The following is a 57,416-nucleotide window of genomic DNA, read 5'->3' as shown; positions in this document are numbered from 1 at the left end:
TTTTTCGACATTCACCGCGGGGACAACGAGCTGATTGTACAATTTTCAAACTTCAAAAAAACACCTTCATGGGGAATAGAAAAACCGATTACCTTCGGAACGCAGCAGCACATTTTACACCAAAGCAAAATGTCTTTTTTTAATGAAACCAGCATGATCACGGCATTCTTCATTACCGGTTTATACTTTCTCGGCTTTTTCCTGCATCGAAAAAAGGATAAGCATTTATTCTTTTTTTCCACGATGTGTCTTCTTTTTTCGATCATTGTGCTTTTAATCGGAAGAGAACGAATGATCTTTCTGTTCTTTCCGTCTATTTCATTCTCGGCTTTAAGCGTAATGAGGGCAACCACAATGGTGCTTGTCAGTATAGCGGTTTTTCTCTATCTCTATTTCGCTTACAGAGAAATCATTTCAAAAAAATGGATAATTGCCGCGATTGCATTTTCTGCACTGGTTTTGATAATTGATTTTATATCCTGGGGTTTTACAGACCGTCTCGCATATATATTGCATTCCGTTCTTGCCGTCACGACTTTGATTTATATTACGTACGTGTTTGCGATTTCTGCCCTTCGGAAAATGAAAGGCAGTCTTTATCTTACGATTGCAGCGATCTCGATGAGCGCATTCGTCATTTTAACGACCGTTTCTGCTTACAGCGGCAAAAGAGGCTTTTCATTCAATTCGCTCTATGCCGTGCCGTCGATCATCGCTTTGCTGGCGGTTGTTCTGATGATGGCGCAGCAATTCGCAGGCGCATTCCGGGAGAATGAAGTCCTATCCTTGAAATTGCTCAGAATGAATCGATTAAAAGACGAATTTATCGCCAAAACATCGCATGAATTTAAAACGCCACTGAACAGCATGATTAATATATGTCAGACCCTTTTGGCAAGGAAAAGCAAAAGGACGGTAGAGGAAGAAAAAGAAAATCTGCAGCTGGTCATACGCATGGGATACAGGCTCTCCAGCCTGGTAAATGACATTCTCGATTTGGAAAAAATGAAGCAGGGCATGCTGCAGATTCAAGCCGTTCCTGTCGATACCCATTCGGCGATGAGTACGGAAATGGGCTTCTATCGGCTGTTGTCAAAAAATAAACATGTCCGGATTGTAAACCGGGTTCCATCCGGACTGCCGCTCGTCTTGGCTGATGAAAACCGCTTCCGGCAAATCATGACCAACCTGGTAGATAACGCAATCAAGTATACGCCGCAGGGACAAATTACACTCTCTGCCGAGAGGCTCAATCAAGAGAAGGTCAAAATCACTGTAGCGGATACAGGAGTCGGCATACCAAAGGCCGTCCGTCAATCGATATTCGAATCTTTTCAACAAGCAAAAAACCATAAAGATGACGGAGCCGGGCTCGGTTTAAGCATCGTCAGACAGCTCGTTCAGCTACAAAATGGGGAGATCTGGGTAGAATCTGAAGAAGGGAAAGGATCGGCATTTCATTTCACACTGCCTGTCGCAAAGGATGACTCGCTTCCTGACGATAAGGAGAACATGCCTCAACAGCAAGCCGTCAGGAGTCTGCCCGATGTTTCAATAAGCACGCCGTATTACTCGAAAAAGATGGATGCTCCAACTGTTCTGATCGTCGATGATAACATCGAAAGCTTAAAAATTTTGGCCGATATGCTTGAAGGCGTTCCTTATCAAGTCATCGCAGCAAAAAGCGGCAAAGAGGCTCTCGTAGTCGCCTCCCGTTCAAAGCTTGACTTGGTGATTTTGGACCTGATGATGCCGGATATGACAGGGTTTGAAGTCTCAATGAAAATACGTGAAAGATTCTCAATGGTGGAACTTCCGGTTCTCATCATTACGGCAGCCATCATCGATCATGATAAATACAAAGCTTTTCACGCCGGGGCAAATGACATTTTGCAAAAACCGTACAACTACACTGAATTTGCAGCACGCGTTAAAAACCTGATCATGATGAAAGATACGGCAGCCCAAGCGACGAATATGGAGATGGCATTCCTCCAGTCGCAGATCAAGCCGCACTTTCTTTTCAACGTATTAAATACAATTATCGCGCTCAGTCATTTGGATATTGAAAAAGCGCGCGAAGTAACGGCTGATTTTACAAACTACTTAAGAATGAGTTTTGATTTTCAAAATACATCAGGGATGAGTTCTTTCAAACATGAACTGTCGATTGTGAATTCGTATCTTTCCATTGAAAAAACGCGCTTTGGCGATCGGCTGAACGTCATTTACGACATTGACGAAGACATTGACTTTACCATTCCGCCATTAATGATTCAGCCCCTAGTCGAGAATGCCGTTCACCACGGCATCAGCAAGAAAAGAGGCGGAGGCTGGATCAAGCTGACGGCAAAAAAAGAAAGCGAAAACCGCTATTATATCAAGGTTGAAGACAATGGAATCGGCATGCCGCCGATAAAACAACACGATATTTTTTCATCTCATTTCACTCATAGCGTCGGTATGAAAAATATTAACCGCAGGCTGAAACATTTCTGCGGAAGCGAACTGAATATCGAAAGTGCGCCTGATAGCGGGACCGCTGTCTCAATGGTCATTTCTATCAATGAATCGGCGGACGTCTCAGTAAAGGCATGACCTGAAGATAATCAGAACGGCCTCATCAGCTTGCCGGCAAAGCCGGCGAGCTTTTTTGTGCAGTAAATCAGGTGTGTACTTCCTCCCCTCTGTACAATTTGACCCTGTCCTTCGTGAGAACACGGCCTCTTTTTCTATACGATTCAATATGTTATAGTAGAAAACTGTTTTTACATATACCATAGGAGGTTTGTTCATCAATGGAAAATTTCAGCTATTACAATCCAACGAAATTGATCTTCGGAAAAGGCCAGCTTGAACAGTTAAGAAAAGAATTAAAGGTATACGGAAAAAATGTATTGCTTGTTTATGGAGGCGGCAGCATTAAAAAGAACGGCCTTTATGACGAAGTTACGCGCGTATTGAAAGAAGAAGGCGCCGACACGTACGAGCTTTCCGGAGTAGAACCAAATCCGCGTCTTGCTACGGTTAAAAAAGGGATCGAATTGTGCGCCCGGCATGATATCGATTTTCTCCTCGCTGTCGGCGGAGGAAGCGTCATCGACTGCACGAAAGCGATTGCTGTCGGAGCAAAATACGATGGCGACCCTTGGGATATCTTCAGCAAAAAAACGACAGCAAAAGACGCCCTGCCGTTCGGTACGATTTTAACCATAGCTGCCACCGGATCTGAAATGAACCCCGATTCCGTCATTACAAACTGGGAAACGAATGAAAAATACGTATGGGGAAGCGATGTCACGCATCCGAAGTTCTCCATTTTAGACCCGGAAAATACGTTCAGCGTCCCGGAAAACCAAACGGTTTACGGCATCGTTGACATGATGAGCCATGTGTTTGAACAATATTTCCACAATGTCAAAAACACGCCGCTACAGGACAGAATGTGTTTTTCCGTTTTGCAGACGGTCATCGAAACGGCGCCGAAGCTGTTGGAAGACCTGCAAAACTATGAGCACCGGGAAACCATTTTATACGCCGGCACAATCGCTTTGAACGGCACACTGCAAATGGGCTATTTCGGCGATTGGGCTTCCCATACGATGGAGCACGCGGTTTCGGCCGTTTACGACATTCCGCACGCGGGCGGTCTTGCGATCTTGTTCCCAAACTGGATGAGATATACGCTTGATACGAATGTCAGCCGCTTCAAAGCACTTATGCTGAACATGTTTGACATTGACACAGAAGACAAAACCGATAAAGACATTGCGCTTGAAGGAATCGATAAACTGTCCGCGTTCTGGACAAGCCTTGGCGCTCCTTCCCGTCTTGCCGACTACGGCATCGGCGAAGAAAAGCTAGAGCTGATCGCAGACATCGCCGCTAAAGAAATCGAGCACGGCGGCTTCGCCAATTTCCAAAAATTAAACAAAGATGACGTACTCGCCATTCTTCGAGCTTCTCTATAACAACAAAAGGACGGAATCACTAGATTCCGTCCTTTTATGTTTACAGCTCCCGCTGACTTTCCCGCGTTAAGGCAAAAAAAGCGAAAGATCCGATCACAGCTGTGATAAACATGATCGCACCCATTGGAACGGCCGTTGTTTCATTCATTCCAACGAGAGGCGAAACGATTGAACCGAGCAGCAGCGGAATCATGCCGAGCATCGCGCTTGCACTGCCCGCACGGTGTCCCTGATTTTCCATCGCCAGCGTAAATGTACTTGTCAACGTCATTCCGATGGTGATCATGTAGATAAAGATGGAAATGACAATCGCTGCAAGCGGTCCTTTCATAATCGTCATTGTCAGGAGAACGGATGTCGCGATGACAGCGGTAATAACCGCGATCCGCAAGAGCTTCCTCTCATGAATGATTCCCCCAAAACGCCCGATGATAAAGCTTCCCGAAATAATGGCGAGGCCGTTAATGCCGAACAGCACGCTGAACACTTGAGGAGAAACCCCGTAGATGTCCTGATATACAAAAGGTGTTCCGGACACGTATGCAAAGCTGCCTCCGTGAATGAAACCGACAGTCAGCGCATAGCCGATGAAAGACCGATCCTTCAACAAGCTCCCCATCGTTTTAAGCGACGAGCCGATTGAGCTTGGAATCCGTTTTTCAGGCGGCAATGTTTCAGTCAATTTCATCGAGATAACGAGTACTAGGAACAATCCGATCAATGCCAGAGTATAAAAAATCGTATGCCAAGTAGCGAACGGCAAAAGCAGGATGGCTCCTCCCGTCATCGGTGCGACCATTGGCGCAACCGCGGTGATCACCATTAAAAGCGAGAAAAATTTAGAAAGCTCTCTGCCTGTGAACACGTCCCGTACAATGGCGCGCGACAGCACAATTCCCGCCGAAGCGGTAAAACCCTGTAAAAAACGGGCTAGCACTAATGTCGCGATATTCGGCGACAGCGCGCAAAAAAGTGAAGACAGCGCAAACAGCGAAATCGAAATTAATAACGGTTTTCGCCTTCCCTTCGCATCGCTCACAGGCCCGATCACGAGCTGACCGATGGTAAGCCCGATCAGGCAAGCCGTTAAGCTGAGCTGCACAAGCGACGCGCCGGCCCCCAAGTCCTCCGCTATTTCGGGGAAACTCGGCAAATACATATCGATATTAAGAGGACCCAGTATGGCAAGCATTCCAAGCAGAAAAGCCAATGCAAGGCGTTCCTTTCCTGTTGGATTATGGAGCATAGTATCAAACCTTTCTTTCAAGCTAGTAAAATATATTGTTTCATCATGAAATAAACTGGTGGATCGCAAAACATTTGTATATTGTAACATATTTTTTTGGCTGTGAAAGAGGATTGTTCATGACCGGTTAAGACCGGAGATCGAATCGGTCAGATGATTTATAATTGAAGTGAAACACAGGAAGGAAGGAGCTATCTTAACTTGAATGCAGTAAACACCATAGGTTGCTTTACAATTGTGGAAAATAGCAAAGGAAAAATACTTCTGGTTAAAAGAAAAGATTATCCTGTCTGGGACTTACCAGGAGGCAGAATGGAAAAGCACGAGCAGCCGGAAACATGCGCCATGAGGGAAATGGAAGAAGAAACAGGCTACCGTGTTTCTATTATGTGCAAAATAGGAGAGTACGATCAACCGCAATATCATGACATACAGTACATCTATTCAGGAAAATTACTGGGTGGGGAACCCATTGAACAAGGGCCTGAAACAGCAAAAATCGGATGGTTTCGCAAAGATAGATTACCTTTGTTAATGGTTCCCCATAGAAGAAAACAAATAAAAAATTCTACAAAACATCATAACAAACTAGTAAAAGAAACTTTAAAAACACCTTATTTGATTAGATTTATCACGAAATTCAAGAAATAACAGCCTCTTTTTATGTTTAAGCACTATTTCATCGCTTTGACGATAAGCGATGCCAAAGCTTCGGTCCCTTTCGGCATCAGATGTACGCCGTCAGCGGTGAAATATTCGGGATGTTTCAGAGCTTCAGTATGCCAATCGACCAATGTCACATTTTGACGGTTGTCCGCTTGCTTCCGAAGCGATTCATTCACCTTGCTCTCCCACTGGCGGGGGACGCGCGTGTTCACGAGATAGACATCAGCGTTTGAGAAAGCATCAAGCAAAGCGTCCATCTGACTGTCCGTAAAATAGCCGTTTGTTCCCAGTTCAATCACGACGGCTTTGTCCGGATGATTAAAGGAAGCGTAGGTTGATGTCAATTGAAGCGCTTCCCTCACTTGCCTTCCAACCTGACCGTCGATTGTGATTCCCGGAATTTTTTTACGCAGACTCGAAGCGATGTCAAGCATGACCGAATCCCCGACAGCCAATACCTCTTTCTCGATATGATCCGGCTCTTTTTCCGCAGGCTGCTCACCTTTCGTATCTGACGATTCATCCCCGTCGGCTTTCTGCTGGCTTTCAGTTTCAACCTCATTCCCGCTTTCAGCTTGCGCTTTCTTATCATCCTGCCGTTCTTCACTTTTGTCAGCCGGCTGATCCGCCGAGGCGCTTGCCTCATAGGATTTGGAATAGGCCTGCTGCGGCTGTTTCTTTTCGTCGGCCAATCCGGAAAGGCCTCCTGCAAAAATGAGGAGCGCGGCAAACATCAGTCCGATTGATATTTTGCTGGGAACGGAAGCCGTTTTCCATTCCGTGATCTTATCCAGAAAAACCCGGCTGACAAACGGTTTAAAACCATCTTGTCGGATTGGCTTCTCGATAAAGCGATACGAAAGTTCCGCCAGCATAAACGTAACAGCGACCTTAATCGCAACATGCCAGTACACCGGATTTCCAATCTCTTGAACAGGTGTGCTCAGCACGATGACGGGATAGTGCCAAAGATAAATGCCGTACGACCTTTTCCCGATCCAGCGCAGCGGCTTCACGGAAAGGACATAGCCCAGGAAGCTGCTCGGATGACTGACGCATGCAATCAAAATCGCTGCGATTATACTGATCAGAAGCATTCCGCCGTGATAGAGAAACGGGCTGAATTCATCGACAAAATAAATGCTCATCATAAGCAGCGCGAAAGCGGCAAGCTCAGTTCCGTGCAACGCGTGCTTCAGGCTGCTTGGGAGCCTGTTCCCAGACAGTCTTTTCATCGGCCACACAAGGGCTAATGCGCATCCGATCAACAGCTCGAAGGCGCGTGTATCTGTCCCGTAATAGACGCGGCTTGGATCGCCGCCAGGGACATACAGGATGCTCATCCATACGGCTGAACAAAGCGCACACAGCACAACCGCCGCAGCCAGTCTCTCCCGCTTTTTAAATATGTAGATGCCCAACAGCAAAATGATCGGCCAGATGAAATAAAACTGTTCTTCAATCGCCAGTGACCACAAGTTTTTTAAAGGAGACGGCGATCCGAAACTATCAAAATATGAGAGGTCGTGAAAAATAAACCACCAATTGCTGACATACAAAAGAGAGGAGATCGCATCTCCCCGTACGGTATGCATCAGCTCTCTGTTAAACAAAGCGACCCATATGACGGTTGCGAAAATCATCAGCGTCGCCGCTGGAAGCAGCCGCCGTATCCGGCGCACCCAAAAATCGCGGAATGTTATGGAAATGTCATTTCCATATGCCGGCAGGATAATCGATGTAATCAAATATCCTGATAAAACAAAAAAGATATCAACCCCAATAAAGCCTCCGTCGGCCCAGCTCATGTTGAGGTGGTAAGCGATAACCGCCAAAACGGCAAAAGCCCGAAGCCCGTCTAACCCCGGTATGTAACGGTGTTGTTGTGTCTGATCTCGCATGGTATTCCTCCAATGATATGTACGTACGGTTCTTCTGTTATGTTTCGTGCCTTTTACGGCTCCGATATTATAGACGAAGTCAGGACGGTTTTTTGTTTCAAAAAATCGTCATTTTATCTTTCCTGAATGATGCCGTCTCTCTAGTATAAAAGTTTCAAGCTGAATATGGTGTTACAAAGTTGTAAAAAGTAAGAAATCCATGATTTCTGGGAATCATGGATTTCTTTGACTAGCGGATGTAGCGGTCACCGATCAGCAGGTTCGAAATCGCCTTAGTCGGAATTTCAAACTCTACCGCGCCCATATATCCGGGTGCGACTTCATAATCGTCAAACGAAATCACGAGTTTATGATTCTCTGTAATATAAAAATTTTGGTCGGCCTTGATTCGTTTGAATGGCTCGACTTCCTCGTCATTGATCCAATATATTTTATCAGGATCATCTTTCATTTGCTGTTTCATTTGTTCTTTAATGTTTTCGCTGATGGCCGTAATATACCGGTCGTCTTTAAACAAACTCTTCAAGGTAAGCAGAATTTCATTCTTTTTGTCAATGGTGATATAGCGCCGTTCGGTATAGCTGGACGCTTCCGTTCTTTCGACGCTTCGCCGAATCGAAATCAAATCCTTCGTATCCGTAACTGTCTCATAATCGCTGTAGATGCTGAGATGCCCTTTTTTATTCCGGGACGTCTCCTTCATGAATTCCCGGTAAAGCTGATGGCTTTCCTTTACATATTTCTCGTTAATGCCATTTTCAAGCTCCCGGTTATTCAAGCCGGACAGAGCCGGTGTTTTCACGTCAATACTCGATTCTCCATCTTTCTGTTTGATCTCGGTGAATGTGATGGCCTTAACGACCTTGCCGATAACGGGTAAGCGCGACATGGCCTGGGCTGCTCCGGGATTGATATTCACGACGGCAGCCAATAGAACAGCCGCCGCGACAAGCGTTGATACGGGCCATACCACCAGCCTTCTCTTCTTCTTCGGTTTATGCTGAAGCGCGGTTTCGACAACCTGATCCAGTTCCTTCGGAATGGGGACGTTTTGATATGCTTTTCTCAGCTGTTCCAATTTCTTTTCCATTAAGAAAGATCCTCCTTCGTCAAATGGATGCGCATAAGCTTCAATCCTCTGTAAAGGCGCGTTTTGACCGTATTCAAGTTTTCGCCTGTGATTTCCGCAATCTCTTCCAGTTTGAGATCCTCAAAAAATCGCAGAACAATAATGGTATGGTAGGGATGCGGCAACTCGTCAAGCGCCTCATGAAGATCTGTATCCCGGTAGGTATCTTCCTTGCCCTGGCTTAAAAACTCGATCGTTTGATCATCCATAACCTTTAGTTTTTTCCGTTTGCGCAAAAAATCGATTGCCGTCCGCACCAAAATTTTGTAAAACCAGCTTTTGATCGTATCCGGATTGCGAACAGAATCGACGGAATCGAGCGCTTTTTTGATTGATTCCTGGACAATATCTAAGGCGTCTTCTTGATTTTTCACATAGCTGTACGCCAGCCGGTAAAAGTCTTCTTTCCGGTCTGTTATGCAAGCGACAAGAGACGCTCTGGCTGCTTGTTTCTTCATTGCAATAAAGAACTCCTTTTTCGAATATACGTATATACGGCTGTTACATTAGGATAGACGCGGGAGTAGGAAAAATAGTTTGCGGACTGGTCATTCTTTTATAAAAATATTTTATCATCAAGTGCCGCCAATCTCGATTTCATTTATAATGAATAGCAAATTCGAAGGAGGTGATCACATGGCAAGCATCAGAATGCCGGATCATGCAGCGTCTCATGCAAAGCCTGTTATCGGAAAAGGCGATACTTTGCATGGGGTGGACAAATAAAATCGCCTGAGAGTAAGCTTTTCTGGTAATCGGCTTTGCCCCTTATTTTGCAATCAAAGGAATAAGGAGCTGGCAAACATGGCATACGTAAAGGCTGCCGCTGTACTACCTGAAAAGCTGCTATCGGAAATTCAAAAGTATGTTCAAGGGGAAACGATCTACATTCCCAAGACTGAATCCGCCCACAAAAAATGGGGTGCACGTTCAGGAGCAAGAAAGCTGATCGATGATCGCAACACTGCGATAAAAAAGGCCTTTAAAAATGGCAAAACGATTGAGCACTTAGCAGCGGAACATCATCTTTCCATCGAAACGATGAAAAAAATCGTTTACACAAAATAAATTGGAGCACTGATCCTTGTGATCGGTGCTTTTTAATATGGCGAGTTTGTTTATTAGCTAAGTTCTGCATTTTCTATCCATTCTCCGTCATGTAATGTAAAAGTGATTATGCAACGAGAGGAGAATATTGTCATGAAACACGGTGTATTGGAAGTACCCGGAGCAAAGCTCTACTACGAAGTGCGCGGCTCGGGGCCTGTCTTGCTTATGATTCACGGCGGCAACGGCGATGCAGAATCGTACCCGATTACAGACCGCCTATCCGACCGTTACACGGTCGTCACATACGATCGCCGCGGGCATTCCCGCAGCAGGCTTGAAAATCCGAACGAAAATTACCAGGTTTCCGCACACGGCGATGATGCGAGCAGGCTGCTGGCCGCTCTGACGGATGAACCGGCCTATGTATTCGGCTGCAGCTCCGGCGCGGTCATCGGCCTTGATCTTGCCATCCGCTATCCTGAACAAATCGGCATGTTGGTCGCACACGAGCCTCCGATTCCGCAATTGTTGACCGGCAGTGATCGCGTCAAAGGGTTCGAGAGCTTGGAGAACCTTGAAAAACAATATAAACGAAGCGGATTACAGGCTTTAGAAGCATTCGCGAAAGCGATGGGCATTACGTCCACAGCCCAGCCAGCGCGTCCAAAATCCCGGCCGGAGCAGCTCATGGCCAACATCGACTATTTTATCCTGTCCGAGGTGCCCGGTTTAAGAGAATATTCACCCGACATCGGCAGGCTTAAAGCTTCATCGGTTACAGTCGTACCTGCCGGCGGCATTGATTCAAAAGGCCGGCTCCCGTACAAGTATGCAGAAGCATTGGCTGGTCATTTGGAAACGCAAGTGGCCGATTTTCCAGGTAATCATGTGGGATGCGTTTTATACCCGGAGGAATTTGCCGAAAGGCTGGACATGGTTTTTAGAAGATTTAACAACAAAAATACCGAGGGATGAAACCCTCGGTATTTTTAATCAATCCGCCGTTCACATGAAGCGTATGGCCTGTAATCGGCATTCGATTTTCAAATCAATTGCAACCGTTCATTGATACTCTAAACAGCACCCTAAATAAACACTTCCAAAAGGCTTAGCAATTTGAGAGCTGCACAATTTGTTCATACGCATTCATATAAAGGTCAGGGTCGGGATCTGCTCCTTTTTTCTTCGGCACGTTAAAATCCGACAATACAAAATGATGCTTTGGCTGAACGTCATGCTTAGCTAAACAGCTCTTGACACAGCATAAAGGACAGCCGTCGATCGCAATGATGTCCCGACCGGATTTTGCCGTTTTGACAAGCGGCTTCACATCCCCGCCGACTCCGGCAATGCACGACATTTCGGCCATTTTCTCCCGATCCATTTTAATGGCGATCATGTTGGCCGTTTGCGCGGCCGAGGAACACCCGGAGCACGAATACACTAAAGGCAAATCTGTTCTTTTCATCGGTTGACTCATCCCCTGTTTTTCTTTATTTCCGCCTGCAAAAAACTAACATTTACTCTACATGAGGTGCGTGGGGAAAACTGTGAGCCAGATCACTTTTTCTGTTGCTCTATGAGCTGAATCAAACAGATCATGCCAAAATTCCACACTCCTTTCCCGTATTCAATGAGAATACCCGTCTCCTTGATCCCTTCAGTCAATATATGGAGTCCTCAAGAAAAAGATCAGGGGCTTAAAAGCCCCTGTGATTTGCAGGGAAAATTTGCGCCGGCTTTTTAAAGGCGAACCGAATGATCCATTCAGCCAACGCGATGCAGAGCGCAATTGCTCCGAAAACGCCTATCGTGTAGCTGATGTCATATATCAGGCCGAGTCCTTTATGGCACACGAAAGTGATCAAATGAATGAACAGATTGGTAAAACAGAATAGATAGCTGCGAATCATCCAACTCCGGTGCTTGCTAAACTGATGTCGCCGGGCTTTAATGACGGAAATAACCGTGGCGGCAGGCCAATACATATTCACCATGTTAAAGGCTATGCTGACGGCTCTCCCTCCGGTAGAATGCGGTGCCATAGAGCCTGACGACAGCGTCACAATCATCACGCAAACGATGTAGAGCCAGCCGTTAAAACGGTGGATGTTGCGGTTTTTGGTCAACAAGGCGCTGGAGAAGTTGACAGCGCCCGAAGCCATCGCTAAACAAGCGGCAGCAACGTGAACATACATCACCTTCAGCCAGACCGGGAGATGAAAGGAGTCCCGCAGGTGAGATTTATGGCTGAGAAAAGATGTTGATTGCGGATCAAGAATTAAATTTTCAAACAAGGTATACAGAACATACACCGCGATTACGATCATCATTGCCGAAAAAAACAATTGACTGCGTTTAAATTTCTTTTTGCTCAGCTTTTGTTCCTCCTAAAACATCATGCTCTCTGAAATACCTATATTGTATCACGAAAGCGGACATGCGCAGCAGCTTGGCTTATCAAGCCCTCAATGACAAAACCTTACCCATTAAAAACAGGCCGAGTACGATTTCTGCGTTTTTCTGGAAAGCCGGAATAATTCTGTCATCTTTTGCGGCATACTTTTGAATGATGTCTCTGCTGGAATCGCGAGAACCGTCATCGATGACAATGGCTTCAACAATTTCAAAGGTTTGCCTCAGCACGCTGTCCAAACATATGTATTTTGCAGCATTGTACACAGGTATGACAATACTTACGGACGGATTCATTCCCGCTTCTTAATCCGAACATGATGAATTAACAACGACCATTGTATAAAAATCTGGTTACAAAAAGAAGGATCAGTCTACTTCCACGCAAACCACCTCTTTACAAACGCATCAGGCGAATCTTATCTGTTACTTCAAATTTTAATGTTAAAACATGCGGGGATCGGGCTTAAAAAATAAAAATGGAGGCATACATAAAATGACAGAAGATGTAACTGACAACGATATACACGAACAAAAATTATCGAGAGGCCTGAAAAACAGGCATATCCAGCTCATCGCCATCGGCGGAGCGATCGGAACGGGGCTGTTTCTTGGTTCGGGGAAATCGATCCATTTTGCAGGACCGTCGATTTTATTTGCTTATCTGATTACGGGAATCATTTGTTTTTTCATTATGCGTTCTCTTGGAGAACTGCTTTTATCCAATTTGGAATACCATTCGTTTGTCGACTTTGTCAGGGACTACTTAGGCGACAAGGCGGCATTTATAACGGGTTGGACATACTGGTTTTGCTGGATTTCGCTCGCGATGGCCGATTTAACCGCGGTCGGGCTTTATACCCAATACTGGCTGCCTGATGTACCGCAATGGCTGCCCGGATTGATCGCCCTGATTATTTTGCTGATCACGAACCTGGCAACCGTCAAGCTTTTTGGAGAATTGGAGTTCTGGTTTGCATTAATTAAAGTCATTGCGATATTGGCGCTGATCGCGATCGGCCTTTTCATGATCTTCAAAGGATTTTCCACCCATTCGGGCGCTGCCGCCTTTCACAACCTGTGGAGTCACGGCGGCATGTTTCCAAATGGACTGCACGGTTTTCTCCTTTCATTCCAGATGGTTGTCTTTGCGTTTCTAGGCATCGAACTTGTGGGACTGACAGCGGGGGAGACGAAAGATCCGGAAAAGGTCATTCCTAAAGCGATCAACAATATCCCCGTCCGTGTTTTGCTTTTTTATATCGGTGCGCTCCTTGTGATCATGAGCATCTATCCGTGGAATGTCATCAATCCTAATGAAAGTCCGTTCGTCCAAGTCTTTGCAGCGGTCGGCATCATTGCGGCTGCAAGCATCATCAATTTTGTGGTGCTGACATCGGCAGCTTCGGCAAGCAACAGCGCAGTCTTCAGCACGAGCCGGATGATATACTCGCTTGCGAAAGAACATAATGCACCCGGCGCTATGACCAAACTGACCTCCCGCAAAGTGCCGAGCAATGCGTTGTTTTTCTCAGCGGTCGTGATTCTGATTGGCATCATGCTGAACTATATCATGCCTGAACAAGTGTTTACGCTGATTACGAGCATCTCGACGATCTGCTTCATCTTTATTTGGGGAATCACCGTCATTTGCCATTTGAAATACCGCAAAACAAGACCGGATTTAGCGAAAACAAACAAATTCAAGATGCCGCTTTACCCGTTTTCAAATTATGTGGTTCTCGGTTTTCTTGCGTTTATCCTCATCGTCCTTGCACTGGCGCAAGACACCCGGGTTGCCTTATTTATCACGCCGGTTTGGTTTATCATGCTGATCGCGATTTACAAGCTGAGGAATCCTAAGTCACAGCAAGTATAGAAAAATGCGAATCGCCTGCAAAACATTCTGCAGGCTTTTTGTATGGCTCATCATTTAAAATTGATATTTGATACGTTTCCAAAATGCTGTCATAAAAAGAACAAACATTCGCATAGGAGAGTTCGAAATGAGCAAAGCGTTTAGCAATGTATTAAAACATATCACAGTTTACGCTTATCAAAATTCGCTATTCAGTTCTTATCTAACTAACGGAGCAGGATAGCTAGATAAGAAACGCGATAAAATAAGAAAATTTTGACGGTATTTTATGATTTAGCCTATTCTATTCAAGAAGGCATTGGATTACGTAGGATAAAATGATAAGGAGTACAAAGCAATGAATGAATTTTATAAGGCATTAACATATGTAAATAAAATTTTTTATGAACCAAATCACTTAACTATAAATGCTATTCGAGCAGAAGCTCAAAATTCAGATTATGGGGCTGGTATGTTTCAACTAAATTCAAAATCGGTTAGATTTAGAGTCGCAAAAATTACACCTAACAAGATAGGACAGTTTGTTGCTTTTTGGGAAAAAGATGTAGATAATAAAAACCAAGCCTTTTCATATGAAAAGGCTACTGATTTCTTGGTTATCAATACTTTTACTAGTAATAATAATTTTGGACAATTCGTTTTTCCAAAAGAAGTTCTTGTAAAACAAAATATTCTTAAAACAGCCACTACAAAAGGAAAAATGGCAATTAGAGTTTACCCTAGATGGGAAAATCCCACTAGCAAACAAGCTATCGAAACACAGAAATGGCAGTTAGCATATTTTGTTGAGGTGAACAATACAAATAGTTTTCCAGTGCAAGAACTATTAAGGTTATATTCTAACTAAAATTGGATAGCCCTGAGTCGGCTAATAGTCTGTGAAGTTTAACACTTCAACTAACAGGTGCGTTAGTTGAAGAAGAAAGGGGAGAACAGATGAAAGTCAATCAAATTGTAGATTTGTCGGTATCGTTAAAAGGTGATATTCCGTCTGACCCGCCGGGATTTGTCCCTGAAATCGAATATGCGGATCATAAGCAAGGAGCCAAACAGATGGTCCAGAGCTTTCCCGGCCTTTCTTCGCAAGATCTTCCCGGGGGAGAAGGCTGGTCGCTGGAAAAAGTGAAGATGTCAACGCATGCCGGAACGCATATAGACGCTCCATACCATTACCGTTCTGTTACTGATGACGGCAAGCGGATGATGACGATTGATGAAGTACCGCTTGACTGGTTTCATGGCCCCGGCGTTAAGCTGGATTTCAGACATTTGAAAGACGGGCATATCGTGACCCCTGAAGAAATCGAACAAGAGCTTCACCGCATCAATCATAACCTTGCGCCCGGCGACATTGTTCTTGTGAATACGTCAGCTGGCGCCAAATACGGACAAAACGATTACCTGCACAGCGGCTGCGGAGTGGGGCGCGAAGCAACGCTCTTTTTAACGGAACGCGGCGTGCGCCTTGTCGGAACTGACGCTTGGAGCTGGGACGCTCCATTCAGCATGACCGCCAAGCGCTTTGAACAGGAAAAAGACCCATCGATTATTTGGGAAGGTCATTATTCAGGAAGCACCATTCCTTACTGCCAAATCGAAAAGCTCGCCAACCTCGATCAATTGCCTTCCACCGGATTTTATGTCATGGCTTTTCCGGTAAAAGTTGAAAAAGCGTCTGCCGGGTGGGCGCGTCCGGTTGCGATTCTTAGCGGTGAAAACGTATAAGAACGTCAGCCGCTTTTCGTTTGTGGGGATGCCGGTTAGACATATATACAAAATAAAAGCAGACATCAGCCTGCTTTTATTTTTGTTTTATATTCAGTCATAACACTTGCGTAAACAAACAATGAAATGAATACAAGAAACACGCGGCTCCAGCCATCACGTTGAAGGTTCCCGATTTTTCATTGTTTGATTTCAACATCATGAAGAACAATCCGGAAAAGAAAAACCCGATAAACCAGCCGATTGGGATTTGGACAAAAGCTAAAATAAAACCAATAATCCCTATCGTTTGAAAAACTTGAGGTGCAAATTCGCGCAAAAGTAATCCCGCCCTTGCTTCAGAAGAAATCCGCTCCCTTTTTTTGTATCATATCATATCTCATCAACAAAATAAGGAAAACAAGTGAATTTTTTGCTAATATGTTGAATCCAGGCTCAATATTTATTTTTGTTATGATCTTAAAAAAGGAGGTTTGATTCCCATGAATACCTTATGCCGCAGCAAACAAGCTCCGTTTGAATACACCTTATCTCTTATAGGTGGTAAATGGAAAATGAGAATCCTCTATGAGCTGGCTTGTGAAAAAACGATGAGGTACGGGGAACTTAAACGGGCCATGCCGTTAATCACCCATAAAATGTTAAGTTCCCAGCTGAAGGAGTTGCAAACTGACGGTCTGATTAACCGGGCGGAGATTTCTCAAAATCCCCTCAGAGTGGAGTATTCGTTATCAGACAGAGGACTGTCTTTGTACCCTCTCATAGAAGAAATGTGCAGATGGGGACAAAGAAAAGCTTGCCTTATGAGTAAAAAATACTTACAAAAAAGTGCGTACTTGTTTCCCGACGGGAGAGATTTTATACTGAATAAAAATCATTGATAAGGAGAACAGGATGACAAAACAAATTTATATCATTCATGGCTACAGAGCTTCCTCAACCAACCACTGGTTTCCTTGGCTGAAAAAACGTCTGCTTGCAGATGGAATACACGCAGAAGTTTTAGATATGCCTGATCCTCACCAGCCAAGGCTTAAAGATTGGCTTGATACGCTCTCTTTAAATAAGCACACATTAAATGAACATACTTATCTGGTTGCCCACAGCCTTGGGTGCGCCGCCGTTTTGAAGTTTTTGGAACAAACGCAATTGCAGCAACCACTTGGCGGAATCCTGCTCGTTTCCGGCTTTGCCAAGTCACTGCCCAATTTAAAGATGTTAGATGAATTTACCGAGGAATCGTTTGATTTTCAAAACATCATTCAGTCAGCTAAGCATCGTGCTGTCATTGCCTCTAGAAACGATCAAATTGTGCCATTTGCATGGAGCAACGATCTAGCGCAACAAATTGACGCTAAGCTTTACGAAGTTCAACATGGGGGTCACTTTTTAGAAACTGACGGATTTACTTCTTTGCCGATTGTTTATGATGTTTTAAACTCCTATTTCTCAAAAGAAACTTGCTAAAAACAGTAAAGGATATTCGGATTTTGTGGCGGCAAAGAGCTTAGAAGCCGCCCTTCTCCAATTTCTTAATAAGTCTTGAAAAAATCAGCTCCAAAGTTCCCTATCTTGAAGAGGTCTATCATTTAACGAGTTATATTCAAATTTTCAACCAACCAGGGTTTTATCAATGACAGAACGGTTACAGGCTGCATAGCTTTGGTGTGATCCATATCATTTCCGCTTAAGATTTTTATATCCCATCCAAGGTGTTCTAATTCTTGTTTGTTTTTTTGAAGTATACCGATAATATCAACTGTTACATTACCAAAGTTTTCTCCATAAACAATTGTGTCTTTTTCCCCAGCAAACGCCAATCTCGGAATCTCTAATTTATGTTGAATGCTCCGATCATCAAATGCCATCAAATTTTCGTACATTGTAACAAACTGTTTTGTTTGATTCGTGCCGATTCTTACCTGTATGTTATCCCAATCAACCTTTTCTGGACTGATAAGGTTTTGTTCATCAATAACAGAAGAATGTTGTTTACTTCTTAAAGTTTGTTCATATGTTTGATTTGTCACTACCATCATTTCTTGATATGGACCATCTATTGGCGGAAACCCACCCATGATCAAGCTTTCTAACCTGTCTGTCCGAAGGGCTAATTGCAACCCTACTAAAGCCAACCAAGAGTATCCATAATAGCTAAACTTTTTAACGTTCATTTCATTAGCAATAGTGAGTAGATCTTTCACTATGCTTTCAGGTGTGAGGCTCTCTGGATTCGGCTGTTGCAGACGATGTCCTTCGTAGTCGAAATATAAAACCTGAAACTTGTCCGTGAGTCCCTCAACAAAATGTTTTCCTGATTCAGGGTCTACTCCCCATAACTTTAAGTTTTCAGCTTCTTGTCCATATACAGATTCTTTAGCAACAGGAAGCATGATTGTTGGAGAGTCGGTGTTCCCGACTAAGCCAACGTTTATCTCTGATTGATCGGTCAGTTTTATGTTTTTTTCCATTTTCACCACTCCTGAACAGTTTATACAATCATCATATAACATTCATGCAATCTTTCGGATTTCTGCTTCCCGCCCTTTATATATGGGGGATTCGTTTGAAGTATGTTATTGTAGCACTTGAAGGTTTTACTTTAAAAAGGAGCTAACAGTAAATGAAGACATACACCCCTAAACAAATGGCAAATATCTTAAAGGTTAGCACCACAACTTTGAGAAGATATGAAGAACAAGGTCTTATTCCTGTTGTCCCAAGAACAAAAAGTAATCACCGTTTCTATACACCGATACACTTCCAAGCTTTTACCACCATTAGAGCTTTATTAAAAGGATATGACATACCCATTGTTTACGAAGTCATGAGAATGAGTAAAAATGCAAGATTTGAAGAAGTCCTTTGGCTGGTTAATGAACAGCAATTTCATATTCAAGCGGAGAAACAGAGGGTCGAAGAAATACTAACGATGATACAAAATGCCGATCTTACTAAATATAAAAATGTAAAATTAAAAGAATATATGAATATTGGAGAGGCTGCAAAAATAGCGGGCGTGAATACTTCAGCGATCCGTCATTGGGAACATGAAGGTTTAGTCCATTCAGAAAGAAATAAAGAAAACGGCTATAGAATGTTTTCAATATCTGAACTGCGTAAAATACTGGTTATCAGCAGCTTGAGAAAAACCGTTTATTATATAGAAAATATGAAGAGTTTATTATATGAATTGGACACACAAAACTATGGCAAAATCGAACATTCCTTTCAGTTGGCTTTACAAAATTTGAATAACCAACTATTAAATCAATTAAAAGGCATCGCAGAACTGATCAAATATATACAATTTTACCAAGAAACCAATACCTGAAAATGTGATAAGCAAATAAGCCGATTCCTTAGTGCAAGGAAAATCGGCTTTGAAGAGAGCGTAACTTTTTTATCAACCTTACATTCCTTCAATAATGTCGCTAAACGAGTTATTTAATTCAATAAACTGTTTTTCTATAGGTGTAAATTTATGATTTAGTCGTGTAATGAAATATAAATCGACGTATCTATAAGGTGATGGAACTTCTAAATAATGATGGATATTGTAGCGGCTTGCTATGCGCTTTGACACTAAGGAAATCCCCATACCCATCATTGCAAATTGCACTAAGGATTCTGGATCGCCCACTTCAATGATTTCTCCCTGTTGAATGTTCAAATCTTTAAAAATATTACGTAATAATGAGAGATACAAGCACTTATCTGATAATACAAGTACGTTTTTTCCGCTTATATAATCATCAAATCTCGTATATTGATCTATACCTTGGCCTATGATAACCAATTCTTCATATCCCACTTTTTTATAACTTATTTTTTTATTGTTTAGCGATCCAATCGTATAAGCAACATCAATTTTCCCAAGAAGAACTTGATTTTCAATATATTCTGTTGAACCTGTTTTTAATGTTACCGATAAATCAGGATATGTATGATAAAGTTTATTTAAAGCGCTTGAGAATTGAGTTCCACCGACAGATATCATCGTCCCAATACGGAGTTTTTCATCTTGTTTTTTCATGATGTTTTCGGTTTCTTCCCAAACGAACAATATTTTCTTGTATTGATGATATAATTTTTCTCCCTCTTTCGTTAGTTTTACTCCTTTTGAATTTCTGATAAACAGTTGTTGATGATAATGAGTTTCGATTTTTTTTATTTTTGCAGTCATATTGGATTGAAGGTGATTCAATTTAATTGCAGCAGCAGATATGCTTCTTAATTCCGCCACTGAAACAAAAGCTTTCATGTTTTCAATATCCATTCATATTTCAACCCCCATCAAAAAAAGTGATATAACCATCATAACTTAACATTTAAAATGATCTCTAATTTTAATTATACTCGGTTTAAAGAGTTTTGGAGGGATAGCTAATGAAGAACGACGTGATAAAAGCAGGGATTATAGGCGGATCTTTGAATAATCAATGGGCAAGTCAAACACATATTCCGGTATTGAAGGAAAGTCCTTTTTATCAAATAACGGCGATTGGAACATCAAAAATGGAAACCGCAAAAAAAAGTGCTATGATGCTTAAGGCTTCCTCTGCTTTTACAGATTATAAGGAATTAGCACAATCAAAAGATGTTGATTTGGTAGTCGTTAGTATAAAGGTTCCTTTCCATTATGAAGCTTCGCTTGCAGCCATAGAAGAACATAAACATATATATTGTGAATGGCCTTTAGGCATAGATACTGTGCAGGCTGAAAAACTGGCAAAATTGGCAGATGACGCGAACATTCATCATGCGATTGGATTACAGGGAAGGCAATCTCCAGAAGTTAATTATTTAAAGCGGGCAATCAACGAGGGGGAGATCGGCAGAGTCATCTCGTGCACGATGCAGGTAGCAACACAAGGAAAGGGAAGAATAACAGATGAAAAAAGCAGTTACCTTTTAAAAAGAGAAAATGGGGCGAACCTTCTTACAATCAACGGGGGTCACTCGCTTGATGTTCTTTGTTATATCCTGGGTGATTTTAAAGAATTATCAGCTGTAATGAACAGCCATTATACAGAAGCCGTCATACAAGAAACAGGGATAAAGATACCAAAAAACACAGCTGACCAAATTTTAATACAGGGGACGCTCGTTAATGGCGCTTCGGCCTCTGTCCATATTCAGGGCGGAGTTTATCCAGCTTTTCAATTGGAGATTAGAGGGGAAAAAGGTGTTTTGCGTTTAACACAGCATCATTCCTCAGGACACGTACAATTCGGCAATCTCAAAGTCAAAAAGATTACACATCCTCATGATTTGTTAAATGCTGAAGATGTATATTCTGAAGAAGTAAAAATATCCCCAGTGACGGATAATGGTGCAAGAGGCTATCTTGAAACTGCATATAATATTTTAGCGGAAGATATATTTGAAGATAAAAGGCAAATCCCAAACTTTCATGACGCTGTCAAACTGCACCGCTTGTTGGACGCCGTTCGGAAATCGGCAAAGACCGGTAAAAAAGTACTCTTAAAAAATGAGTAGGAACCGTATATCTTTGCCCTGGCACATGCCTGTCCAGCATTAGCAAATGGTCCGGAAACCCACATGATATGAAAAAACATACCAACAAGGATTGGTATGTTTTTTCTTAGGAAATCCCTAATTAATGAATATTAGGTTTTCTAAAATTACTGCCCTTAACTTCAGCTACGTCATACACAGTGACAAAAGCATTTTTATCAACTTCATTAATGATTTCCTTTAATTTGGTGTCTTCTAAGCGATTGATGACACATGTGATTTCTTTGAACTTTTCGTGGGAAAAACCACCGTAAGCTTCTTTATATGTAGCACTTCGGCCCAATTGATCGCGAATTGTCTCCACCATCAACTCAGGTTCTGTTGTAATAATTTGAAAGGTTTTAGAACCGCTTAACCCTTCCTCGACAACATGAATGACTTTGGACGCAATGTAGTAGGCGATGACTGATAGCAATGCCCCTTGCAAGCCAAATACAGCAGAAACAAAAATAAACACAAAAAGGTTAAAGAATAGAATGAGATCGCTCGTTCCAAATGGCAATTTGCGCGATAACAGCACAGCAAGCATATCAATTCCGTCCAATGCTCCGCCATTACGCAGCGCCAGCCCCATTCCAAAACCAAGGATGATCCCTCCGACAACAGTGACTAACAAGGTGTCCCCTTCGATTATAGCCGGAGTGTGGTGCATAAAACTTGTCCCTGCTGCAAGTGATGCGATTCCGATAATCGATAATAACGCAAAGCTTTTCCCGATTTGCTTATATCCCAGCCAGACAAACGGGATGTTTAAAGCCGCGATAAGTATGCCAAGCGGCAAGTCAAACAGTTGTGAACCAACAATGCTGAGTCCTGTCACTCCGCCATCAGATACATTGTTTGGAATCAGCACTGTTTCCAATCCATATGCCGCTATGATTCCTCCGATCATGACCATTATAACTTTGAAAATCATTTTCGCTTTAAATTTCTTATGTTTTTCGATTTTATTCATGCCATTCCTCATTTCAAATTTTACGTTATATTTAAATATACCATAATAAATTTTTCAGTTAAAAAGTTCAGTCATGTCATTTTGGTAATTCCGGCTGCTGCAAAACCGCTCTTTGCCTTGAATTAAGGTATCCCTTTTAGACTTGGAACATTCGGTTACACCCCGTTTTAGCAACTGGTGAATAACAAATAAAGGCCCTAATATTTATGGACATTTCCAGCCAGGCAAAAGGATTGTCAGCAATCGAACGAAGCTTTTGGATTCTTCCCTCTCCAAGATGAATAAAACCTTAACTTTATTGGTTTTTTAAACCCCATTCACATAATCCTTCTAAAACCGGCAATAGTGATTCCGCTTTACCAGTGAGACTGTACTCGACCTTAGGGGGAACTTGAGGGTACTCTTTCCGTTTCACCAGACCATCTGCTTCCAATTCTTTAAGTTGTGAGCTCAATGTTTTATAAGTAATAGCCCCTATTTGTCTTTTCAGCTCATTAAAGCGAACCGGTTGATTTTCCGCGAGGAGGTAAATAATAACCATTTTCCATTTGCCGCCGATCACGGACAATGTGTAGCCAAAAGGTGTATCTTGAATATTTTTAACTTTGCCTTTATATTCAGCCATACTCATATTTACGCTCTCCTTTTGGATAGTACCTGTCATTAAAGTGCGTACTATTTTTTTGTTCGCGCTCATTTTATACTAACCTTACTTTGAAGTAAAGGAGACGATAACATGGCTAAAAAAACGATACGTCTGTTGATGCCGCAATGGCAAGGGGGAAACAATCCCAACTATTCTTTTGGAGCGGAACTGCTTGCTTGGCTGGCTCCTGAAAATGATCAGCCCCTTATTCATGTTCCGGTTCAAGCTTATGATGGGACTCCGCTTGAAAACGAAAACGGGATAAACGGGAGAAAACAACTGCTGGAACAATTGGAGGCTGCTCAGCATCTCATTCATGCTCATCAGCCGGATCGCATTGTCATGTTTGGCGGTGACTGCTTAGTCGAACAAGCACCATTTGCTTATTTAAACGAACGATACGGCGGGGACTTGGGTTTAATTTGGATTGATGCTCATAGCGATTTAGTTAGATATGTCGGATATGATAACGGTCATACATTACCGCTCGGAAATCTTTTGGGGGAAGGAGATGAGGAGTTCGCAAAACATGTGAAAATTCCTCTTAAACCTGAAAATGTCTTTATTGCGGGATTAGCAGCTCCTACAGAAGAAGAAACAAACGTGATATCAAAAGAACTTCAAAGACAGGGTATAGTTTTCACAGAACCAGACACTGAAGTGATTCAAAGACTTGGGATTAGAACTGCTGGAACTAAAGAGTTAATGACCAGTACCGAATCTATAAAAGAATGGATAAACGAAAGCAACATCAAGTATCTGGCAATACACCTTGATTTAGACGTGCTTGATCCGAAGGCGTTTCGTTCTTTATTATTCGCCAATCCTGAAGCACCTGTATATTTTTCTCCTGAGGGAACAATGCAAATGCCGCACCTGCTTCATCTTCTGAAAGAACTCTCTTCCGAAACGGATGTAGTTGGATTAGGTATAACCGAGCATTTGCCGTGGGATTCTATTCATTTGAAGAAATTGCTTAGTGAGATCCCCATTTTAAACCAATAATTTCATAAACGGGACAACAACAAAATCATGCAGTCGAAACTCTCCATAAATAAATACCAAGGGCTCATAAGCCCTTGGTATTCCTATGATCGGCCAAGAGACTTGAACTTCCGCAGGGCTGCGCCCCATTGCGTCCTCGACAAAGATGATTCGACCTTTTCACAATAGACAACTCTGCACGACATCAAAAAAGCAAACCATTCGGCCTGCCTTTTCATTTCCCGCTCGATCTTTAAGTTGCTGCATAAAAGACGGCTCTGATTTCGACCTTTAATTTCTGCATGGGGTTGAAGGTCTATATTTCATTTTCAAGCCTCTTTTTCATCACTGCCGCCAATTGCTCCGCATTGGGATCTCCTTCATTTTGCAATTGATCAATGATGTTCATATAGTCTGTATCATTTCGGTTCTGACTTAATTTATATGCAGCCTGAATGTCTTCCACCCGAACCTTAAACCCGACAATCGCTTTCAGTTGATTTTCTAATAGTTGAGGAGAAAGGTTAGCCCATAAAATTGGATGTTCTCGATGCTTTTCGTATTTTTCCATCATGACTGTTAATTCTTCTATTAATTCATCTCTCTCTAAAATGCTTGCTTGACCGTATATATGGACGGCTTGATAATTCCATGTTGGAACCTCTTCATGCCCATACCAGGAAGAAGAAATGTATGCGTGCGGTCCCTGAAACATAACAAGCACATCTTGACAGGTTTCAAAAGTTCTCCATTGCGGATTTCCATAAGCGACATGGCCGGTGATATAGTAATCATCACCTTTTTTATTGAACCCCAAGGGCAAATGAGTGGCAATTGGCTTCCCCTGTTCTGTCGTAACGATCGTGCCAAAAGAGTTTTTTTGGACAATATCCAAAACTTCATCAACATTTTCGACTTTAAAATATTTTGGAATATACATCATCATCCTCCTTTTAAAAAAGTTATAGGAGTGTTTTGGTCATGATAAAGTCCGTTTGCTCTTCATCACCCATATAAAAAGAGTGGGCACCGGTTTGCACAAACCCCATTTTCTTATAAAAAGCAATCGCATTTTCGTTTTTTTCCCATACGCCCAGCCAGATTTTCTTTTTATTCAGTTCCTTCGCCATTTCCAAAGCTTTATTGAACAGATATTTGCCAAGCCCATGTTTTTGAAACTCGTTCTTGATATAAATTCTCTCAATTTCAAGTGATTCATCACCCATTTTTTCAGTTTGGGCCTCATCAGTATTGACCTTTAAATATCCAGCGGCTTCATTGTTATAATAAACAAAAAAGAATTGCGAAGCGCTGTTGGACAGTTCTTTTTCTAATTGTTTTAAGTGAAACGCCTTTTCCAAATAGGCTTTCATATTTTCTGGAGAATTCTGATCCTTAAATGTCTCATTAAACGTTTCATAACTCATTTCTTGAAGTTTGAATAAGTCTTCAAGGGTGCACTTTTTTATCTGTACTGTCATTTCAATCTGCCGCTCCTTTATGCCGTCAATAATTTCTCTTGTTCCCCTTTTTCACGAACTCCCAGTCTTTTTCTACATTTTTTCTTACTCTTTGAAGAAGATTGAAGATGGTCTCCGCTTCCCCCTCGGAAAACCCCTCTAATGCCACGCGATTCGAATGATCATTTTCTCTTTTTATAAAAGGGAATACCTCATTCCCCTTTTCCGTCGGAAAGAGTTTTTTTATTTTTTTGTTATATTCATCATCTCTCCGTTCAATAAAGCCCTTCATTTCAAGTTTTTTTATAGCGCGGGCTGCGGTGGTCCGGTCTACTTTAATCATCTCAGCTAATTTCTCCTGAATGATTCCCGGGTTTTCGCATATTCGGACAAGGTACAAATATTGCCCTTTTGTCAGGTCATGTTCTTTAAATTCGATATTGCTTATAGAATCCAATGCCCGGGCAATCATTCCAATTTCACGAAGAATATCCTTCATCATAAACTCCTTTCGAATATGTTTTTGTTGCAAATGCAATATAAATGCCGTACATTAAATATATCGAAATTTTGTTGTATTTGCAATAAAAATAAAGAGGTCGATTAAAGTGAAATATGTTTTTTATGTATTCGGAATTTTAATCTTAACCTTTGGGATTGCTTTCACGATTCAATCAGATCTTGGCGTTTCACCTTTTGACGCACTTTTGGTGGGGCTGTCCATACATGCGGGTCTTACTGTGGGAAGTTGGGAAGTCATCATTGCTTTGCTATTGATAGGCTGCAATTCTTTTTTAAAAAGACAAAGACCGGAAGTTTCGGGGATGCTAACGGCGTTTATAACGGGTATCGGCATTGATATGTGGCTTTTTATGCTGCACTTTTTTGTAACACCAGAACAATGGTGGAGCAAAATGATTTGTTTTGGAATCGGCTTGGTTGTTACAGGATTAGGAACCGCGACATACTTATACACAAATTTTGCTCCGATGCCAATTGATCGATTCACATTCATCATAAAAGAATTAACGAGAACCAACATATTTGTTTCGAGAACCATCATTTACCTCGTCTTTTTGACAGCGGCCGTCATCTTAAAAGGACCGATTGGCATCGGAACTTTATTAACCGTTTGTTTAGGCGGACTGATCCTTCATTTTTTTATGCCGTTTGCTGGAAGAGTATTGGGGCGCTTAATAACAATTTCCAGTACATCACCAAATGATGATCAAGATAATACGTATTCAATATAAAATCTATTTTAAGTAAGCGGGCACAAGTAAATGAATAAAAAATACCAAGGGCCTCAAAACCCTTGGTTTTCCTCTGGTACGGCCGAGAGACTTCAACCACTCGGTCCCTTAGCGAATGCTTTTGATCAGCTGTAAAATCCCATTGTTTCAACCTTTTGATCTAAATGTCTTATGCTAGTTCTGAAAGTTTGCCATCTTCGATATACACCACACGGTCACATAAATCTAACATTCTTTTATCATGAGTCACCATTACAGCGGCTTTTTCTCTGGATTTCACTTCATCTGCTAACATTTTTACAATTTGCCGGCCCCGCTCTGAATCAAGACTCGCTGTCGGTTCATCCGCAAGAATAATCTCCGGGTCATTCATCCAGGCACGAGCGATTGCAACTCGTTGACGTTCTCCACCGGATAAACTTTGCGGATAACGATGAATACGATGTTTCAATCCAAGTTTTTCAAGCAGATCAACTGCTCTTTGTTTCGCTTCTTTATGATCATTTCCGGCCAGCTTTGAAATAAGCAACAACTGATCGTGAACTGTTAAATAAGGGATTAAATGAGATGATTGGAATACAAATCCGATTTTTTCCAATCTAATACGATTCAACTTTTTTTCAGTTAACTGGCTTATGTCGTTTTCATCAATCAGAATGCGGCCTGTTGTCGGAGAAAGCAATGCACCGGCAATTGAGAGGAACGTACTTTTACCAGACCCAGAAGGTCCGACCACAGCAACAAATTCCCCGGCTTTCACTTCTAAAGACACTTTATCAAGAACTTTTACAGATGAATCGCCATCTCCGAATACTTTATCGACATGATCAAAAATCAGTTTTTGACTCATTGTGCAGCACTCCCAATCGCTTCAATTGCATCAATTTTTGAAACCTTATATAGAGAAAGTAATGATCCTATCAGAGAAACAACCAGAAATAGACCTGAACAACTTAAAACCAATTGCGGTGTAAGATCAAATGGCATGTTGGTTGGTAATATAGCTGCTACACCATATGTTAATGCAATACTGATCAAGAGACTGATCAATGTTAACAATAAAACTTGTAAAACAATATGAAGCGCTAAATAACCGGTCGTTGCACCAATGGCTTTTAATATTCCAAATTGATTGATTTTCTGTATGGTCATCACATAAAAGAATACGGCTAACACAAAAGCTGCAATAATAAAGAGAAATGCAATCATCATGATAAGTGAGCCTTGCTCTTCAGCATAACCGGGAATACCTTTTAGAGCCTGGCTTTTGTCAATGATATCAACCCCTGTTACATTCTCGCCAATTTGCTCTGCGGTATCTTGACTTGTCTTTAATGCGATTGCATTAAAAAACAATTGTTGATTCGCAGAACGTTGATGAATATCTCCCCACTCTGTGAAGTTGATGTGAATCACAGGTGCGTGGCTGAATGATTCTCCTTTAGTAAACCCCACGATTTTAAACGTTTTACCAGAGAACTGCTCTTTTATATAGTCCCCCAATTTCAATCCATCTTCTTTTAACGAACGATCTGCAATGACTTCATTTTTGGTCTTGTTGTTAATCATACGGCCTTCGACAACATCAGGAGCCAAAAACCCTTTCATATCTACGGCAAAAAATGTTGCATCAACCTTCTTAGAAGACCCGTTCTGAGTAAATGTGGTCATCTGTATGCCTAAAGGCGCAGCCGATTTATTGTTGGTATTGTTTCGAATGTCTTTCAGTTTATCCTCAGACAATATTGAACGGACCAAGCGATTATCCGCTTCTTTTTGAATCACAAGATAGTCCGCATCCATCTTTTGAATTGAAGACGCATTATCAGAAGATAACCCTTTTGCAAGTCCTGAAACAAAAAGAACAAGCCATGCGATAAGCACCATGATGAACCCAATTAGAAAGTAACGCAACTTTGCGTATTTAATTTCTCGTAAAGCAAGAAACACCGTCTATTCCTCCAATCGATATCCTTTATTCTTAACAGCTTTATTGCCTTAGATAAAATATAGACGGGGAATATGAACAGAACATGAACGGCAAATTACATTACTCTTTAGGCAAGCAAATATGAAAAATTGTTCCTTTTCCTATTTGGCTTTCAACATAAATTTGCCCGTCGTGCAGCTCAATAATTTTTTTAGTAATAGCAAGCCCTAAACCGCTGCTGGCTTCTTTACGGCCCCTTGCCTTATCCGCTTTATAAAAGCGATTAAATATATAAGGCAAATCGTTTTGGGAAATACCAATGCCTGTATCCTTGAATTCTATGTGATATTCATCATCTTTTTGCATCAGCTTGATGGAAATGGAGCCGCCGTTTTCAGTAAATTTGATACTATTCACAAGAAGGTTCGTCCAAACTTGATGGAGCAATTGTTCATCCGCATAAATGAAAGCAGCAGGAAGCTCCAATTCCAAAGCTAAGTCTTTTTCACGCCAGCTCCATTCCGTCATAAATAACACTTGTTTAATTTGAGCAGCAACATCAAAGGTGTTTTTACTCAATATTTCCTTCTCTTTATCCAAGGAAGCAAGTGTTAATAATTGCTTACTTAATTGCGACATGCGTCGGCTCTCTTTTTCGATAATGGACAAGTAATGTTGACGCTGGTCTTCAGATAATTTCTTCGATTGCAATGTCTGTGAGAAGCCTTGTATAGAAGCAAGCGGTGATTGAATTTCATGAGAAACGTTAGAAACAAATTCTTGACGCATGGCTTCCAGCTGCTCCAAATTTTTTGCCATGCGCGAAAAATGGTTGGTCAATTCACCGATTTCATCGCGCAATGTTGTGTTTAATTGAATATCGTATTTTCCTTCGGCGATTTGTTTTGTAGCTTGAGTTAACTTAGTGATTGGCTTCACAATGTAACGGGTGCTAACCAAAACTAAAAGAATGCTGATGAAAATGGTGAGAAGAAGGATCAACGCAAAAAAAATCCGTAACTCTCCAAATTGAAGTTCCGTATTAGGACGGAAAAAAAGGGCGTATTGATGACCATTGTCCGTAATTGGAATTCCAATCGTATTGATGAGTACGTTATCAAAAAATCCTGTAATAAAACCTTTTGAAGAAAATTGGGAAATACCGTGATATACATGACCATCTAATACAGATTGAATCACTTTATCGCTTAACTCTTTTTCTCTAAATGATCCGCCAAAAAAAGAACCCCGCCCCTGTTCATCGACTAAATAAATTTGATAACCTAAATCACCGATATTCCTTAAATAGCGATCAAGTCTGACATTTGGACTGCTTTCATAAAATGTCTTTACATCTTCAGCCATACGGGTTAATTTTTTGTCATTGTAAGGTTTAAGGTTGTATTGATAATATGCATTGGAAATGAAAAAAGCGGCCACACTGCTGAACATCATGACAACAATAGTAGTCAACACAATTTTTAAATAGAGTGTCCTCACTTTTTTGCCACCTCCAATTTATAACCGACACCTCGGATCGTTCTAATATTAAAATCATCGGTAGTGGAAAAACGGCTGCGCAGCCGTTTAATATGAACATCTACTGTTCGATCATCTCCATCAAAGTCCGCTCCCCAAATCAACTGGATTAATTCATCCCGTGTAAAAATTCTGTCTGGATAGCTTGCAAGCTGTGACAATAGTTCAAATTCTTTCATCGGCAGCATCAACAATTTATCGTTACAATGCACTTCATAACTTTTCCGGTCTATTACAGTATCATTGAGGCGAATTTTTTCGGAATTCACCATTTTATATCGACGCAGTAATGCTTTTATGCGAAATATTAATTCCGTCGGCTCGAAAGGTTTAGTTAAATAGTCATCCGTTCCGGCAGAAAAGCCTTTTTCCTTATCTGGCAACTGGTCTTTTGCTGTCAGCAGAATAACAGGAAAATCATAATATTTTCTGATTTCTTCACATAGTTGAAATCCATCCTTTTTGGGCATCATCACATCGACCACAGCTAAATGAACTTGCTTTTTCGCAAGAATGGAAGAAGCTTGTTCACCATCAAAAGCTTCAAAAACACCGTAGCCTTCGACTTGAAGGTAATGCCTGAGCAATTCAAGAATATGTTCATCATCATCGACAATGAGTATGTTAATCATTTGGAGACTCCTATCCAGTAAGAATATTGATTTAACAGTGAAGCTTCAAAAGCTCTTACGGGAGCTAACCATATGATATCGCAGTCACTGTTGTTTTTATTTTCGATAGTAAATCCATCATATACGTAAATAACCGTTAGTAAAACAGCGCTTTAAAATTTGTTGATGGCAAATTAAGGGGTACTTATTTTTTCGAAAAAAGGGCCTGTTACGAATTAGGCATCCCCCAAAAGTATAGAAATGAAATATGAACGGAGTATGAACATTAGGTTACATCATATTCATAAAGAGAGCTGATACCAGAAGCTAAAGCTGCAAGAGGGGGGTGGCAAGATACAACACACGCGCAATAAATACAAAAAACACCAAGGGTTCATAAACCTTGGTATTCCAATGATGTGGCCAATAAGTCTTAAACCTTCACTGGGTTTCCCTCAATAAAGCGGAGCCATATTTCCAGCCCCCTCATTTCAGGCATTGCTGTGCATTAGACTCATTTGTATCATTTCATGTACACTTTGGGTGCTAAATGGCCGCGAAAAATAGCCGTCATTTTGGAAATAAACGCCTGATTCAGCCTCAATGTTTATCTTCCGTTATTCAATCGATCTCTATTGATGTATATGCCATACCACATGTAAGCCATTTTGTCTTGGACTCCCGAATTGGTTTTCATAAAACAACTTGGCTTATCTTTTACCTTCACGAGACCATGCTACCACAGGAATGAGTAATAAGGATAAAATCCCTCCGATAAGTGATAATGTTAGATAACTTGAACCTGCCACAATCATTCCGGACAATGCTCCGCCGGCAGCTCCTGACAACGCAATCAAAACATCCACCGTACCTTGTGTTTTTGCCCGTGTGGCCGTTTCAGTTGAATCAACAATCAGCGCAGTCCCGCTTATCAAACCAAAATTCCACCCCAATCCAAGTAAAGAAAGAGCAATTACGATAAGAACCATAGAATCTCCTGGTGCAAATGCTGCTATTAAGCCTGCCAGAAGCAGCGTAGTTCCAGATGCAGTCGCCATTGCAGTACGTCCCAACTTATCAACAAGAACACCTGTAACCAGTGAAGGAAGATACATGGCGCCTATATGAAAACCAATAACAAGACCCACTGCACCCAAGTCATGTCCATGATGTCTCATATGAACCGGTGTCATTGTCATAATAGCGACCATTACAATTTGGGTAAGAACCATAACGGCTGCACCAACGATTACGCCTCTTTTGTTTTCTATGTGTTCAGTTGTTGTCAAATGGCCTTCATCACTTGGCTCTTGCTTGCTCGATTCGATTGTTCTTGCTATAACTAATGGATCTGGACGAAGCATGATGAAAAGGACAACGCTTGCTAAGATATATGCCGCCGCGGCTAAAATGAAAGGGCCCGCTAGTGACGGAACACTGATAGAATGGGCGAAATCCCCCATCACATTCACTAAATTCGGACCTGCCACCGCGCCAAATGTTGTCATAACCATCGTCACACTGACAGCAGTCGCCCGCTGCTTACGATTTGCTAGGTCAGTACCTGCATAACGAGCTTGTAAATTTGTCGCTGTCCCGGCACCGTAAATAAGCAATGAAGCAAATAACAAGAAAATACTATTTATGATTGCTGCAATGATGACGCCTATTGCTCCAAGTCCGCCAATCATAAAACCGGCTGAAAGACCTGCACGACGACCATAGCGTTGAGAAAGTCTGCCTACAAATAAGGCCGCCCCCGCTGATCCTAAAGTAAATAAAGCTGTCGGGACCCCTGCGTAAGCATCCGTTCCGAGCATTTGCTGAGCAATAAGGGCACCGACTGTGATTCCTGCCGCCAGCCCTGCACCCCCAAAAATTTGTGAAACACTTACAACGAATAATGTACGCTTGTATAACGTTTTTTGTTTTTCCGGGGATCCAATGTAGCTTTGCAATGAAGCTGATTGAACGTCTGACGGTTTTACACTTTCTTTGTGCAGCATAATCTAACCTGCCTTTCTTAGTAAACCTCCAACTAGATTTGAATCATCATAACACGCGCAAAAAAACCATACAATATTGCAATTGTATGGCGAACAATATTAGGCAAGATCATTTAGCAAGCGCCTAAGGATGATTAATCCTTTTTCAAGCTCTTCGAGCGTTTCTGGTGCACATACGGAAACCCTTACCGCCTTTTCCGGACAACTATTTCCAACGACGAAGCGTTCAGCCGCATAAACTTGCACACCATGTTCCGCAGCTAATTTTTCAAATTCAGCACCTGTAATTCCCCCCGGTAACAACAACCACCGAAAGATGCCTGTTTCAACACCTAAACACGTATAGTCCGCAAAGTATCGATTTACGATTTGGTTTCTGCGAATCGTTTGTTCACGATGCCCCTCAATTAAGACTTCAAATTGATTTGATACAATCGTGCGCGCAGCAAGTTCTGCTAATAGCGGAGAAACGGTTATATTTAAATTATAAAGCGCCCTCGAAACCGGCTCCTTAAATTGACACGGCACTGCAACATACGCCAGTCGCAGCCCCGGTGCCAATGATTTAGACAAACTTGCGATATGGATAACCTGTTCCGGCGCGAATGATGCAAGTGCTGGAAGTGGATTTTTGCCAAGAAGATGATACGATGCATCTTCAATAACAAACAGATTATACTTCTTTGCAATTTCTGCAATGATCTTTCGATTCTCTACAGACATAAAGGACGCTGTCGGATTATGATAATCCGGGATCAAATAAACGCCTGCAATGTTTTCATTTTTATAAGCATATTCAAGTGACTCCGGCTTCATTTCACCGTTCTCGGATTTTATCGGTACGATTTGCACACTTAGCATCGATGCAACAGTTTTTAATCCGGGATATGTATGATGATCAACACCAATGCGGTCTCCAGGCTTACAAAGACCCGCCAACGCGGCAGCGATCGCATTTTGTCCCCCATTTGCAAATAAAATGTGATCAACAGTAGTTTCAAAACCGCCTCTTCGGATTAGCTTTACAGCCGCGTCCTTTTGCCAAAGGCTTTCGCCCGCCCGGCCATAACCAAACCATTTTTCATAATCTGTCTCTTGCAGCATACTGCTCAAATGGAGCATGAGCGGCTCGTAAGAAGCATGATCCGGCAGTGTTGCGCCCATTTCAATGAGCTTTGGCTTTGTATCCTCAAGTAAATACGCATTCGATAACGCATCATACGATACAAATGTGCCGCTCCCAACAGTTGCACTTAACAATCCCTTTAACTCACACACTTTAAACACCTTTGAAATGGTACTCAAATTTAAATCCAAATAATCAGCCAGTTCCCGCTGAGGAGGAAGTTTTGTTCCAGGCAATAAAACTCCGTTTACGATATCCTGCTCCAATTGCCTTGCAAGTGCTTTGTAAATGGGCTTTTCAGTTTTATCAATCGATGGCTTCCAGCTCATCGGATAGTTTTCAAAAGAATTGATCGGCATGATACGCCATCCTTTTTTCACTCTATTATATGGTTGTGGTGTTTATAAAACAATTATCATTTATATTCTGAATCGGAAAGAAATGGCGGACTAGTTAGACGACGACTTGAAGTAAGTTGGAGTAAAACATTATGGGGCATAGGCGATTAATGGCATTTCAAATTTGTTCATCATAGGTACTAAATCGAATTCAACCCCTCGATCTCCCGGATAATAACACACTTGTTTTGTTGCACATTTTATTCCATCAGGTAATCTCATTATTTTTTCTAAGTCTTCAACATCCAAATTAGAAATACCAGACTTCTTTTTCCCCAGACTTTTATTTTTTCCAAGGTATCAATTGTTTCTTCAATAGCTGAGTATGGAAACTCTTTGATGATTTAGGATTATAATGAGCGCCATTATTTAAAAACATATGAATTTCTTTTCGAGATAGTTGTCCTACAGATGGATAGCTAACAGTCTGGGTGATATTTCTTTGTTGTGTCTGCGCTGTAGTAGAAGCTGCACTTACACTAGGAGCTAAAAACAAAGACAATATTGACATAATCTCAAAAGAGTGCAAGTTTATTTATAGAAGTATTAACCTAAGGAGCCAATAACAAATCATGACTAATGTTTCATTAATATATAAGGAATTTGGAGATCCGCTTCAAAAATTACAGCTATATACCGGAGAAAAGCTTCCTCTTCAGCCAAATGAAATTCTTGTCAAAATGATTGCCAGTCCAATTAATCCTTCAGATTTGCTTCCAATTAGAGGAGCCTATTCTCATAGAATTAAGCTGCCGGCTGTTGCAGGATATGATGGTGTGGGAATTGTTATCGATCAGGGCAAAGATGTATCACCATCACTGATTGGAAAAAGGGTTCTCCCTGTAAGAGGAGAGGGAACTTGGCAACAATATGTAACCACAAAAGCTGATTATGCAATAGAGCTGCCTCCATCAATAAGTGATCACGACGCCAGTCAACTGTATATCAATCCATTAACAGCCTGGCTAATTTGTACGGAATCATTGCGTGTTCAACCGAATGAAATTGTGTTAATGAATGGCGGAGGTACATCTATAGCAGGTTTGTTTGCGCAAATTTCTACTATACTGGGATTCCGTTTAATTGTCATTACAAGAAACAGCCGCAAGATAGAGAAACTTCGAAAACTTGGGGCATGGAGAGTTATCGACGCTTCCAACGGTTCTATATATGAACAGATTTCTGATGCTTGCGACATCGGTGTTGACCATGCAATTGACTCTGTGGGAGGAGAAAGCGGCGAACTGCTGGCGAGGGCGTTAAAACCTGAAGGGACGTTTGTCAGTTATGGTCTGTTGTCAGGTATACCAAACGATTGGAGAAAGCTTCACGAAGTATACCATGTGTCACCGCAATTATTCGCCTTAAGACTTTGGAACGAGAGACATTCCGTTTCTGAATATCGCAATCGCTTCTCGGAGGTAATTAAGCTTGTTGAGAGCGGAAGAATGGTCATCAATGCCCCAGAAAAAATATATGATTTTGGAGATTTTTATGATGCCTTGAAGCATTATGAACAGCCGGGTTTGAATGGGAAAATACTGTTGAAGTTTGCATGAAGGAGATGTAACCAAAAGAAAGAATAGGAAGTCGTTGTATTCGAAAAGAAAAATAAATAATTGATATACATTCCGCATATTGTCAATCCATTATGTTATACTGTAAACAACCTTTGAAGCGTTAAATCTTTTTCTATTACCTTTTACCACCTCCCTACTCGAACGTTGAGTAGGGTTTTTTGTTAAGCATTATACAGAGAACATAAAAAAACAGGCCCTATATAAAGAGCCTGTTTGTATAAATGATTGAAGATTAAGCAGTTTTTTGAACGTTAGCAGCTTGAGCTCCGCGAGGACCTTGCTCAACGTCAAATGTTACTTTTTGACCTTCGTCTAATGATTTGAATCCGTCACTTTGGATTGCAGAAAAGTGTACGAATACATCGTCTCCATCTTCACGTTCGATAAATCCAAAACCTTTTTCTGCATTAAACCATTTCACTGTACCTTGTTCCATTTTTGTTGCCTCCTAGTGCGTAATCGCACATTGTATTACTATCCTTGCCCAAAGTATCATCAAGACGAAAAGTCAATATTCATACTATCCTTTACACCGAACAAAAATAATTCTTCTTTATCATAGCAGGAAACGGAAATAATTGCAATTCATATTTTTGTTTTAAACATGGCATTATTAACTAAATATGGTTATTTATGCAGAAGCGGAGTCTCAATCATTCTGCATTGAATTTATAACAGGTCTAATAACCATCGTTTAAAAACACCGTGAATGAATCAGAGTGTCTTCAAACCTTACTTGTAATGTTTGTCCTCAAACAATCAATGCTCACGGACTAAATAAACCGATTCTCTAGGGGAGCACGGAGAGCGTTTGGCCCGATAAAGAGCCGGGTATAATTTTCATACGCCTTTGTATCCCGGCTGGCTCTGCTAATAAACATTTAATCGAGCTGGAAATCAGCTTCTCATTTCCAATAATTTTACAGAAGAATAGGAAAGATACTTGTTATATATGGTGGATGACGCAGGGACTTCAAAGGCAATAAAACGTTTTCTAGATCATCATAGGAGGGGAAACTTTAAAAAATGAATGACCAAAACCTAAAGACTTTGAGAAAACTGATTACACCTTTTGAAAAGTCCGATTTACAAAATAGTATTTCTCAAATCATTAACACATTGGTACCATTTTTCCTGTTATGGTGTTTGGCATATAAAAGCTTGTCGATTTCTTATTTCCTTACACTAGCGATTTCTCTCGTTGCGGCAGGTTTTTTAGTGAGAACTTTCATCATCTTTCATGATTGCTGCCACTATTCCTTTTTTAAAAACAAAAAGGCGAATCGAATCCTTGGAACAATTACAGGAATTCTGACTTTGCATCCTTTTGATCACTGGGGACGCGACCATTCTGTCCACCATGCAACAAGCAGCAACCTGGACAAACGCGGTACTGGTGATATCTGGGTACTGACCGTTGAAGAATATAAGGAAGCCTCAACTAAGACAAAAATCATGTACCGTTTGTACAGAAATCCGTTTGTTATGTTTATGATTGGGCCGATTTACGTCTTCGGGATAACCAATCGTTTTAATCGTAAAGGGGCAAAACGCAAAGAACGGATGAATACGTATGTAACGAACCTGGGAATCGTCGCGTTGACAGCACTTTTATGCTGGGCTATCGGCTGGCAAAACTTCCTGCTGGTTCAAGCGCCAATTTTTATGATATCGGGATCTCTCGGAATTTGGATGTTTTATATTCAGCATACGTTTGAGGATTCTTATTTTGAAAAAGATGAGCATTGGGAATATGTAAAAGCAGCAGTTGAAGGAAGCTCTTTTTATAAGCTTCCAAAAGTCATGCAATGGCTAACAGGCAACATCGGTTTCCATCATGTCCATCATTTAAGCCCGAGAGTCCCAAACTATAAGCTTGAAGAAGTGCATAACAACATTAAACCATTGCAAAACGTTCCGACCATTACACTTGCAACAAGTCTAAAGTCGTTAAAGTTCCGTCTATGGGATGAAGACAGCAAAAAATTTGTCGGTTTTAGCCACTTAAAAAAAACTTCTAAAAGCCAAATATCAGCGCACCTAAGAACGGATTAAATAAACTTCCCATCATTGATGATAAGCCTTGATATTATTGGTATGCGGACGAGAGGACTTGAACCTCCACGGGTTATTCATCCACTAGACCCTCAATAAAGTGGAAGCTTATCACGATTTGTGAAAGCTTGTTTTCACTGTATATTTTTACATAAATTTCATTGTTTTTAAGAATGATAGAAGGTATTTAAGGAAAACGGGCAAGAAAATCTCTTGAACTAAGATTTGCTAAGTATGTAAAACCTGCTTTAAATGATCTTCTGACATATGAAGAATTGGCTTGGGGAACTTTAGAAGGGCAAATTGCCAGCGCGCTTAATACCGGAATAAAAAACAGTACCGCGCGTAACCTTAATGAGAAATGCTATTACTTCTTTACACGAACACCTAGCACCTGACTTTAAAAGAAGAAATTTAGTTCTCTTAACACATGGTTTTCCAGAAGAACAAATTTCAAAATTCGACACACTTGATGTTGCTATGAAAAAAATAAACCCATCTAAAGAAGATTTTAGATAATAATTAGCCGAAATAAAAGGAATACTTCACTTTACGACTGAAGCAACTGAGGAAATAATTTTAGGGTACAAATCAGATGGAATATACCCAAAAATCACGCATTAAAATAAAGCAGGCCTATGCCTGCTTTAAAATTTAAATCCGTTCAAATTCTTTGACTTTGTTTCTTTCCCTTTATCCTTTTCATCATCGGGTGTTTTCCTATCAAGGCCTAAACGATCGTTCTCCTCACCATGAGGAATATATTGGAATTCCATCTAAAAGACCGTCGCCTCTTAGTAAATCACAATAACAATGATGATAAAATCTCTCAAGGAAACGTTCAGCAGCCGCTACCCCTGATTAAAGATGATCTGTTACCACACTGTTACGTTAGAACTTCCACTACTTTGATAACCCTCTGTCGCTAAAACTTGGTAAGACCAATTACTACCCAGATTCATTCCATGACTCTTCCATGCTTTAACATGATTGCTGAAAGTGATTTTAGCGTTGCTTCCAGTTGGTCTCTTCGTCTGGCGAACACTCCAGTACTGCGTGAAAGTAGTTTTGTCGCCATCAATGGAAGGTGCGTTATAACGTGTAGTTGTATATATGTCATATGTACCCCCATCACTGTATACAGTACCTTTATACGTTCCAGTAGGTCTATAAGTACCCCATGAATCCACTACATAATATTCTATGAGAGGTGATCTGGTCCAACCATATAAAGCCAAATATCCATTGCCATTCGGCGCCCAAACTCCGGCATTATAGTTTATTGTCCTAGATGGCGAACCTGTAGTCCAACCTTTACCAACAACGAAATTTCCGGTATTAGACCAATTAACACTGTAATTCCCTCCAGGCCCATTGACAGCGTTGACTGTTCCGCCGCCATCAGTCCAATTTTGCCAGTAGTCTGGGCTAGCTGCAGAGGCGGTTGCCGAAAACAAGCTAATACTCATTAAAGCTGCCGTTAATCCAACTAAGAAATTCCTTTTAAACTTAAACATATGTTACCTCCTATTAATATTTTTCTGACTTTGACATGAGGTAGCACTCCTATATATTTAAAACATTATTAATTGCAACGCCAAAGCCTTTGACCGTCCCCTTCAATATAATATCACGAATTGATGAGTGAATATTAATAATATCTGTAAATTAATTACAAAGACCTAAAAATTCACATTAAAAGTGTTCTTGTAACACCATAGCCTTATCCTCTTTTCGCGGAATCACAATTCTTGTTTCTAAATCTGATGGAGTAATATCTGCGGTTAATTCCCATTCGAACCATTTCGTATGAAGGAGATATACATTAGGGATTGTGAAGTTACGGGCGCCTTTTCCCAAACAAACAAAAAGAGACTGCTGACCGTTTAGATGACTTACAGTAACTGGAGTAAATGTGGAGTAAAAAAATAAATGAAAAAGAAACAAAAAAAATACCAAGGGCGTCAAAACCCTTGGTATTTCTGGTATGCGGCCGAGAGGACTTGAACCTCCACGGGGTTTCCCTCAATAAAGTGGAGCCATGTTTCCAGTCCGCTTCTCATTTCAACATTGCTGTGTATTACACTCATTTGCATCATTTCACCTACACTTTGGGCGCAAAATGGTCGCGAGAAATATCCGTTTTTTCGGAAAAAATATATGATTTAGACCATTTGTTTATCTTCCGTTATGCAACTCGATCTCTATTGCTGTACATGCCATACCACATGTCAGCCATTTTGTCTTGAACTCCCGAATTGGGTTGGGACCCGGATTTACTGTTTTCATAAAACAACCTGGCTTACCTTTTATCTTCTCGAGACCATGCCACCACAGGAATGAGTAATAAGGATAAAATCCCTCCGATAAGTGATAATGTTAGATAACTTGAACCTGCCACAATCATTCCGGACAATGCTCCGCCAGCAGCTCCTGACAACACAATCAGAACATCCACCGTACCTTGAGTTTTCGCCCGTGTGGCCGTTTCAGTTGAATCAACAATCAGTGCAGTCCCACTTATCTTGAAAGTCATTAGGAAATATTCTGATAGCAAGAAGAATAAATCGCTATTTTCACATTAAAAAATAACGGGAAAAAAGTTAATTTTGAAGAAAACTTCGAAGTGTTTCGCGAAGAAAAAATTAGTTTAAAAGCAGGCGTACGCCTGCTTTTTATTATTATTATAATCCAAAAAATAGAACAAGCCATTTTGCAGTCTCATATGCCACATCAGGTGGAAGTCCGGCTTTTATAAAAATTGCAGCAATTCCTTTTTCTTGAACATTTTGAACTTTTTCAATGTAATTTGCTACTTTATAAAAACCGTTTTTCGCCTTTTTGGCATATTTTTTACCAATCACTTTAGCTAACGGCTTTTCCAAGTATGTACCTGATTTACGGAGTGCTTGTACAGCTAATTTTTTGGCTAACGCCGAAGCCCAATGCTGAGTATGGAAACTCTTTGATGATTTAGGATTATAATGAGCGCCATTATTTAAAAACATATGAATTTCTTTTTGAGATAGTTGTCCTACAGTTGGATAGCTAACAGTCTGGGTGATATTTCTTTGTTGTGTCTGCGCTGTAGTAGAAGCTGCACTTACACTAGGAGCTAAACAAGAAAGCATGGTAACAGACGCTAAAGTCAGCATTGTACCTTTTACAAATTTACTTTTTTTCATATATTATCCCCCCCTTCCATTATTTTTATATCATACTAGGGAATGTTTGTAAATATAATATCCTATTTTTTAACAGGTCCTTTATTAAAAATAATCAAGATTATTCCTGATGCTATTAGACTTATAACTAAGGATGAGACATCCAATCTAAATATATTTTTTATTCCATCAATAAAAAATGACCATAAAACATATATAGTAATAGCACTTAATATAAACATTCTGAACCATCTAGGAATTGCGAGCCAAGCTTTTAAAAGTTTAGTTGAGAATTTCCCCATTTTGTTCCTCCTTAAAACTATCCGACCTTTTATCAAAATAACATAGTTAAAATCTCAACGGTAGAGGCCATAAACACAAAAAAGCAAAGCATTTGGTCTACCTTCTCATTTCTTGCTCGATCTTTTGAACCAATTTTTAGAATTTGGCGTTAGGGAATAGGTGGACAAATAAAGCACCTAGTGGCTCTCTAGCGTCAATTGTTTAAGTAACTGGAGTAAATGTGTAGTAGTAAAAAAATAAATGAAAAAGAAACAAAAAAAATACCAAGGGCGTCAAAACCCTTGGTATTCCTATGATGCGGCCGAGAGGACTTGAACCTCCACGGGGTTGCCCCCACTAGGCCCTCAACCTAGCGCGTCTGCCATTCCGCCACGACCGCATGATATGTTGTTTTTAAAGTGCGGGTGAAGGGACTCGAACCCCCACGCCGTAAAGACACTAGATCCTAAGTCTAGCGCGTCTGCCAATTCCGCCACACCCGCGTGAAAAAACAATGGTGAGCCATGAAGGACTCGAACCTTCGACCCTCTGATTAAAAGTCAGATGCTCTACCAACTGAGCTAATGGCTCAAATATAATGGCTGGGCTAGCTGGATTCGAACCAACGCATGACGGAGTCAAAGTCCGTTGCCTTACCGCTTGGCTATAGCCCAACATATGAGAAATGACCCGTACGGGATTCGAACCCGTGTTACCGCCGTGAAAGGGCGGTGTCTTAACCACTTGACCAACGGGCCATATGAAGTCAGCATCATATTTTCCTAATGGCGGAGAAGGAGGGATTTGAACCCTCGCGCCGCTTACGCGACCTACACCCTTAGCAGGGGCGCCTCTTCAGCCACTTGAGTACTTCTCCATTGGCTCCACAGGCAGGATTCGAACCTGCGACCGATCGGTTAACAGCCGATAGCTCTACCACTGAGCTACTGTGGAATGATCAGACTCATTTTATTATAAATATGTCGACAAAATGTGTCAAGAAGAACAATTGTCTTTATGGCTCGTCTTGCGACGGCTTTTATAATTTATCATAGACAAGCCTGATCAGTCAACCCTTTTTTATGATTTCTTTTATTTTCCCTCCGCACTTACCGCAAACATAACGGCTTGTATCCATTTTCCGCTTTCTGAGAAACGTTTGTCCGCATGCGTCGCACTTGTATGTGCGTACTTTTCTTTGCGGCTTTTTCTCTCCTGCGAGCGGCGTGCAGAATCGCGGCGCACCGACTTCCTTTAATAGCGTTCTAAAATCCTTGTCACGGTGCTTGTAGCCTTTCCCTTCCAGATGGAGGTGGTAATGGCACAATTCATGCTTGATGATGCCTTCAAGCTCTTTTTGCCCGTGCTCTGTCAGGTATTTTTTATTCAGCTCGATATTGTGGGAATTCAGCAAATACCTGCCTCCGGTCGTTTTCAGGCGGCTGTTGAAGTAAGCGCGGTGCCGGAACGGTTTTTTAAAGTATGTGAGCGAAAGCTGTTCTGTCAGCTGCTGCAGTTGTTGTTCGTCCATTGCTTCGGTCCACCTCATTTTTAAAAACATTGAACAGGACAAATTCCGGGCGGCATAAACTAATACACGACACCCATACTCTTATGATAAGAGCCTGAGGAGGGATGAGCAATGCCGAATTGGCTCAAAAGCCAGATGCAGAGAGCTTTTTATGAAAAAGATCATTACCAGATTAAATTGCTGAATCAGTGCTGGTATTTTTACAGAAAAAAACACTGCTGATAGACAGTGTTCATCGGAGCCCGAATGGTCATTCTTCTGTTTCCTCATCATCTTCACCGGTCCTTTTATCATCTCACACAATGGCGCCCGTTACTCCCCAAATGGAGCTGACAGCCCGATTTCGGGGAGCATGGGCGAATGATTCTTCCGCGGAAGGACGAGCCGTTTATTCTTTTCTTTTAAACGGAAACCAGTTGGCTGAGCCGAAGATCCGAACCATCACAGGGACGAACAGCGGCAGCATGACGAATGCGTACAGCAAGAGCCCCGTCAATACAAGGGTGGCGATTTGCAGAAGCGATAAAACGCCGGACGGCAGCATCGCCGCAAAGGTTCCCGCCAAGATGACAGCGGCTGAAATAATAACGGACCCCATATTTTTCATCGATTCCGTCATCGCCGTTTTAATATCCGTTCCGCGATATTCGTTAAAGCGTTCCATCAGGAAGATCGAATAGTCCACACCAAGCGCCATTAAAATCACGAATCCAAAGAAAGGCACCGCCCAGTTGAGGCCGGGATAGCCGAAAAACGCCGTGAAAATGAACTCGGTTACACCGATGGACGCAAAGTACGTCAAGATCAACGATCCGACCAAATACACCGGCATGACAATAGAACGGAACAGCAGGACGAGGATCAGGAAGATACCGATCATCATATAGATCACCGTATTGCTGAAATCCTGGTCTGACAGCTGCTTCAGATCGGCGTTGATGCTGGAAACGCCGCCGACGCCAAACGATGCATCTTTCAAATGCGTGTCGGGAAGAGCCCGTTTTACGGACGCTTCAATGTCTTTGACATTGACAATCGCTCCGTTTCCGTACGGATTGTCTTCCAATATCACATCGATCGTCGTGATATGGCGATCGTCTGACATATAGGAATTAAACACCTGCTGAAATTGCTTGTTTTTCAGGACTTCTTTAGGGACAAACCAGCCGGACATTTCTTGATCTGATGCGTTTTTCAGCTGATCCAGGTAGTCGCCTGCCCCCATCAGACCGCTTGAAATTTTTTCGAGGCCGTCCACGCTTGAATTCAAACCTTTTGTTAATTGATCGAGCTGGCCGGCGAATTCTCCGACTTTTTCCTTCATCTTCCTTTGGCCTTCGGCGACATCACCCGCGCCTGATTCGAGCTTAGGCAGCGAATCGGCGAGCTGTCCCTGCCCCTTCGATGTCTCTTCAAGCCCTTTTTCGATTTGGCCGAGGCCGTTGATCAGAGCATCGATTTTGCTTGTGTACACTTTTTGCTCTTCCTGCGCTTTTGCGATAAATACGTCTGCTGCTTCAAGCTGCTTTTTCGCGTTTGCCGCCTGTTTCGTGTAAACGGCCGCTTTCTGTGATCCCTGCTTGATTGCCGATGCAAGCTCTGTGTAAGAGCCTTTGATCGCTAAATAAGAAGGATTCTCCTTCACTTCGGGAATTTCGCTTTCAAGATTTTTGAAATGTTGATTTGTCTGCTCGATCATCTTTTGCACGTCAGCCGTTATGCCTTGGGCATTTTCGGCTTGAGACAACGCCGCTTTCAAGATTTTCGATATTTCTTTGTAACTTTCGATTTGTTCATTTAATTGCTCGACCTGCGCCGTCAGCTGTTTTTTCGCAGTTTGAATTTCTTTTTTCGCCTGAGCGACGCCTTGTTTGCTTTTGTCTGTACCGTCCTTCAGCTTTCTCATATTGGCTTCAACGTCGCTGATGCCGGCTTGGATCGATTCGGTTCCTTTGATCAGCTGGTTGATTCCTTTTCCGGACGCTTCGATTTGCGGCTTCTGATCCGCGATCGACTTGCTCGCCTCAGCGAGCCCGTCTTTGATCTTTTTCAGACCTTTATTGCCGCTCTCAAGCCCATTATTCAGCTCATTCGCCTGTGTTTTGACGTACAGGTCGCTCAGCCCTTTTCCGACCGGACGGGTCGCACTGCGGACTTTGCTGACGCCGTTTGTCTGTTCAATGGCGCGGCTGATTTTTTCAATCGCGATCAGCCCGTCATTGGTATCGAGCGCATCCGATGTTTTGAGCACGACCGTGACCGGCAAAGATTCCCCCGGCCCGAACTTGTCGGAGATGGTGTTAAAAGCGCTGACGGATTCGTATTGATCTCCGATTTCGTCAAGGCTGTTATAGGAAAGTGTTCCTTTATACATTAAGATCGGCGGAACTGCTACGGCCGCTACGATCAACAGGCTGATCAGCGGCTTACTGAAGGCGAAACGGCCGGCGGTTTCCCATAGCTTTGACTGCGGATGCCCGACATTTCCTCTGACGGGCCAAAACAGCACTTTTCCCAAAACAGCCATGAAAAACGGCACGATCGTCAGAAGCGCCAAAATCAAGACCGCGACACCAACCGCTACTGCGACCGCAGACTTGTAAAGCTGGAATTCAGCGAAGCCGATGCAAGTAAAACCGATCAAAACGGCGAATCCGCTGAACAGAACGGTTTTCCCCGCCGTTTTATACGTTGTCAGGATAGCTTCAATCTTGTCTTTCCCGTGGGCAAGCTCTTCCTTAAAACGGCTCAAAAGAAGAATGCAGTAATCCGTCCCGATTCCGAACATGATCGCCACCATGAAGATTTGCGTAAACGTGGACAGCGGAAAATCAGCGTATTCGACAAGATAGGCGACGACGGACTGGCTCACAAGGTAGGAAAGCGCGACCGCCAAAAGCGGAACAAAAGGCGCAACCGCAGAACGGAAGACGAGAATCAATACGATTAAAATAAAACCGACCGTAATATATTCGGTCTTCTTCAGGCCTTCCTGTGAGCTTGTTATAACATCATCATCAATGAGCGGCTGCCCGGTCATCTCGTAGTCAAGGTTTAAAGTTTTAAGCTTTTCATTTACTTTTGCTTTAAAATCGGCCGCACTGATTTTGTTTGCATCAAATGTGACAGGTACAAGCAGCGTCGTTCGATCCTTTGACAACAGCTGCTTTTGAATATCCTCATCCGCGTCAAAGTATGATGTGATATCTGAGACGTGGAGGGAGGAATCCTTTTCTAAAATGGTGATCGCTTTTTTTAAAGCTGCTTCCCGATTCGGCAGGAGCTGTTTGTCCTGAAATACGACGACAACCGATTTGTCCGTATCCCCGTCTTTTGACATTTGTTCGAGAAGCTTGTTCGCGTAAGAAGACGGATAGCCTTCAGGGACCGCTATCTGGCCCTTCTCCTTTGTTAATTGCCCCATATCGGGCGCCGTGATGAATAAGACGGCGGCCATTGCAAGCCAGAGCGCCGCAATGATCCATCTCGCCTTTATAATCTTTCTCATTGACGTTTTATTCCTCCTCTATGAGCTGTGCGGGTTTTTCATTTTAAAAAAAGACGGCTGATTGCTGCCGTCAGACAAAACCTTCGTGTTTTGCTGATCAACAAGAAAGCCGTCGCGGCTTTCTAATACATTAGTAAATCGTTCTTTTAAAACTCCAATTTCCTATTTCACGGCCGAACCGCTTAAGGGGAAATGCACTAAATTCATCGAATCCATTCTTTTTGTAAAACGATCGATTTAAATTCGTGTTGGTGATTAAAGTCAGGATTCCGCCTCCGTTTCTTCGTATGAAAGGGATCAGGCAGTCATTGATCATCTTGCTGCCGAAACTTTTGCCCTGATGGAAGCGGGAGACCCCCAACACCTCCAAATACCATTTCTGCTCTTTGATGGCCTTGTACGATCTTTTGGCCTCTTCCGCCACATTCACCATATTCCATACCGCGGAAAGACCCCCTTTAACGAATAACTTTATTCCTCCGGCTGATATATAATCCATCACCCCAACGTCTGGATCATCCCGATGTTTTAAGAGGGCCGCGGTGACGATTTCACCTTTTACAACACCGATAAAACACCCCTGCCTATTGATATATGCCTGAGTGATGACTTTATGCAGTTCATAAAAGAATTCGGGGTTTTTCTTTTCGGGTCTTACAAGCATCTCCATAAACGGATAGTTGTCAAAATACTCATGAAACAATTGTGCCACCTCGTCCAAATGATCAGCTGAAGCCAGACGATATTGAATCATTGAAAACCTCCTCAAAAATATGAACAGCTATTGATTAATAAACACATGTTCATTATAATTTGAAGCAAAAGCGATGTTCAATCGGCAATCGTGATTGAGCTGTTCATTAATGAACAACACTTGAAAATTTGTCTATAAACGGAGGGCAAAACGATGGAGGACAGAAGATCAATCAAGACGAAAAGAGCGATAAAAGTGGCTTTTTTAAAGCTGCTCCATGAGAAAGAAATCAATAAAATCACCGTTTCCGATTTATCGAGGCGCGCGGATTTAGGACGCGGAACCTTTTATCTTCATTATAAAGATATTTTTGACTTGTATGAACAAATAGAAAATGAATTGTTTGATCAGCTGGGGAGATTTTACGATGATTATTTTCCGAGCGAAGATCCGCACAATTTGCTCACCTTCATCGAAAAAACGACCGAATATATTTATCAAAACGCTGCGATCTTCACTTTATTGACGAAACCGAAAGGAAACATTTTGACCATCAATAAATTTAAAGACTTTTTCCAGAGAAAAATTTTCGAAGAATTGAGCATGATAGAGCAATCGGAAAACGAGGTTACATGTGATGAAATGGAAATATCGTTTGTCGTCTCGGGAGTGGTCGGCGTTTTGGAGGAATGGATCAATGAAGGGATGGTTCAGACGCCGGCTCATGTGGCAGGCGTCGTCCACCGCATTCTGTTAAAAATCGGTGTATAAAAGATCAGCCCGCCGGAGAAACAAAGCTCCGGCAAGCTGGACTATCGATCCCTCACCATTGATAAGGATACCCTTCCTTTTGCAGCGTCGACATCTTCCACCCATACGGTCACGATGTCCCCGACCGACACCACGTCAAGCGGATGCTTGACGAAGGAATGGCTGAGCTTGGAAATGTGGACGAGCCCGTCCTGTTTCACGCCGATGTCGACAAATGCCCCGAAGTCAACGACGTTCCGCACTGTCCCTTGCAGCTCCATCCCTTCTTTCAAGTCCTCCAATTGAAGCACATCGGTTTTTAAGAGCGGCTTAGGGACTTCATCCCTCGGATCGCGCTCAGGCCTTGTCAGCTGGGCGCATATGTCTTTCAGGGTGATTTCCCCGATTCCAAGCTGTTCAGCTGCTTCAGAAATATTCAATTCATTGATTTTATCCTGAAGCTCTCTTGTGCCGATTTCGGCTGTTGACAGGCCGAGCTTTTTCAGAAGCTCTCTCGTCTCTTTATAGCTCTCAGGGTGGATGCCCGTGCGGTCGAGCGGTTCACCGCCGTCAGGCACCCTTAAAAAGCCGATGCATTGCTCATACGTTTTCGCGCCCAGGCGCGGAATGTCTTTCAGCTCTTTCCGGCTCGTGAATTTTCCGATTTCATCCCGCTTTTTGACGATGTTGGCCGCGACTGTTTTCGATAGTCCGGCTACATATTGCAAGAGCGCGGCTGACGCCGTATTCACGTTGACGCCGACTTGGTTGACGACGGTTTCCACCACGAAGCGGAGCGAATCGTTTAGTTTTTTCTGGCTGACATCGTGCTGGTACTGGCCGACACCGACCGACTTGGGATCGATTTTGACGAGTTCGGCGAGCGGGTCCTGGAGTCTGCGTGCGATCGACACGGCGCTCCGTTCTTCAACCTGCAAATCCGGGAATTCTTCCCTCGCAAGCTCTGATGCCGAGTAGACGCTGGCTCCCGCTTCATTGACGATCAAATAGTACACCTTTCTGTCGATGTCCTTCAAAAGATCGGCGATAAATTGTTCCGTCTCTCTTGATGCCGTTCCGTTCCCGATGGCGATGACCTCAATTTGAAAGTCTTTGATGATGCGTTTCACTTTTTCAATGGCCGCGCTTTTTTTATTGACGGGAGGGTGCGGGTATATGACATCAATCTGGAGCATCTTTCCCGTCTCATCGACAACTGCAAGCTTGCAGCCCGTGCGGAATGCCGGGTCGACGCCGAGAACGAGCTTTCCTTTCATCGGCGGCTGCAGCAGCAATTTGCGCAGATTCTCGGCAAAAATGTGAATCGCTTGATCTTCCGCCTTTTCCGTCAATTCTTTTCTGATTTCTCTTTCGATGGACGGCTGAATCAGGCGCTTATAGCCGTCTTCGATTGCGCTTTTCAGCACATCTTCAGCACTTGTTTGCTTGTGTTGTAAAATCCGTTTTTCCAAGTAAGCTTGAATGCGGTCTGCCGGCGGCTCGACCGACACTCTCAAAATCTCTTCTTTTTCGCCGCGGTTAACCGCAAGCACGCGGTGAGGAACGATTTTTTGAATCGGCTCTTCATATTCATAATACATTTCATAGATTTTCTTCTCATCCGCTTCGGCGTCTTTCGCCGCGGATTTCAGCGTTCCTCTTTTAAAAGTCTCCTGCCGGATCCACTTTCTGTATTCCGGTTCGTCTGAGATCCGTTCCGCCAGTATGTTTTTCGCTCCTTCAAGCGCTTCTTCGGCGCTCATGACTTCCTTTTCTTCATTTATGTATTTGCGTGCTTCGGCTGTTACGTCTTCGTTGCGCGGGAGCGAGATGATGAAATCAGCCAAAGGTTCAAGGCCTTTGCTTTTGGCGATCGTCGCCTTTGTTTTTCGTTTTTGTTTAAATGGTCTGTATAAGTCTTCAACTTCCTGGAGCTTGTCCGCTTTTTCTATATCGAGCTTCAGCTGTCCTGTCAGCTTACCCTGTTCGTCGATCAGCCGGATGACTTCGTCTTTCCGCTGATTTAAATGCTGGATGTATCCCCAGCGTTCGGAGAGTGTTTGAATTTGGACTTCATCCATGGAGCCCGTTTGTTCTTTGCGGTATCTCGCGATAAAGGGAACGGTGTTGCCGTCCTCTAACAATTGAATGACACTCTCGACATGCTTTGGCGCAAGCCCTGTTTCTTTTGCGATTTGTTTGACGATTAACGCTAAAGTATCCATTGTAGCCTCCAAAAGAATGTTGTCTTCTTAGTGTACCAAAAGAAACAGAAAAACACCTATATCAAAGGGCAGCTTCTTTAAAAAAGCTGTCCGATGATATAGGTGAGATCGTCTTTTCCCATTAGTGTGTATGATTCAAGCTGATTCGATATATCTCCAGGTGTGTGGTGCTGTTTTAAATAAGACCGGAGGGCGGGTACCTCCAATCCGTCTGAATAAATGATGAATCTTGATCCTTTTTCATACGTGTAGGTGAATGTTTTGTATGTTTGCGGTTTTCCCGACATGTATCCCGTCACAGGGAGAGGGTGGATATATTTGTCCGAAGGAGCGTACAAGATAAAGCGGATATTGCCTACAGAGCTGTAAGCGATCGTTCTTGTTCGAAAATCGGCTTTTAAAATCGCCACAGTTGCGCCGCGTTTATGTTTCAGCTCTTGATTGCACCGTTCCATCAAGCTTGCGACTTCTTCATGACCGTGCGCTTCGACAACTTCGCTGATGACCGCGGAAGATTCTTGTGCCATCGCACCGCTGCCTAGCCCGTCGGCCAGCGCGCACACCATGGTTTCGTCAGTCGCATGGAAATAAAAACTGTCTCCGCAGACGGCTTTTCCTTCTTTAGGAAGCTGATAAACAAGCGCTTGCATATGTTCATTCGACTCAGTCCAAATCATGGTTTAAGCTCCATAAACGGATCTTCAGCCAAAGCTTCCCGCAGCTTTTTGACAGCTTTGCGCTGCAGCCGTGAGACGTGCATTTGCGATATGCCCAGCATGTCACCGGTTTCTTTTTGGCTTTTGTTTTGAATGTATGTCAGCTCAATGATTTGCTTTTCGCGGTCGGACAGTACGTGCAAGACACTTTCAAGCATCAGCTTTTGGTTCACCTTTTCATAGCCTTCCTCCTGCGAGCCGACGATGTCGAGGATCGTCACCGTGCTGCCGTCTGCATCCGCTTCAATGCTGTGATCGACGGAAAGCGCCTGATAGCTTTTGCCCATCTCCATCGTTTCCAGCACTTCTTCTTCTGTGACGTCAAGAAACTCGGCAATCTCATCGACTTTTGGGGACCTTTGCGTTTCATTCGTTAAATGATCCACCGCCATTTTAATTCTCGGCCCGAGCTCCTTGATCCTTCTCGGGACGTGGACGCTCCAGGTTTTATCACGGAGAAACCGTTTGATTTCTCCGATAATGGTCGGAATCGCAAACGCTTCAAACGATTTTCCCACATCGGGATCATAGCGTTTGATGGCTCCAAGCAATCCGAGCATCCCAACCTGGCATAAATCTTCATGAAAGCTTTTTCCCTTTGAATATTTTTTGGCGAGTGTTTCCACCAGATTTTTATAAGTCTGAACAAGGGTCAGCTGAGCGTCTTCATCCTGGCTATCCTGATATTTTTTGATCAGCGTGTCGACTTCGGTTTTAGTTAGTTTCGTAGTTTTGGACGGTTGTGCCATCATCAACTCGCTCCCTGTTTAAGAACTTTGTCATCGAGACGGTTACGCCTGAATCAATCTGGACACGCACTTCATCCATGAGCGTCTCCATTAAATATAAACCGAGCCCTCCTTCTGACAATTGATCTACCGTATGCTCAGGGGAATATGGCCCCAGCCCTTTCTGTTTATCCTGAATATCAAAACTGTCTCCCTGATCTGCGACGATGATTTCGAGGCGGTCTTCAAACACGCCGAATCTGACGGAGACCTCTCCTGTTTTATCTGCTTTATAAGCATGCTGCACAGCGTTTGTGCACGCTTCGCTGACCGCAATTTTCAAATCTTCGATGTCATCATAAGAATACCCCATCTTGCTTGCGATCCCCGACAAGGTTAAACGAATGATTCCTACGTATTCAGGTTTGGCAGGTGACTTCATTTCAATGTAATCAGCTGCTCTCTTCATTATAATCCACCCTCTGACTTTCCAGAAATATCGATGATGTCCTTTAAGCCTGTAATATCAAACAAACGGATCAAACGCTCTGACAGATTTTCAAGCACTAAAGAACCCCCAGTTCTGTTTACCGCTTTGTAAATGCCGACAAATACACCCAGCCCTGTACTGTCCATATATGAAACATCTTTCAGAGAAACTTTGAGATCTTTTCCTTCTTCCGCGAGCGGCATCAGCTTATCCCGCAAAGCCGGGGCCGTATGCACGTCAATTTCGCCCGCCACTTTTACTTCTATCACATGGTCATTTTTTTTCATATCAACTGCCAAATTCACAATATCACCTCTGGTTCTCTTAATGAGCTACTGGTTTATTACCCAGCGAAGAGAAACTTTAAACCTTTCTTTTGAAAACAATGAGAGTAAAATCGTCATGAAGCTGAAAATCCTGAAGCTTGAGCAGATGTTCGTATATACAGTCAATCATTTGCTGAGCCGGTTTCTCCATATGTAAAGTAATCAGGTTCTGCAAGTCAGACCGCTCCAAAAATCCGCTGTCTGTCCGGCATTCGGTTACACCATCTGAAAAAAGAACGATCATATCGCCAATATCCAGTTTTTGCTCGTACTGCTCATAGTCGTATTGTGATGAAATGCCAAGAACGAGGCCCTTTGCGTTTAAATCGTAAAATTTATTTTCCCTGCAAGAATAATAAAAGCCAGGTTCATGACCGGCAGATGAAAACGTAAATAGGTGTTTTTGAAGATGATAATTGCCATAAAACATTGTAATAAACATGCTAGGGTCCACATTTTGTTCGACGACCCTGTTCAGGTTTTTCAGCACCTGTGAAGGAGACGTGCCCGAATCCGGCAAAGAGTCCATTGCATATTTGATCATCGACATGCATAACGCGGCCGGTATTCCTTTTCCGATCACATCTGCAATGGCGATGTTAATCGATTCCTTGTCCCGCACAAAATGATAATAATCACCGCTCATTTGCTTAGCCGGAAAACTGACCGCCCCGATTTCGAGCGCTTCAACTTTCGGAATCGTCGTCTCGAGCAGCGTTTGCTGGACATTCGCGGCAATTTCGATTTCCGATTTAATTTCCTGCTGAATTCCTCTTAATGTCTGATGTTCTTGATAGGCCAAACCGTATCCAATCATCACTTCAATTAAAAAATCGAGAGAATGGAACACATGGTCCGGAAGATCCGGATATAATTCAGACAGAACTTTTCGGTGTATGCTGATAATCTCTTCCGGCGGCACTTGATGTTCAATCGTTTTTCTGCTGAATTTCTGTCCCTGATAAAGGGATGTCTCTGTTAATTCAGATATATATCGGCTAAGCAGCTGTCGATAGCGCTGCTCAATCACTTCCCTGAAATCCATTCCTTCCCTCCTACCGCAGCCACTTTATGGCTTGTATATCCGTTCCGTTTTCCGCGTCCGAATGCAATTCAAATTGGTCCATCAGACGCTTTACTCCCGGCAGGCCCGCTCCGAGACCGCCTGAGGTTGAAAAACCGTCTTCCATCACTTTTTTGATGTCAGCGATTCCCGGCCCCTCATCCTCCGCTACGATTTTCAACCCCTTTTTTCCTTCTTCCTGAACCTGTTCGATGCAGATTCGGCCTTTTCCGGCATACAAATAAATATTACGCGCCAGCTCTGAGATGGCTGTTGTGATTCTGGCCTGGTCCACTGTGCCGAACCCCAGTTCTTTTGCGACATTTCGCCCGAGCTGTCTGGCGGCCACTATGTCCCATTCTGTCAAAATCTTTACACAGGATTGGTCTGCCATAATTATTCCTCCAATTCCCGCTGCAATGTCTCGAGCCCCTTTTCGAGATCGAGCGCCGTCTCGATCTCGTCCAAAGAAATGCCGAGTTCAATCAATGTCACCGCAACAGCCGGCTGGATGCCAGTCAGAACGACTTTGGCGCCCATCAGTTTTGACATTGTAATAACATCGCCAAGTACTTTGGCGATGAATGAATCGATGATGTCCACCGAAGTCAGATCGATCACCACTCCGTTCGAACCGGTTTCATATATTTTGTTCAGCAGGTCCTCTTGAAATTTCAGAGCGGTTTGGTCATCGAGCTCCACTTGAATGGATACCAATAAACAGTTATATAACTTCAAAATTGGAATGTTAGGTACCCTCAAAGATTATTCCTCCAATGAAACGATTTTTCTGTCTGTCATTTCCAATGCGGTTTGGATTCCTTTTTGCAGGGTATTTTTTGTAATAACCTGAGTTAAATCGATTCCCAAATTCACAATCGTCTGCGCGATTTCCGGGCGGATTCCGACGAGCAGGCATTTAGCGCCGACCAGTCTGACGGCTTCGGAAGCCTGCATGATGTGGTGTGCGACCATCGTATCGACGACAGGCACGCCCGTAATATCAATGAGGACGACTTCAGACCGGTGTTTGACGACGCCGCTCAACAGGTTTTCCATAATCTTTTTGGCCCGATCCGTGTCGATCGTGCCGACGAGAGGCATCACCGTAATATTTTCAAAAACCGGGATCAGCGGCGCCGAGAGCTCCTGTAATGCGACCTTTTGAAGAGCGACGGTTTTCTCCCAGGAGATCGCATACTGATTCAAGATTTCGCTGTTGATCGGTTCGATAAATTTATCGATTTCCCAAATCAGATCATAGCACTGCTGATCTTCCGGGACGTCCTTGTTCATTTCATAGTACAGGTGCTTCCAAAAAGCTGATAATCCCGACGACAGAAGCTTCAGCGGAACGCCGAGCTGTACGGCTTTTGAAGAAAACTGGTAGATGGTGTCGATCGATTTTTCATTCCCGTCTCCGGACTCATTCATGAGGATATGAATGTATTCATTGCTGATCGTCTCGTACATGTGTTCAGTCAGCTTCACGTTTGTCATGTTGCTGTTTAAGTCTTTCAGAATATCAGCCAAATTCCCGGCCAGTACATTTTGGTGTTCCGAGATAAATTTTAACACTGCTTGATTCGACATGTTCATCCCCCTAACTACATCTCATAACATTTTTTGGACTAACAGTTCCATTATATCGTTTGTTATTTTTGAACACAAAAAAAGTTGCTCTTTCGCCTCGAGCAACTTTCATTCATATTAAAAATCAATGAGTGCCAAACTGATTTGTAAGGCTTCGTTGACCTTTTCCATCATTTCATCATCGAGATGAGTGATTTTGTCCGTTAATCTTTGCTTGTCAATCGTCCGAATTTGTTCGAGCAATATAACGGAATCTCTTTCAAAACCGTAGCGTTTCGCATCAATTTCGACGTGGGTAGGTAATTTTGCTTTCTGTATTTGGGCTGTTATGGCTGCAACAATAGCAGTTGGGCTGAAGCGATTGCCGATGTTGTTTTGAATCACTAAAACCGGGCGCACCCCGCCTTGTTCTGAGCCAACAACAGGAGATAGGTCAGCAAAATAAACATCGCCGCGTTTAACAATCAAATGATTATCCTCCGCTTACTAAGCGCTCTACTGTGTTTTCAGCCTCATACTCTGCAAATTGAGCCTCAGAAGAGATGTTCAAATTAATCTTGGCCATCTCCATATAACCGCGTCTCATCGATTCCCGAATTTGTCGATTTTTGCGCTCGCGCAAATACATTTTTGTGGCTTGGTAAATCAGTTCATTTCTGCTCCCGTTATCTTGCATGACGACACCATCCAGTTCTGATACTAAAGCTTCTGGCAAGCGAATCAATATTTCAGTTGTAGCGCTGGATTCAGACAAAAACATACACCTCCACCAAACTTACGGATACAACACTCTATCCATTCCATCCATAATGATATCATTATTCTTTTCGCAAGCAAAGTTGTTTTTCCGCTAATTCATCAATTTTCAGGATTGATCAGGCAAGATCGGATTCCTCATTTCCATTATACTCCCATTTTCCAAAAACATACGGGGCACCCTTGAACTTATCATACAGGTAATTTCATAATTGATCGTCTGCAAATGTTGGGCGATTTCGTCGACCGAAATCCATTCGTCTTTTTGCTTCCCGATCAAGGTAACCTTTGTGCCGACAGGGTATTCTTCGGCGAGGGAAATCATAAACTGGTCCATGCAGATTCTCCCTGCTATTTTTTGGCGTTTTCCGTCGATCAGCACTTCCGTTCCGGCCAGACGCCTCAGCCATCCGTCAGCATACCCGACAGGGACTGTCCCGATCCATTCGTCGCGCTTGGCCGTATATGTCGCCCCGTAGCTGACACTCTCGCCTTTTTTGATTTTTTTCACATGGGTGAGTTCGGTATGAAGCGAAAACACTTCCCGCAGACGGAACGGCAGCTCGTCTTTTATTTCGGTTGACGGCGCCAAACCGTACATGCCGATGCCGAAGCGGACGGCATTAAAGAGCTGTTCCCTGAAGCGCAGACCCGCGGCGCTGTTCGACGAATGCACCATTAAACGGTCAAGCGGGAGAGGGCTGATCAGTTCTTTAAAGCGGTCAAGCTGCAAGTCGAAATAATCGGTGTCCTTTTCGTCCGCCGTCGCGAAATGAGTGAACACGCCCGTACAATTGAGTTTATCGCTCGATTCGGACATCTCCATCATTTCTTGGATCTCTTCTTCCGTTTTGCAGCCAAGGCGGCCCATGCCCGTGTCGATCTTCAAATGATATTCAAGAGCAGCTTCAGTCTCACCGAGAAAACCGAGCACGTCTTTCAGCCAGCCGGCGGAGTAGCCCGTCACAGTAATGCGCTTTTCCGCGGCAATGCCAGCATATTCGGGCGGCACTGCACCGAGGACAAGAATCGGTTCTTCAATCCCCTTCGCTCTCAGCGAAAGCGCTTCATCCAGTAAAGCCACAGCAAGAATGGACGCCCCTTCTGCAAGAGCCGCCTTCGCTACCTGTGCATCCCCGTGTCCGTAGGCATTCGCTTTAACGACGGCCATCAAGTGGACATGCTCACCGATGTGCCGTTTCATATTACGCACGTTTTCTTTTAAAGCCGTTAAATCGATTTCGGCCCATGTCTTTCTATAGAATGGTTTTAAGCTCATCATGACACTTCCTGTTCCTTGTTTCAATCGTCCTTCCCATCATACTAAAAAGTTCGGAGAAAGGGAAATTTTGTACGGGAACAACTGCCCAGAACAAGAGAAAAATTGCTGGAACGCTATACATTTTACGGAAAAGCTGTCGAAAACATACGCTTGCGCCGCAAATATAAATAATAACCACCCGTGCTAACGGGTGGTTTTCTCTGCGGCTGAAAGCCTTTGTTACTGACCAAACCCTAAAGGGG

The 57,416-nt window shown here is 42.6% G+C and carries 55 protein-coding genes, 7 tRNA genes and 3 pseudogenes (1 of these 65 running past the window's edge); 19 read left to right on the top strand and 46 right to left on the bottom strand.

The genetic code is table 11. The features are described from left to right. From QMZ64_RS18975 to QMZ64_RS18965, 3 genes and pseudogenes are all read left to right on the top strand, one after another. Nucleotides 1–1,419: pseudogene (locus QMZ64_RS18975) on the top strand (sensor histidine kinase); its annotated part reaches 129 nt to the left of the window's first position; the annotation flags it as partial. 93 nt (nt 1,420–1,512) lie between these two features. Continuing rightward, complete coding sequence (locus QMZ64_RS18970) at nt 1,513–2,598, top strand: response regulator (protein WP_326131875.1); 1,086 nt, start codon at nt 1,513–1,515, stop codon at nt 2,596–2,598. Nucleotides 2,599–2,798: 200 nt separating this feature from the next. Next, nucleotides 2,799–3,971: an iron-containing alcohol dehydrogenase gene (locus tag QMZ64_RS18965; protein WP_265627752.1), complete on the top strand. Its 1,173-nt coding sequence runs from the start codon at nt 2,799–2,801 to the stop codon at nt 3,969–3,971. Between the two features lie 40 nt (nt 3,972–4,011). On the opposite strand, the gene QMZ64_RS18960 is transcribed toward QMZ64_RS18965, so the two are convergent. Beyond that, nucleotides 4,012–5,217: a Bcr/CflA family efflux MFS transporter gene (locus QMZ64_RS18960; protein WP_265627753.1), complete on the bottom strand. Its 1,206-nt coding sequence runs from the start codon at nt 5,215–5,217 to the stop codon at nt 4,012–4,014. A 201-nt stretch (nt 5,218–5,418) separates the two neighbouring features. Between QMZ64_RS18960 and QMZ64_RS18955 the strand changes: the two genes are divergently transcribed. Then, complete coding sequence (locus QMZ64_RS18955; RefSeq protein WP_265627754.1) at nt 5,419–5,868, top strand: NUDIX hydrolase; 450 nt, start codon at nt 5,419–5,421, stop codon at nt 5,866–5,868. Between the two features lie 23 nt (nt 5,869–5,891). Here the strand turns inward: QMZ64_RS18955 and QMZ64_RS18950 are convergent, their stop codons facing one another. The 3 genes from QMZ64_RS18950 to QMZ64_RS18940 all read right to left on the bottom strand — a co-directional run bounded on the left by QMZ64_RS18950 (nt 5,892) and on the right by QMZ64_RS18940 (nt 9,371). After that, entirely contained in the window at nt 5,892–7,784 is a 1,893-nt protein-coding gene (locus QMZ64_RS18950) for an acyltransferase family protein (protein WP_301441518.1), read from the bottom strand. Nucleotides 7,785–8,013: 229 nt separating this feature from the next. Beyond that, complete coding sequence (rsiV, locus tag QMZ64_RS18945) at nt 8,014–8,874, bottom strand: anti-sigma-V factor RsiV (protein WP_265627756.1); 861 nt, start codon at nt 8,872–8,874, stop codon at nt 8,014–8,016. After that, nucleotides 8,874–9,371, bottom strand: coding sequence for an RNA polymerase sigma factor SigV (locus tag QMZ64_RS18940; RefSeq protein WP_243944307.1), 498 nt, complete (start codon nt 9,369–9,371; stop codon nt 8,874–8,876). The genes rsiV and QMZ64_RS18940 overlap by 1 nt, the downstream gene beginning before the upstream one ends. Nucleotides 9,372–9,717: 346 nt before the next feature. On the opposite strand from QMZ64_RS18940, the gene QMZ64_RS18935 reads away from it, so the two are divergent. After that, nucleotides 9,718–9,981, top strand: a complete 264-nt coding sequence (locus tag QMZ64_RS18935; protein WP_265627757.1) for a CD3324 family protein — start codon at nt 9,718–9,720, stop codon at nt 9,979–9,981. A gap of 132 nt (nt 9,982–10,113) precedes the next feature. Then, nucleotides 10,114–10,938: an alpha/beta fold hydrolase gene (locus tag QMZ64_RS18930; protein ID WP_265627758.1), complete on the top strand. Its 825-nt coding sequence runs from the start codon at nt 10,114–10,116 to the stop codon at nt 10,936–10,938. Between the two features lie 133 nt (nt 10,939–11,071). Here the strand turns inward: QMZ64_RS18930 and QMZ64_RS18925 are convergent, their stop codons facing one another. The 3 genes from QMZ64_RS18925 to QMZ64_RS18915 all read right to left on the bottom strand — a co-directional run bounded on the left by QMZ64_RS18925 (nt 11,072) and on the right by QMZ64_RS18915 (nt 12,675). After that, the gene (locus QMZ64_RS18925; RefSeq protein ID WP_243944302.1) at nt 11,072–11,431 is read right to left on the bottom strand and encodes a putative zinc-binding protein; all 360 of its coding nucleotides are present in this window, start codon (nt 11,429–11,431) and stop codon (nt 11,072–11,074) included. Nucleotides 11,432–11,663: 232 nt separating this feature from the next. Beyond that, a complete protein-coding gene (locus QMZ64_RS18920) occupies nt 11,664–12,296 on the bottom strand; it encodes a DUF2306 domain-containing protein (RefSeq protein WP_265627759.1) in 633 nt (210 codons plus the stop codon). Between the two features lie 127 nt (nt 12,297–12,423). Then, a complete protein-coding gene (locus QMZ64_RS18915) occupies nt 12,424–12,675 on the bottom strand; it encodes a glycosyltransferase family 2 protein (RefSeq protein ID WP_265627760.1) in 252 nt (83 codons plus the stop codon). 199 nt (nt 12,676–12,874) lie between these two features. On the opposite strand from QMZ64_RS18915, the gene QMZ64_RS18910 reads away from it, so the two are divergent. The 5 genes and pseudogenes from QMZ64_RS18910 to QMZ64_RS18890 all read left to right on the top strand — a co-directional run bounded on the left by QMZ64_RS18910 (nt 12,875) and on the right by QMZ64_RS18890 (nt 17,449). Continuing rightward, entirely contained in the window at nt 12,875–14,257 is a 1,383-nt protein-coding gene (locus QMZ64_RS18910) for an amino acid permease (RefSeq protein WP_265627761.1), read from the top strand. 337 nt (nt 14,258–14,594) lie between these two features. Next, nucleotides 14,595–15,104, top strand: a complete 510-nt coding sequence (locus QMZ64_RS18905; protein ID WP_265627762.1) for a MepB family protein — start codon at nt 14,595–14,597, stop codon at nt 15,102–15,104. A gap of 89 nt (nt 15,105–15,193) precedes the next feature. After that, nucleotides 15,194–15,982, top strand: coding sequence for a cyclase family protein (locus tag QMZ64_RS18900; protein ID WP_265627763.1), 789 nt, complete (start codon nt 15,194–15,196; stop codon nt 15,980–15,982). A 482-nt stretch (nt 15,983–16,464) separates the two neighbouring features. After that, a pseudogene (locus tag QMZ64_RS18895) lies at nt 16,465–16,767 on the top strand (winged helix-turn-helix transcriptional regulator); the annotation flags it as partial. 109 nt (nt 16,768–16,876) lie between these two features. After that, complete coding sequence (locus tag QMZ64_RS18890; protein ID WP_243944292.1) at nt 16,877–17,449, top strand: RBBP9/YdeN family alpha/beta hydrolase; 573 nt, start codon at nt 16,877–16,879, stop codon at nt 17,447–17,449. Between the two features lie 122 nt (nt 17,450–17,571). Here QMZ64_RS18890 and QMZ64_RS18885 read toward each other — a convergent pair whose 3' ends face one another. Next, on the bottom strand, nt 17,572–18,453 hold the full coding sequence (locus tag QMZ64_RS18885) for an alpha/beta fold hydrolase (RefSeq protein ID WP_265627764.1): 882 nt from the start codon (nt 18,451–18,453) through the stop codon (nt 17,572–17,574). A gap of 152 nt (nt 18,454–18,605) precedes the next feature. On the opposite strand from QMZ64_RS18885, the gene QMZ64_RS18880 reads away from it, so the two are divergent. Continuing rightward, the gene (locus QMZ64_RS18880) at nt 18,606–19,316 is read left to right on the top strand and encodes a MerR family DNA-binding transcriptional regulator (RefSeq protein ID WP_265627765.1); all 711 of its coding nucleotides are present in this window, start codon (nt 18,606–18,608) and stop codon (nt 19,314–19,316) included. 78 nt (nt 19,317–19,394) lie between these two features. On the opposite strand, the gene QMZ64_RS18875 is transcribed toward QMZ64_RS18880, so the two are convergent. Next, a complete protein-coding gene (locus tag QMZ64_RS18875) occupies nt 19,395–20,261 on the bottom strand; it encodes a LysR family transcriptional regulator (RefSeq protein ID WP_243944287.1) in 867 nt (288 codons plus the stop codon). Nucleotides 20,262–20,371: 110 nt separating this feature from the next. On the opposite strand from QMZ64_RS18875, the gene QMZ64_RS18870 reads away from it, so the two are divergent. Further along, entirely contained in the window at nt 20,372–21,484 is a 1,113-nt protein-coding gene (locus tag QMZ64_RS18870) for a Gfo/Idh/MocA family protein (protein ID WP_265627766.1), read from the top strand. A 121-nt stretch (nt 21,485–21,605) separates the two neighbouring features. On the opposite strand, the gene QMZ64_RS18865 is transcribed toward QMZ64_RS18870, so the two are convergent. Together QMZ64_RS18865 and QMZ64_RS18860 are read right to left on the bottom strand one after the other, a co-directional pair. Then, nucleotides 21,606–22,478, bottom strand: a complete 873-nt coding sequence (locus tag QMZ64_RS18865; RefSeq protein WP_025810048.1) for a YitT family protein — start codon at nt 22,476–22,478, stop codon at nt 21,606–21,608. 295 nt (nt 22,479–22,773) lie between these two features. Then, a complete protein-coding gene (locus QMZ64_RS18860; RefSeq protein WP_065643224.1) occupies nt 22,774–23,109 on the bottom strand; it encodes a winged helix-turn-helix transcriptional regulator in 336 nt (111 codons plus the stop codon). 105 nt (nt 23,110–23,214) lie between these two features. Between QMZ64_RS18860 and QMZ64_RS18855 the strand changes: the two genes are divergently transcribed. Then, nucleotides 23,215–24,129 (top strand): arginase family protein, encoded by a 915-nt coding sequence (locus QMZ64_RS18855; RefSeq protein WP_265627767.1) that lies wholly within the window; start codon nt 23,215–23,217, stop codon nt 24,127–24,129. 295 nt (nt 24,130–24,424) lie between these two features. Here the strand turns inward: QMZ64_RS18855 and QMZ64_RS18850 are convergent, their stop codons facing one another. Genes QMZ64_RS18850 through QMZ64_RS18840 form a run of 3 tightly spaced genes read right to left on the bottom strand, consistent with a single transcriptional unit; the run spans nt 24,425 to nt 26,067 of the window. Beyond that, nucleotides 24,425–25,048 carry an FMN-binding negative transcriptional regulator gene (locus QMZ64_RS18850; protein WP_265627768.1) on the bottom strand — a complete coding sequence of 208 codons (624 nt, stop codon included), beginning with the start codon at nt 25,046–25,048 and terminating at the stop codon, nt 24,425–24,427. A gap of 22 nt (nt 25,049–25,070) precedes the next feature. Continuing rightward, complete coding sequence (gene paiA / locus QMZ64_RS18845) at nt 25,071–25,589, bottom strand: spermidine/spermine N(1)-acetyltransferase (protein ID WP_265627769.1); 519 nt, start codon at nt 25,587–25,589, stop codon at nt 25,071–25,073. 25 nt (nt 25,590–25,614) lie between these two features. After that, nucleotides 25,615–26,067: a MarR family winged helix-turn-helix transcriptional regulator gene (locus QMZ64_RS18840; protein ID WP_243944282.1), complete on the bottom strand. Its 453-nt coding sequence runs from the start codon at nt 26,065–26,067 to the stop codon at nt 25,615–25,617. A 109-nt stretch (nt 26,068–26,176) separates the two neighbouring features. Between QMZ64_RS18840 and QMZ64_RS18835 the strand changes: the two genes are divergently transcribed. Beyond that, nucleotides 26,177–26,821, top strand: a complete 645-nt coding sequence (locus tag QMZ64_RS18835) for a YczE/YyaS/YitT family protein (RefSeq protein ID WP_265627770.1) — start codon at nt 26,177–26,179, stop codon at nt 26,819–26,821. A 169-nt stretch (nt 26,822–26,990) separates the two neighbouring features. On the opposite strand, the gene QMZ64_RS18830 is transcribed toward QMZ64_RS18835, so the two are convergent. The 6 genes from QMZ64_RS18830 to QMZ64_RS18805 all read right to left on the bottom strand — a co-directional run bounded on the left by QMZ64_RS18830 (nt 26,991) and on the right by QMZ64_RS18805 (nt 34,392). Next, complete coding sequence (locus QMZ64_RS18830; protein ID WP_243944279.1) at nt 26,991–27,671, bottom strand: ABC transporter ATP-binding protein; 681 nt, start codon at nt 27,669–27,671, stop codon at nt 26,991–26,993. After that, nucleotides 27,668–28,771 (bottom strand): ABC transporter permease, encoded by a 1,104-nt coding sequence (locus QMZ64_RS18825; RefSeq protein WP_265627771.1) that lies wholly within the window; start codon nt 28,769–28,771, stop codon nt 27,668–27,670. Before QMZ64_RS18825 ends, QMZ64_RS18830 begins: the two co-directional genes overlap by 4 nt. Nucleotides 28,772–28,871: 100 nt before the next feature. Continuing rightward, nucleotides 28,872–30,251 (bottom strand): sensor histidine kinase, encoded by a 1,380-nt coding sequence (locus QMZ64_RS18820; RefSeq protein ID WP_265627772.1) that lies wholly within the window; start codon nt 30,249–30,251, stop codon nt 28,872–28,874. Continuing rightward, complete coding sequence (locus QMZ64_RS18815) at nt 30,248–30,922, bottom strand: response regulator transcription factor (protein WP_265627773.1); 675 nt, start codon at nt 30,920–30,922, stop codon at nt 30,248–30,250. Before QMZ64_RS18815 ends, QMZ64_RS18820 begins: the two co-directional genes overlap by 4 nt. Nucleotides 30,923–31,611: 689 nt before the next feature. After that, entirely contained in the window at nt 31,612–32,910 is a 1,299-nt protein-coding gene (locus QMZ64_RS18810) for an MFS transporter (protein ID WP_265627856.1), read from the bottom strand. A gap of 96 nt (nt 32,911–33,006) precedes the next feature. Continuing rightward, nucleotides 33,007–34,392, bottom strand: a complete 1,386-nt coding sequence (locus QMZ64_RS18805) for an aminotransferase-like domain-containing protein (protein WP_265627774.1) — start codon at nt 34,390–34,392, stop codon at nt 33,007–33,009. A 611-nt stretch (nt 34,393–35,003) separates the two neighbouring features. Between QMZ64_RS18805 and QMZ64_RS18800 the strand changes: the two genes are divergently transcribed. Further along, the gene (locus tag QMZ64_RS18800) at nt 35,004–35,990 is read left to right on the top strand and encodes a zinc-dependent alcohol dehydrogenase family protein (protein ID WP_265627775.1); all 987 of its coding nucleotides are present in this window, start codon (nt 35,004–35,006) and stop codon (nt 35,988–35,990) included. A 253-nt stretch (nt 35,991–36,243) separates the two neighbouring features. Here the strand turns inward: QMZ64_RS18800 and cspC are convergent, their stop codons facing one another. Next, nucleotides 36,244–36,447, bottom strand: coding sequence for a cold shock protein CspC (cspC, locus tag QMZ64_RS18795; RefSeq protein WP_065643234.1), 204 nt, complete (start codon nt 36,445–36,447; stop codon nt 36,244–36,246). A 590-nt stretch (nt 36,448–37,037) separates the two neighbouring features. Between cspC and desA the strand changes: the two genes are divergently transcribed. Next, nucleotides 37,038–38,066 carry a Delta(5) desaturase DesA gene (desA, locus tag QMZ64_RS18790; protein ID WP_265627776.1) on the top strand — a complete coding sequence of 343 codons (1,029 nt, stop codon included), beginning with the start codon at nt 37,038–37,040 and terminating at the stop codon, nt 38,064–38,066. Nucleotides 38,067–38,941: 875 nt separating this feature from the next. Here desA and QMZ64_RS18785 read toward each other — a convergent pair. From QMZ64_RS18785 to QMZ64_RS18735, 11 genes and pseudogenes are all read right to left on the bottom strand, one after another. After that, complete coding sequence (locus QMZ64_RS18785) at nt 38,942–39,583, bottom strand: glycoside hydrolase family 11 protein (protein WP_265627777.1); 642 nt, start codon at nt 39,581–39,583, stop codon at nt 38,942–38,944. Nucleotides 39,584–40,368: 785 nt separating this feature from the next. Then, nucleotides 40,369–40,590, bottom strand: a pseudogene (locus QMZ64_RS18780) (MFS transporter); the annotation flags it as partial. Between the two features lie 160 nt (nt 40,591–40,750). Continuing rightward, a complete protein-coding gene (locus QMZ64_RS18775; RefSeq protein ID WP_265627778.1) occupies nt 40,751–41,251 on the bottom strand; it encodes a hypothetical protein in 501 nt (166 codons plus the stop codon). A gap of 578 nt (nt 41,252–41,829) precedes the next feature. Further along, nucleotides 41,830–41,912 (bottom strand) — tRNA-Leu (locus tag QMZ64_RS18770). A gap of 20 nt (nt 41,913–41,932) precedes the next feature. After that, a tRNA-Leu gene (locus tag QMZ64_RS18765) sits at nt 41,933–42,015 on the bottom strand. Between the two features lie 12 nt (nt 42,016–42,027). Then, a tRNA-Lys gene (locus QMZ64_RS18760) sits at nt 42,028–42,103 on the bottom strand. Nucleotides 42,104–42,111: 8 nt separating this feature from the next. Further along, a tRNA-Gln gene (locus tag QMZ64_RS18755) sits at nt 42,112–42,186 on the bottom strand. A gap of 12 nt (nt 42,187–42,198) precedes the next feature. After that, a tRNA-Glu gene (locus QMZ64_RS18750) sits at nt 42,199–42,270 on the bottom strand. A 28-nt stretch (nt 42,271–42,298) separates the two neighbouring features. Next, nucleotides 42,299–42,389, bottom strand: a tRNA-Ser gene (locus QMZ64_RS18745). A 2-nt stretch (nt 42,390–42,391) separates the two neighbouring features. Beyond that, nucleotides 42,392–42,466: transfer RNA gene (locus QMZ64_RS18740), tRNA-Asn, on the bottom strand. A 115-nt stretch (nt 42,467–42,581) separates the two neighbouring features. Further along, a complete protein-coding gene (locus tag QMZ64_RS18735; RefSeq protein ID WP_165426114.1) occupies nt 42,582–43,043 on the bottom strand; it encodes a SprT family protein in 462 nt (153 codons plus the stop codon). 111 nt (nt 43,044–43,154) lie between these two features. On the opposite strand from QMZ64_RS18735, the gene cmpA reads away from it, so the two are divergent. Then, nucleotides 43,155–43,265 carry a cortex morphogenetic protein CmpA gene (gene cmpA / locus QMZ64_RS18730; RefSeq protein ID WP_023857852.1) on the top strand — a complete coding sequence of 37 codons (111 nt, stop codon included), beginning with the start codon at nt 43,155–43,157 and terminating at the stop codon, nt 43,263–43,265. Between the two features lie 166 nt (nt 43,266–43,431). Here the strand turns inward: cmpA and QMZ64_RS18725 are convergent, their stop codons facing one another. Both QMZ64_RS18725 and QMZ64_RS18720 read right to left on the bottom strand, forming a co-directional pair. After that, nucleotides 43,432–46,551, bottom strand: a complete 3,120-nt coding sequence (locus QMZ64_RS18725) for an MMPL family transporter (protein ID WP_301441517.1) — start codon at nt 46,549–46,551, stop codon at nt 43,432–43,434. 130 nt (nt 46,552–46,681) lie between these two features. Further along, complete coding sequence (locus tag QMZ64_RS18720; RefSeq protein WP_265627780.1) at nt 46,682–47,305, bottom strand: GNAT family N-acetyltransferase; 624 nt, start codon at nt 47,303–47,305, stop codon at nt 46,682–46,684. A gap of 153 nt (nt 47,306–47,458) precedes the next feature. Between QMZ64_RS18720 and QMZ64_RS18715 the strand changes: the two genes are divergently transcribed. Further along, the gene (locus QMZ64_RS18715) at nt 47,459–48,016 is read left to right on the top strand and encodes a TetR/AcrR family transcriptional regulator (RefSeq protein WP_265627781.1); all 558 of its coding nucleotides are present in this window, start codon (nt 47,459–47,461) and stop codon (nt 48,014–48,016) included. Nucleotides 48,017–48,057: 41 nt separating this feature from the next. Here the strand turns inward: QMZ64_RS18715 and QMZ64_RS18710 are convergent, their stop codons facing one another. The 12 genes from QMZ64_RS18710 to alr all read right to left on the bottom strand — a co-directional run bounded on the left by QMZ64_RS18710 (nt 48,058) and on the right by alr (nt 57,171). Next, nucleotides 48,058–50,220: a Tex family protein gene (locus tag QMZ64_RS18710; RefSeq protein ID WP_265627782.1), complete on the bottom strand. Its 2,163-nt coding sequence runs from the start codon at nt 50,218–50,220 to the stop codon at nt 48,058–48,060. 77 nt (nt 50,221–50,297) lie between these two features. After that, entirely contained in the window at nt 50,298–50,897 is a 600-nt protein-coding gene (locus QMZ64_RS18705) for a PP2C family serine/threonine-protein phosphatase (protein WP_165426110.1), read from the bottom strand. Beyond that, nucleotides 50,894–51,685 carry an RNA polymerase sigma factor SigB gene (gene sigB, locus QMZ64_RS18700; RefSeq protein WP_023857858.1) on the bottom strand — a complete coding sequence of 264 codons (792 nt, stop codon included), beginning with the start codon at nt 51,683–51,685 and terminating at the stop codon, nt 50,894–50,896. Before sigB ends, QMZ64_RS18705 begins: the two co-directional genes overlap by 4 nt. Beyond that, nucleotides 51,651–52,133, bottom strand: a complete 483-nt coding sequence (gene rsbW, locus QMZ64_RS18695) for an anti-sigma B factor RsbW (RefSeq protein WP_165426109.1) — start codon at nt 52,131–52,133, stop codon at nt 51,651–51,653. Before rsbW ends, sigB begins: the two co-directional genes overlap by 35 nt. Beyond that, nucleotides 52,133–52,459 (bottom strand): anti-sigma factor antagonist, encoded by a 327-nt coding sequence (locus QMZ64_RS18690; protein WP_243944265.1) that lies wholly within the window; start codon nt 52,457–52,459, stop codon nt 52,133–52,135. Before QMZ64_RS18690 ends, rsbW begins: the two co-directional genes overlap by 1 nt. 58 nt (nt 52,460–52,517) lie before the next feature. Then, the gene (locus tag QMZ64_RS18685; protein ID WP_265627783.1) at nt 52,518–53,525 is read right to left on the bottom strand and encodes a PP2C family protein-serine/threonine phosphatase; all 1,008 of its coding nucleotides are present in this window, start codon (nt 53,523–53,525) and stop codon (nt 52,518–52,520) included. Between the two features lie 10 nt (nt 53,526–53,535). Next, a complete protein-coding gene (locus QMZ64_RS18680; protein WP_009330126.1) occupies nt 53,536–53,937 on the bottom strand; it encodes an anti-sigma regulatory factor in 402 nt (133 codons plus the stop codon). A 2-nt stretch (nt 53,938–53,939) separates the two neighbouring features. Further along, entirely contained in the window at nt 53,940–54,305 is a 366-nt protein-coding gene (locus QMZ64_RS18675) for an STAS domain-containing protein (RefSeq protein ID WP_243944263.1), read from the bottom strand. A 3-nt stretch (nt 54,306–54,308) separates the two neighbouring features. After that, on the bottom strand, nt 54,309–55,136 hold the full coding sequence (locus tag QMZ64_RS18670) for an RsbT co-antagonist protein RsbRA (protein WP_243944262.1): 828 nt from the start codon (nt 55,134–55,136) through the stop codon (nt 54,309–54,311). A gap of 117 nt (nt 55,137–55,253) precedes the next feature. After that, entirely contained in the window at nt 55,254–55,604 is a 351-nt protein-coding gene (gene ndoA / locus QMZ64_RS18665) for a type II toxin-antitoxin system endoribonuclease NdoA (protein ID WP_003179128.1), read from the bottom strand. A 4-nt stretch (nt 55,605–55,608) separates the two neighbouring features. Then, nucleotides 55,609–55,890, bottom strand: coding sequence for a CopG family ribbon-helix-helix protein (locus QMZ64_RS18660; RefSeq protein WP_006638778.1), 282 nt, complete (start codon nt 55,888–55,890; stop codon nt 55,609–55,611). Nucleotides 55,891–56,001: 111 nt separating this feature from the next. Then, complete coding sequence (gene alr, locus QMZ64_RS18655) at nt 56,002–57,171, bottom strand: alanine racemase (protein WP_265627784.1); 1,170 nt, start codon at nt 57,169–57,171, stop codon at nt 56,002–56,004. Nucleotides 57,172–57,416 lie beyond the last annotated feature (245 nt).

Origin of the sequence: Bacillus sp. LB7, from assembly GCF_030449715.1 — a bacterium.
Taxonomy (GTDB): Bacteria; Bacillota; Bacilli; order Bacillales; family Bacillaceae; genus Bacillus; species Bacillus paralicheniformis.
Note: the sequence above shows the minus strand (reverse complement) of the source record. Positions and strands in the feature narration are given on the sequence as shown.

What these genes read in the sequence shown, in the direction of transcription:
- QMZ64_RS18970 (WP_326131875.1), top strand. Translation starts at nt 1,513, where the DNA reads ATGCCTCAACAGCAAGCCGTCAGGAGTCTGCCCGATGTTTCAATAAGC.
- QMZ64_RS18965 (WP_265627752.1), top strand. Translation starts at nt 2,799, where the DNA reads ATGGAAAATTTCAGCTATTACAATCCAACGAAATTGATCTTCGGAAAA.
- QMZ64_RS18960 (WP_265627753.1), bottom strand. Translation starts at nt 5,217, where the DNA reads ATGCTCCATAATCCAACAGGAAAGGAACGCCTTGCATTGGCTTTTCTG.
- QMZ64_RS18950 (WP_301441518.1), bottom strand. Translation starts at nt 7,784, where the DNA reads ATGCGAGATCAGACACAACAACACCGTTACATACCGGGGTTAGACGGG.
- rsiV (WP_265627756.1), bottom strand. Translation starts at nt 8,874, where the DNA reads ATGGAAAAGAAATTGGAACAGCTGAGAAAAGCATATCAAAACGTCCCC.
- QMZ64_RS18940 (WP_243944307.1), bottom strand. Translation starts at nt 9,371, where the DNA reads ATGAAGAAACAAGCAGCCAGAGCGTCTCTTGTCGCTTGCATAACAGAC.
- QMZ64_RS18935 (WP_265627757.1), top strand. Translation starts at nt 9,718, where the DNA reads ATGGCATACGTAAAGGCTGCCGCTGTACTACCTGAAAAGCTGCTATCG.
- QMZ64_RS18930 (WP_265627758.1), top strand. Translation starts at nt 10,114, where the DNA reads ATGAAACACGGTGTATTGGAAGTACCCGGAGCAAAGCTCTACTACGAA.
- QMZ64_RS18925 (WP_243944302.1), bottom strand. Translation starts at nt 11,431, where the DNA reads ATGAAAAGAACAGATTTGCCTTTAGTGTATTCGTGCTCCGGGTGTTCC.
- QMZ64_RS18920 (WP_265627759.1), bottom strand. Translation starts at nt 12,296, where the DNA reads ATGATGATCGTAATCGCGGTGTATGTTCTGTATACCTTGTTTGAAAAT.
- QMZ64_RS18915 (WP_265627760.1), bottom strand. Translation starts at nt 12,675, where the DNA reads ATGAATCCGTCCGTAAGTATTGTCATACCTGTGTACAATGCTGCAAAA.
- QMZ64_RS18910 (WP_265627761.1), top strand. Translation starts at nt 12,875, where the DNA reads ATGACAGAAGATGTAACTGACAACGATATACACGAACAAAAATTATCG.
- QMZ64_RS18905 (WP_265627762.1), top strand. Translation starts at nt 14,595, where the DNA reads ATGAATGAATTTTATAAGGCATTAACATATGTAAATAAAATTTTTTAT.
- QMZ64_RS18900 (WP_265627763.1), top strand. Translation starts at nt 15,194, where the DNA reads ATGAAAGTCAATCAAATTGTAGATTTGTCGGTATCGTTAAAAGGTGAT.
- QMZ64_RS18890 (WP_243944292.1), top strand. Translation starts at nt 16,877, where the DNA reads ATGACAAAACAAATTTATATCATTCATGGCTACAGAGCTTCCTCAACC.
- QMZ64_RS18885 (WP_265627764.1), bottom strand. Translation starts at nt 18,453, where the DNA reads ATGGAAAAAAACATAAAACTGACCGATCAATCAGAGATAAACGTTGGC.
- QMZ64_RS18880 (WP_265627765.1), top strand. Translation starts at nt 18,606, where the DNA reads ATGAAGACATACACCCCTAAACAAATGGCAAATATCTTAAAGGTTAGC.
- QMZ64_RS18875 (WP_243944287.1), bottom strand. Translation starts at nt 20,261, where the DNA reads ATGGATATTGAAAACATGAAAGCTTTTGTTTCAGTGGCGGAATTAAGA.
- QMZ64_RS18870 (WP_265627766.1), top strand. Translation starts at nt 20,372, where the DNA reads ATGAAGAACGACGTGATAAAAGCAGGGATTATAGGCGGATCTTTGAAT.
- QMZ64_RS18865 (WP_025810048.1), bottom strand. Translation starts at nt 22,478, where the DNA reads ATGAATAAAATCGAAAAACATAAGAAATTTAAAGCGAAAATGATTTTC.
- QMZ64_RS18860 (WP_065643224.1), bottom strand. Translation starts at nt 23,109, where the DNA reads ATGAGTATGGCTGAATATAAAGGCAAAGTTAAAAATATTCAAGATACA.
- QMZ64_RS18855 (WP_265627767.1), top strand. Translation starts at nt 23,215, where the DNA reads ATGGCTAAAAAAACGATACGTCTGTTGATGCCGCAATGGCAAGGGGGA.
- QMZ64_RS18850 (WP_265627768.1), bottom strand. Translation starts at nt 25,048, where the DNA reads ATGTATATTCCAAAATATTTTAAAGTCGAAAATGTTGATGAAGTTTTG.
- paiA (WP_265627769.1), bottom strand. Translation starts at nt 25,589, where the DNA reads ATGACAGTACAGATAAAAAAGTGCACCCTTGAAGACTTATTCAAACTT.
- QMZ64_RS18840 (WP_243944282.1), bottom strand. Translation starts at nt 26,067, where the DNA reads ATGAAGGATATTCTTCGTGAAATTGGAATGATTGCCCGGGCATTGGAT.
- QMZ64_RS18830 (WP_243944279.1), bottom strand. Translation starts at nt 27,671, where the DNA reads ATGAGTCAAAAACTGATTTTTGATCATGTCGATAAAGTATTCGGAGAT.
- QMZ64_RS18815 (WP_265627773.1), bottom strand. Translation starts at nt 30,922, where the DNA reads ATGATTAACATACTCATTGTCGATGATGATGAACATATTCTTGAATTG.
- QMZ64_RS18805 (WP_265627774.1), bottom strand. Translation starts at nt 34,392, where the DNA reads ATGCCGATCAATTCTTTTGAAAACTATCCGATGAGCTGGAAGCCATCG.
- QMZ64_RS18800 (WP_265627775.1), top strand. Translation starts at nt 35,004, where the DNA reads ATGACTAATGTTTCATTAATATATAAGGAATTTGGAGATCCGCTTCAA.
- cspC (WP_065643234.1), bottom strand. Translation starts at nt 36,447, where the DNA reads ATGGAACAAGGTACAGTGAAATGGTTTAATGCAGAAAAAGGTTTTGGA.
- desA (WP_265627776.1), top strand. Translation starts at nt 37,038, where the DNA reads ATGAATGACCAAAACCTAAAGACTTTGAGAAAACTGATTACACCTTTT.
- QMZ64_RS18785 (WP_265627777.1), bottom strand. Translation starts at nt 39,583, where the DNA reads ATGTTTAAGTTTAAAAGGAATTTCTTAGTTGGATTAACGGCAGCTTTA.
- QMZ64_RS18775 (WP_265627778.1), bottom strand. Translation starts at nt 41,251, where the DNA reads ATGAAAAAAAGTAAATTTGTAAAAGGTACAATGCTGACTTTAGCGTCT.
- QMZ64_RS18735 (WP_165426114.1), bottom strand. Translation starts at nt 43,043, where the DNA reads ATGGACGAACAACAACTGCAGCAGCTGACAGAACAGCTTTCGCTCACA.
- cmpA (WP_023857852.1), top strand. Translation starts at nt 43,155, where the DNA reads ATGCCGAATTGGCTCAAAAGCCAGATGCAGAGAGCTTTTTATGAAAAA.
- QMZ64_RS18725 (WP_301441517.1), bottom strand. Translation starts at nt 46,551, where the DNA reads ATGAGAAAGATTATAAAGGCGAGATGGATCATTGCGGCGCTCTGGCTT.
- QMZ64_RS18720 (WP_265627780.1), bottom strand. Translation starts at nt 47,305, where the DNA reads ATGATTCAATATCGTCTGGCTTCAGCTGATCATTTGGACGAGGTGGCA.
- QMZ64_RS18715 (WP_265627781.1), top strand. Translation starts at nt 47,459, where the DNA reads ATGGAGGACAGAAGATCAATCAAGACGAAAAGAGCGATAAAAGTGGCT.
- QMZ64_RS18710 (WP_265627782.1), bottom strand. Translation starts at nt 50,220, where the DNA reads ATGGATACTTTAGCGTTAATCGTCAAACAAATCGCAAAAGAAACAGGG.
- QMZ64_RS18705 (WP_165426110.1), bottom strand. Translation starts at nt 50,897, where the DNA reads ATGATTTGGACTGAGTCGAATGAACATATGCAAGCGCTTGTTTATCAG.
- sigB (WP_023857858.1), bottom strand. Translation starts at nt 51,685, where the DNA reads ATGGCACAACCGTCCAAAACTACGAAACTAACTAAAACCGAAGTCGAC.
- rsbW (WP_165426109.1), bottom strand. Translation starts at nt 52,133, where the DNA reads ATGAAGAGAGCAGCTGATTACATTGAAATGAAGTCACCTGCCAAACCT.
- QMZ64_RS18685 (WP_265627783.1), bottom strand. Translation starts at nt 53,525, where the DNA reads ATGGATTTCAGGGAAGTGATTGAGCAGCGCTATCGACAGCTGCTTAGC.
- QMZ64_RS18680 (WP_009330126.1), bottom strand. Translation starts at nt 53,937, where the DNA reads ATGGCAGACCAATCCTGTGTAAAGATTTTGACAGAATGGGACATAGTG.
- QMZ64_RS18670 (WP_243944262.1), bottom strand. Translation starts at nt 55,136, where the DNA reads ATGTCGAATCAAGCAGTGTTAAAATTTATCTCGGAACACCAAAATGTA.
- alr (WP_265627784.1), bottom strand. Translation starts at nt 57,171, where the DNA reads ATGAGCTTAAAACCATTCTATAGAAAGACATGGGCCGAAATCGATTTA.